This is a genomic window from Nocardia sp. NPDC003183 (assembly GCF_053590715.1).
In genome coordinates, this window is the sequence record NZ_JBSFTG010000001.1 from 509,183 (window position 1) to 565,228 (window position 56,046).

General features: G+C 68.6%; 55 protein-coding genes (2 of these 55 only partly in view). 29 read left to right on the top strand and 26 right to left on the bottom strand.

The annotated features are described in order from the left end of the window. Positions 1–1,256 carry the 5' portion of an ATP-dependent Clp protease ATP-binding subunit gene (locus ACWDXS_RS02370; protein ID WP_449961159.1) on the bottom strand. 1,342 nt of this gene lie to the left of the window's left edge, so only the first 1,256 of its 2,598 coding nucleotides appear in the window; it begins with the start codon at positions 1,254–1,256; its stop codon lies off the left edge, out of view. 317 nt (positions 1,257–1,573) lie between these two features. On the opposite strand from ACWDXS_RS02370, the gene ACWDXS_RS02375 reads away from it, so the two are divergent. After that, a complete protein-coding gene (locus ACWDXS_RS02375; protein WP_378989931.1) occupies positions 1,574–3,637 on the top strand; it encodes an AMP-binding protein in 2,064 nt (687 codons plus the stop codon). Here ACWDXS_RS02375 and ACWDXS_RS02380 read toward each other — a convergent pair. From ACWDXS_RS02380 to pruA, 4 genes are all read right to left on the bottom strand, one after another. Next, positions 3,620–4,243, bottom strand: coding sequence for a TetR/AcrR family transcriptional regulator (locus tag ACWDXS_RS02380; protein ID WP_387447353.1), 624 nt, complete (start codon positions 4,241–4,243; stop codon positions 3,620–3,622). The two genes, ACWDXS_RS02375 and ACWDXS_RS02380, sit on opposite strands and share 18 nt — an antisense overlap. Before the next feature lie 30 nt (positions 4,244–4,273). Beyond that, positions 4,274–5,701: an amino acid permease gene (locus tag ACWDXS_RS02385; protein ID WP_378989934.1), complete on the bottom strand. Its 1,428-nt coding sequence runs from the start codon at positions 5,699–5,701 to the stop codon at positions 4,274–4,276. Between the two features lie 126 nt (positions 5,702–5,827). Beyond that, the gene (locus ACWDXS_RS02390; RefSeq protein WP_449961163.1) at positions 5,828–6,793 is read right to left on the bottom strand and encodes a proline dehydrogenase family protein; all 966 of its coding nucleotides are present in this window, start codon (positions 6,791–6,793) and stop codon (positions 5,828–5,830) included. Continuing rightward, a complete protein-coding gene (pruA, locus tag ACWDXS_RS02395) occupies positions 6,793–8,439 on the bottom strand; it encodes an L-glutamate gamma-semialdehyde dehydrogenase (protein ID WP_449961166.1) in 1,647 nt (548 codons plus the stop codon). Before pruA ends, ACWDXS_RS02390 begins: the two co-directional genes overlap by 1 nt. Positions 8,440–8,571: 132 nt before the next feature. Here pruA and ACWDXS_RS02400 point away from each other — a divergent pair, with 132 nt between their 5' ends. Further along, positions 8,572–10,212, top strand: a complete 1,641-nt coding sequence (locus ACWDXS_RS02400; protein ID WP_449961168.1) for a PucR family transcriptional regulator — start codon at positions 8,572–8,574, stop codon at positions 10,210–10,212. 111 nt (positions 10,213–10,323) lie between these two features. Continuing rightward, positions 10,324–12,318: an alkyl/aryl-sulfatase gene (locus tag ACWDXS_RS02405; protein ID WP_449963380.1), complete on the top strand. Its 1,995-nt coding sequence runs from the start codon at positions 10,324–10,326 to the stop codon at positions 12,316–12,318. A gap of 5 nt (positions 12,319–12,323) precedes the next feature. On the opposite strand, the gene ACWDXS_RS02410 is transcribed toward ACWDXS_RS02405, so the two are convergent. Continuing rightward, positions 12,324–13,127, bottom strand: a complete 804-nt coding sequence (locus ACWDXS_RS02410) for a VOC family protein (RefSeq protein ID WP_378989940.1) — start codon at positions 13,125–13,127, stop codon at positions 12,324–12,326. A gap of 247 nt (positions 13,128–13,374) precedes the next feature. Between ACWDXS_RS02410 and ACWDXS_RS02415 the strand changes: the two genes are divergently transcribed. Both ACWDXS_RS02415 and ACWDXS_RS02420 read left to right on the top strand, forming a co-directional pair. After that, positions 13,375–15,414 (top strand): CocE/NonD family hydrolase, encoded by a 2,040-nt coding sequence (locus ACWDXS_RS02415; RefSeq protein WP_387447357.1) that lies wholly within the window; start codon positions 13,375–13,377, stop codon positions 15,412–15,414. Between the two features lie 105 nt (positions 15,415–15,519). Continuing rightward, positions 15,520–16,002: a gluconokinase gene (locus ACWDXS_RS02420; protein ID WP_378990022.1), complete on the top strand. Its 483-nt coding sequence runs from the start codon at positions 15,520–15,522 to the stop codon at positions 16,000–16,002. On the opposite strand, the gene ACWDXS_RS02425 is transcribed toward ACWDXS_RS02420, so the two are convergent. Beyond that, complete coding sequence (locus ACWDXS_RS02425) at positions 15,993–16,739, bottom strand: M50 family metallopeptidase (RefSeq protein ID WP_378631064.1); 747 nt, start codon at positions 16,737–16,739, stop codon at positions 15,993–15,995. The two genes, ACWDXS_RS02420 and ACWDXS_RS02425, sit on opposite strands and share 10 nt — an antisense overlap. Positions 16,740–16,867: 128 nt before the next feature. Here ACWDXS_RS02425 and ACWDXS_RS02430 point away from each other — a divergent pair, with 128 nt between their 5' ends. Continuing rightward, positions 16,868–17,866: an SMP-30/gluconolactonase/LRE family protein gene (locus ACWDXS_RS02430; RefSeq protein WP_449961172.1), complete on the top strand. Its 999-nt coding sequence runs from the start codon at positions 16,868–16,870 to the stop codon at positions 17,864–17,866. 2 nt (positions 17,867–17,868) lie between these two features. On the opposite strand, the gene ACWDXS_RS02435 is transcribed toward ACWDXS_RS02430, so the two are convergent. Further along, on the bottom strand, positions 17,869–18,447 hold the full coding sequence (locus ACWDXS_RS02435; protein ID WP_378989943.1) for a pyridoxamine 5'-phosphate oxidase family protein: 579 nt from the start codon (positions 18,445–18,447) through the stop codon (positions 17,869–17,871). 134 nt (positions 18,448–18,581) lie between these two features. On the opposite strand from ACWDXS_RS02435, the gene ACWDXS_RS02440 reads away from it, so the two are divergent. Then, positions 18,582–19,409 (top strand): NADPH-dependent oxidoreductase, encoded by an 828-nt coding sequence (locus ACWDXS_RS02440; RefSeq protein WP_378989944.1) that lies wholly within the window; start codon positions 18,582–18,584, stop codon positions 19,407–19,409. Positions 19,410–19,418: 9 nt separating this feature from the next. Here ACWDXS_RS02440 and ACWDXS_RS02445 read toward each other — a convergent pair whose 3' ends face one another. Continuing rightward, the gene (locus ACWDXS_RS02445; RefSeq protein ID WP_378989945.1) at positions 19,419–20,411 is read right to left on the bottom strand and encodes an LLM class flavin-dependent oxidoreductase; all 993 of its coding nucleotides are present in this window, start codon (positions 20,409–20,411) and stop codon (positions 19,419–19,421) included. A 145-nt stretch (positions 20,412–20,556) separates the two neighbouring features. Here ACWDXS_RS02445 and ACWDXS_RS02450 point away from each other — a divergent pair, with 145 nt between their 5' ends. Together ACWDXS_RS02450 and ACWDXS_RS02455 are read left to right on the top strand one after the other, a co-directional pair. Then, entirely contained in the window at positions 20,557–21,972 is a 1,416-nt protein-coding gene (locus ACWDXS_RS02450; RefSeq protein ID WP_449961177.1) for an amino acid permease, read from the top strand. Between the two features lie 127 nt (positions 21,973–22,099). Beyond that, complete coding sequence (locus tag ACWDXS_RS02455; RefSeq protein ID WP_449961180.1) at positions 22,100–23,104, top strand: hypothetical protein; 1,005 nt, start codon at positions 22,100–22,102, stop codon at positions 23,102–23,104. 96 nt (positions 23,105–23,200) lie between these two features. Here ACWDXS_RS02455 and ACWDXS_RS02460 read toward each other — a convergent pair whose 3' ends face one another. Then, positions 23,201–24,007 carry a class I SAM-dependent methyltransferase gene (locus ACWDXS_RS02460; protein ID WP_449961182.1) on the bottom strand — a complete coding sequence of 269 codons (807 nt, stop codon included), beginning with the start codon at positions 24,005–24,007 and terminating at the stop codon, positions 23,201–23,203. Between the two features lie 99 nt (positions 24,008–24,106). Between ACWDXS_RS02460 and ACWDXS_RS02465 the strand changes: the two genes are divergently transcribed. Continuing rightward, positions 24,107–24,730 (top strand): hypothetical protein, encoded by a 624-nt coding sequence (locus ACWDXS_RS02465; RefSeq protein WP_449961185.1) that lies wholly within the window; start codon positions 24,107–24,109, stop codon positions 24,728–24,730. Positions 24,731–24,838: 108 nt separating this feature from the next. Here the strand turns inward: ACWDXS_RS02465 and ACWDXS_RS02470 are convergent, their stop codons facing one another. After that, complete coding sequence (locus ACWDXS_RS02470; RefSeq protein WP_449961188.1) at positions 24,839–26,266, bottom strand: MDR family MFS transporter; 1,428 nt, start codon at positions 26,264–26,266, stop codon at positions 24,839–24,841. 110 nt (positions 26,267–26,376) lie between these two features. Next, positions 26,377–27,123, bottom strand: coding sequence for an IclR family transcriptional regulator (locus ACWDXS_RS02475; RefSeq protein ID WP_379314271.1), 747 nt, complete (start codon positions 27,121–27,123; stop codon positions 26,377–26,379). 212 nt (positions 27,124–27,335) lie between these two features. Between ACWDXS_RS02475 and ACWDXS_RS02480 the strand changes: the two genes are divergently transcribed. From ACWDXS_RS02480 to ACWDXS_RS02515, 8 genes are read left to right on the top strand one after another with little or no spacing between them, the layout of a single operon-like run. Beyond that, positions 27,336–28,373 (top strand): NrtA/SsuA/CpmA family ABC transporter substrate-binding protein, encoded by a 1,038-nt coding sequence (locus tag ACWDXS_RS02480; RefSeq protein ID WP_378989952.1) that lies wholly within the window; start codon positions 27,336–27,338, stop codon positions 28,371–28,373. 1 nt (position 28,374) lies between these two features. Continuing rightward, positions 28,375–29,190, top strand: a complete 816-nt coding sequence (locus tag ACWDXS_RS02485; RefSeq protein WP_379314273.1) for an ABC transporter permease — start codon at positions 28,375–28,377, stop codon at positions 29,188–29,190. Then, positions 29,187–29,951, top strand: coding sequence for an ABC transporter ATP-binding protein (locus ACWDXS_RS02490; RefSeq protein ID WP_449961193.1), 765 nt, complete (start codon positions 29,187–29,189; stop codon positions 29,949–29,951). Before ACWDXS_RS02485 ends, ACWDXS_RS02490 begins: the two co-directional genes overlap by 4 nt. Beyond that, positions 29,948–30,973: an ABC transporter substrate-binding protein gene (locus ACWDXS_RS02495; protein WP_387447366.1), complete on the top strand. Its 1,026-nt coding sequence runs from the start codon at positions 29,948–29,950 to the stop codon at positions 30,971–30,973. Before ACWDXS_RS02490 ends, ACWDXS_RS02495 begins: the two co-directional genes overlap by 4 nt. After that, positions 30,970–32,070, top strand: coding sequence for an LLM class flavin-dependent oxidoreductase (locus ACWDXS_RS02500; RefSeq protein WP_449961196.1), 1,101 nt, complete (start codon positions 30,970–30,972; stop codon positions 32,068–32,070). The genes ACWDXS_RS02495 and ACWDXS_RS02500 overlap by 4 nt, the downstream gene beginning before the upstream one ends. Continuing rightward, positions 32,067–33,236, top strand: a complete 1,170-nt coding sequence (locus tag ACWDXS_RS02505) for an LLM class flavin-dependent oxidoreductase (RefSeq protein ID WP_378989957.1) — start codon at positions 32,067–32,069, stop codon at positions 33,234–33,236. Before ACWDXS_RS02500 ends, ACWDXS_RS02505 begins: the two co-directional genes overlap by 4 nt. A gap of 13 nt (positions 33,237–33,249) precedes the next feature. Beyond that, a complete protein-coding gene (locus ACWDXS_RS02510; protein WP_378989958.1) occupies positions 33,250–33,969 on the top strand; it encodes a class II aldolase/adducin family protein in 720 nt (239 codons plus the stop codon). Then, positions 33,966–34,913 carry an ABC transporter substrate-binding protein gene (locus ACWDXS_RS02515; protein WP_449961200.1) on the top strand — a complete coding sequence of 316 codons (948 nt, stop codon included), beginning with the start codon at positions 33,966–33,968 and terminating at the stop codon, positions 34,911–34,913. The genes ACWDXS_RS02510 and ACWDXS_RS02515 overlap by 4 nt, the downstream gene beginning before the upstream one ends. A gap of 45 nt (positions 34,914–34,958) precedes the next feature. Here ACWDXS_RS02515 and ACWDXS_RS02520 read toward each other — a convergent pair whose 3' ends face one another. Further along, a complete protein-coding gene (locus ACWDXS_RS02520; protein WP_378989961.1) occupies positions 34,959–35,507 on the bottom strand; it encodes a hypothetical protein in 549 nt (182 codons plus the stop codon). A 108-nt stretch (positions 35,508–35,615) separates the two neighbouring features. On the opposite strand from ACWDXS_RS02520, the gene ACWDXS_RS02525 reads away from it, so the two are divergent. Both ACWDXS_RS02525 and ACWDXS_RS02530 read left to right on the top strand, forming a co-directional pair. Then, a complete protein-coding gene (locus tag ACWDXS_RS02525; protein WP_378989962.1) occupies positions 35,616–36,764 on the top strand; it encodes a sensor histidine kinase in 1,149 nt (382 codons plus the stop codon). After that, complete coding sequence (locus ACWDXS_RS02530) at positions 36,761–37,405, top strand: response regulator (protein ID WP_378989963.1); 645 nt, start codon at positions 36,761–36,763, stop codon at positions 37,403–37,405. Before ACWDXS_RS02525 ends, ACWDXS_RS02530 begins: the two co-directional genes overlap by 4 nt. Positions 37,406–37,477: 72 nt before the next feature. On the opposite strand, the gene ACWDXS_RS02535 is transcribed toward ACWDXS_RS02530, so the two are convergent. Next, complete coding sequence (locus tag ACWDXS_RS02535) at positions 37,478–37,624, bottom strand: hypothetical protein (protein ID WP_378989965.1); 147 nt, start codon at positions 37,622–37,624, stop codon at positions 37,478–37,480. Between the two features lie 280 nt (positions 37,625–37,904). Between ACWDXS_RS02535 and ACWDXS_RS02540 the strand changes: the two genes are divergently transcribed. From ACWDXS_RS02540 to ACWDXS_RS02550, 3 genes are read left to right on the top strand one after another with little or no spacing between them, the layout of a single operon-like run. After that, positions 37,905–38,195, top strand: a complete 291-nt coding sequence (locus ACWDXS_RS02540) for a hypothetical protein (protein WP_211300305.1) — start codon at positions 37,905–37,907, stop codon at positions 38,193–38,195. Between the two features lie 26 nt (positions 38,196–38,221). Further along, on the top strand, positions 38,222–38,806 hold the full coding sequence (locus ACWDXS_RS02545) for an NAD-dependent epimerase/dehydratase family protein (RefSeq protein ID WP_449961205.1): 585 nt from the start codon (positions 38,222–38,224) through the stop codon (positions 38,804–38,806). Between the two features lie 32 nt (positions 38,807–38,838). Then, the gene (locus ACWDXS_RS02550) at positions 38,839–40,035 is read left to right on the top strand and encodes a GNAT family N-acetyltransferase (RefSeq protein ID WP_449961208.1); all 1,197 of its coding nucleotides are present in this window, start codon (positions 38,839–38,841) and stop codon (positions 40,033–40,035) included. 19 nt (positions 40,036–40,054) lie between these two features. Here the strand turns inward: ACWDXS_RS02550 and ACWDXS_RS02555 are convergent, their stop codons facing one another. The 8 genes from ACWDXS_RS02555 to ACWDXS_RS02590 all read right to left on the bottom strand — a co-directional run bounded on the left by ACWDXS_RS02555 (position 40,055) and on the right by ACWDXS_RS02590 (position 49,269). After that, the gene (locus tag ACWDXS_RS02555) at positions 40,055–41,305 is read right to left on the bottom strand and encodes a serine hydrolase domain-containing protein (protein ID WP_449961211.1); all 1,251 of its coding nucleotides are present in this window, start codon (positions 41,303–41,305) and stop codon (positions 40,055–40,057) included. Positions 41,306–41,550: 245 nt separating this feature from the next. Further along, on the bottom strand, positions 41,551–44,289 hold the full coding sequence (locus tag ACWDXS_RS02560; protein ID WP_449961214.1) for a fumarate reductase/succinate dehydrogenase flavoprotein subunit: 2,739 nt from the start codon (positions 44,287–44,289) through the stop codon (positions 41,551–41,553). Continuing rightward, positions 44,286–45,029 (bottom strand): ABC transporter ATP-binding protein, encoded by a 744-nt coding sequence (locus tag ACWDXS_RS02565; protein WP_378989970.1) that lies wholly within the window; start codon positions 45,027–45,029, stop codon positions 44,286–44,288. The genes ACWDXS_RS02560 and ACWDXS_RS02565 overlap by 4 nt, the downstream gene beginning before the upstream one ends. Then, positions 45,026–45,958 (bottom strand): ABC transporter permease, encoded by a 933-nt coding sequence (locus ACWDXS_RS02570; protein WP_378989971.1) that lies wholly within the window; start codon positions 45,956–45,958, stop codon positions 45,026–45,028. Before ACWDXS_RS02570 ends, ACWDXS_RS02565 begins: the two co-directional genes overlap by 4 nt. Then, on the bottom strand, positions 45,955–47,385 hold the full coding sequence (locus ACWDXS_RS02575; protein ID WP_378989972.1) for an ABC transporter substrate-binding protein: 1,431 nt from the start codon (positions 47,383–47,385) through the stop codon (positions 45,955–45,957). Before ACWDXS_RS02575 ends, ACWDXS_RS02570 begins: the two co-directional genes overlap by 4 nt. Positions 47,386–47,402: 17 nt before the next feature. Further along, positions 47,403–47,630, bottom strand: coding sequence for a 4Fe-4S dicluster domain-containing protein (locus tag ACWDXS_RS02580; RefSeq protein WP_056816936.1), 228 nt, complete (start codon positions 47,628–47,630; stop codon positions 47,403–47,405). Continuing rightward, the gene (locus ACWDXS_RS02585; RefSeq protein WP_379294396.1) at positions 47,630–48,406 is read right to left on the bottom strand and encodes a GntR family transcriptional regulator; all 777 of its coding nucleotides are present in this window, start codon (positions 48,404–48,406) and stop codon (positions 47,630–47,632) included. The genes ACWDXS_RS02580 and ACWDXS_RS02585 overlap by 1 nt, the downstream gene beginning before the upstream one ends. Before the next feature lie 188 nt (positions 48,407–48,594). Further along, a complete protein-coding gene (locus tag ACWDXS_RS02590) occupies positions 48,595–49,269 on the bottom strand; it encodes a PaaI family thioesterase (protein WP_379312463.1) in 675 nt (224 codons plus the stop codon). Between the two features lie 157 nt (positions 49,270–49,426). Between ACWDXS_RS02590 and ACWDXS_RS02595 the strand changes: the two genes are divergently transcribed. Continuing rightward, positions 49,427–50,083 (top strand): HAD family hydrolase, encoded by a 657-nt coding sequence (locus ACWDXS_RS02595; RefSeq protein WP_378989976.1) that lies wholly within the window; start codon positions 49,427–49,429, stop codon positions 50,081–50,083. 1 nt (position 50,084) lies between these two features. Here the strand turns inward: ACWDXS_RS02595 and ACWDXS_RS02600 are convergent, their stop codons facing one another. Together ACWDXS_RS02600 and ACWDXS_RS02605 are read right to left on the bottom strand one after the other, a co-directional pair. Further along, the gene (locus ACWDXS_RS02600; RefSeq protein ID WP_378989977.1) at positions 50,085–50,609 is read right to left on the bottom strand and encodes a DinB family protein; all 525 of its coding nucleotides are present in this window, start codon (positions 50,607–50,609) and stop codon (positions 50,085–50,087) included. 44 nt (positions 50,610–50,653) lie between these two features. Then, a complete protein-coding gene (locus ACWDXS_RS02605) occupies positions 50,654–51,280 on the bottom strand; it encodes a maleylpyruvate isomerase family mycothiol-dependent enzyme (protein WP_449961221.1) in 627 nt (208 codons plus the stop codon). A gap of 112 nt (positions 51,281–51,392) precedes the next feature. On the opposite strand from ACWDXS_RS02605, the gene ACWDXS_RS02610 reads away from it, so the two are divergent. From ACWDXS_RS02610 to ACWDXS_RS02625, 4 genes are read left to right on the top strand one after another with little or no spacing between them, the layout of a single operon-like run. Further along, positions 51,393–51,887 (top strand): hypothetical protein, encoded by a 495-nt coding sequence (locus ACWDXS_RS02610; protein WP_378989981.1) that lies wholly within the window; start codon positions 51,393–51,395, stop codon positions 51,885–51,887. Further along, on the top strand, positions 51,874–52,404 hold the full coding sequence (locus tag ACWDXS_RS02615) for a MepB family protein (RefSeq protein WP_449961224.1): 531 nt from the start codon (positions 51,874–51,876) through the stop codon (positions 52,402–52,404). The genes ACWDXS_RS02610 and ACWDXS_RS02615 overlap by 14 nt, the downstream gene beginning before the upstream one ends. Positions 52,405–52,423: 19 nt before the next feature. Further along, the gene (locus tag ACWDXS_RS02620) at positions 52,424–52,633 is read left to right on the top strand and encodes a hypothetical protein (protein WP_266289138.1); all 210 of its coding nucleotides are present in this window, start codon (positions 52,424–52,426) and stop codon (positions 52,631–52,633) included. 56 nt (positions 52,634–52,689) lie between these two features. Further along, positions 52,690–53,625 carry an ADP-ribosylglycohydrolase family protein gene (locus ACWDXS_RS02625; protein WP_449961227.1) on the top strand — a complete coding sequence of 312 codons (936 nt, stop codon included), beginning with the start codon at positions 52,690–52,692 and terminating at the stop codon, positions 53,623–53,625. On the opposite strand, the gene ACWDXS_RS02630 is transcribed toward ACWDXS_RS02625, so the two are convergent. Further along, positions 53,592–54,374, bottom strand: a complete 783-nt coding sequence (locus ACWDXS_RS02630; protein ID WP_387447379.1) for an ABC transporter ATP-binding protein — start codon at positions 54,372–54,374, stop codon at positions 53,592–53,594. The genes ACWDXS_RS02625 and ACWDXS_RS02630 overlap by 34 nt on opposite strands. Beyond that, positions 54,371–55,042, bottom strand: a complete 672-nt coding sequence (locus ACWDXS_RS02635) for a FadR/GntR family transcriptional regulator (RefSeq protein WP_449961231.1) — start codon at positions 55,040–55,042, stop codon at positions 54,371–54,373. The genes ACWDXS_RS02630 and ACWDXS_RS02635 overlap by 4 nt, the downstream gene beginning before the upstream one ends. A 181-nt stretch (positions 55,043–55,223) precedes the next feature. Here ACWDXS_RS02635 and ACWDXS_RS02640 point away from each other — a divergent pair, with 181 nt between their 5' ends. Continuing rightward, positions 55,224–56,046 carry the beginning of a 2-isopropylmalate synthase gene (locus ACWDXS_RS02640; protein WP_449961234.1) on the top strand. The gene runs 923 nt beyond the window's last position, so the window shows 823 of its 1,746 coding nt (coding positions 1–823); it begins with the start codon at positions 55,224–55,226; its stop codon lies off the right edge, out of view.

Genomic DNA, 56,046 nt, shown 5'->3' on the forward strand with positions numbered 1-56,046 from the left:
AACCGGTCGGTGATGTAGCGATCCGACAGCTGCGCGGCCGCGACCAGCGACTCGTCGGAGTAGCGCACCTGATGGTGCTCCTCGTACACATCGGCCAGGCCGCGCAGGATCTCGATGGTGTCCTCCACCGAGGGCTCCGAGACCATCACCGGCTGGAACCGGCGTTCCAGCGCGGCGTCCTTCTCGATGTATTTGCGGTACTCATCGATGGTGGTCGCGCCGACGACGTGCAGATCGCCGCGGGCCAGCGCGGGCTTGAGCAGGTTGCCCGCGTCCATCGAGCCCTCACCACCGCCGCCTGCGCCGACGATGGTGTGCAGCTCGTCGATGAAGATGATCAGCTCGTTCTTGTGCGCGCGGACCTCGTCGAGGATCTTGGTCAGCCGCTCCTCGAATTCGCCGCGGTACTTGCTCCCGGCCACGAGCGAGCCGACATCGAGTGCGATGACGCGGCGGTCGGCGAGGGTGACCGGCACGTCCCCGTTGACGATGCGCTGGGCCAGCCCCTCGACGATCGCGGTCTTACCGACCCCGGGATCACCGATCAGCACCGGGTTGTTCTTGCGCCGCCGCGACAGGATTTCGATGGTCTGCTCGATTTCCTCCGCGCGGCCGACAACCGGGTCGATCAGGCCCTCGCGGGCCTCGGCGGTGAGATCACGGCCGTACTCGTCCAGCGTGGGCGTGTCCGATTCCGGCTGCTGCCGCTTCGACGGCGCGGTCGCCATCGGGGTTCCCGGCGCGGGGACGCCGCCGCTCTGGGTGGCCGCGATCCCGGCGACCAGCGCCTGCGCGGCGACGCTGTCGGGGAGTGCGGCGATGCCGAGCAAGATGTGCTCCGGGCCGATGTAGCTGCTGCCGGCCTGGGCCGCCTGGCGCTGGGCGGCGCGCAGCGCGACCTTGGTGGCAGGGCTGAGCGTGATGTCGGCGAGGTCGTCTTCGCTGGGCCTGCCGGTGTCGAGGTAGTCCTCCATCTGCTCGGCGACCTGGTCGGGATCCAGGCTGAGCTCGGCGACGATGCTGCGCCCGGGTTCTGCTTCGGTGGCCGCGTACAGCAGGTGTTCGGGAGTGATTTCGGGGTTGCCCCATTCCTGGGCCGCCTCGCGAGCGGTACCGACCAGCAACTTCGCGTTGTCGGTCATCAACTTGCCCAGATCGATGCGTTGTACCGGTGGCTTCGAGGACATTCCGGAACCGAAGAATCGCTGGAAGATGTCGTCGAAAGGGTCCCGAGAACTCGGCCAATTTGCTGTCATGCCCACACCTCTTCGCTCGTCGCGCCGTGTGTCACGGCGACTCATGCAGATCGGGTCGGTACTGCCAGCAATACTTCGGCATCCTCGAAGGGTGTGCAAGGGATTGGACAGTTTCACATCGGCGATGTCGGCAGGTGTGGCGCACAAACCAAAATCCGGCCGAAACGCTCCCGAACCACCGGTTTTGTCTGATTCTTGATGACAGGGCGCCGCAGCCGGGTAGCGTGGCGACCCGCGAGGTGGTATCGGCCGCAGCGCCCATTTTTGCCCGCCGACCAGCTGGGTCGAACAGGCCGACGGGAAGTAGAGCACGGAGTTTGGTCAACGACGTCATCGATGTCAGCGCGGATTTCACGATCGCGCGTCAAGCGTTGTGGGATGTACTGCTCGATCCCCAGAGCTACCCACGCATGTTCACCGGGATCGGCAGTTGCGAACCGGTGGAACGTCCCGACGGCGCGGTCCACTGGCAGGTGCGGGTCGGGTCGGCGAGCGGCGGTATCCGCACGCACGAGTTCATTCTCGTGATCGGCCGCTGGTACGAGAGTTTCGAACTGCGCAGCCCGGTCCTCGGCAGTTTCGCCGCGATCCGCTTGCGTGGCGATCAGCAGCGCACGCGCCTCGATATCACCCTGTTCGCGACCGCGCGGATCCATCCCTTGCTCGAGCAGGGCGGCAACTCGCTGGTCACCGACTGGGTGAAGGCGGGGCTGCGCCGTACCGCCGACTCGATCGCGGGCACCCGTTCCTCGGTGGTGGTCAACGCCGAACGCTCGATGGTGCGCCGCAATGCCGGCGTGGCGCGCAGCATCGCGGCCACCGGCCTGATGCGGCCCGAGCCGATGTCGATCGTGAGACAGCTTCGCTCCCTGTCGAAATGGGGCTTCAACCTGGCCGGTGGGTACGCGGCGGGCGCGGCGTACGAACCCGATCGGCTCGCGCTGATCGATGCGGGCGGTCATCGCACTTTCGCCGAGGTCGACGCCAGATCCACCGCGCTGGCCGCCGCGATGCACTCGATCGGTCTGCGCAAGGGCGACGCCATCGGCCTGCTGGCGCGCAATCACGCGGGCATGGTCGAAACCATGGTCGCCGCGGGCAAACTCGGCGTCGACGTGGCGCTGCTCAACGCGGGATTGTCGGGGCGGCGGATCGAGGAGATCGTGCAGCGGCACCGGCTGAGCGCCGTCTTCGTCGACGGTGCGCTGGAAACGCTGATCCGCTACCTGCACAGCGAGGTACCGCGCTACACCACCGACGACTGTCCGCCCGACCCCGACCGCACCACGATCGACGACCTGATCACCCAGGCGCACACCGACTTCCCGGTGCCTGCCCATCCCGGCAGGCTGATCGTGCTCACCTCCGGCACCAGCGGTTCGCCCAAGGGCGCGCGCCGCCCGCACGCCAAGGGGTTCGGCACCATCGCCGCGCTGCTCTCGCGGATCCCGCTGCGGGTGGAGGAGGTCATGCTCATTCCCGCGCCGCTGTTCCACACCTGGGGTCTGGCCGGGTTGCAGCTGAGCACCGCGTTGCGCGCCACCGTGGTGTTGTCGGACGGTTTCGATGCGATAAATTGCCTGCGCGCGGTCGCCGAACACCGGATCACCACGTTGATCGTGGTTCCGACGATGGTGGAACGCCTGCTCGAGGTTCCCGACGAGGTCCGTGCGGGCTTGGACCTGTCGAGCCTGCGATTCGTGGTCAGCTGTGGTGCGCCGCTGGCCGGCGCCACCGTGTTGCGATTCCTGGACAGCTACGGCGACGTGCTCTACAACGTGTACGGCTCGACCGAGGTCTCGTGGGCCAGCGTCGCCACCCCCGACGACCTGCGGGTTTCGCCCACGACAGCGGGTCGTCCGCCGCTGGGTACCCGGGTCGCGGTGCTCGGTCCCGACCTGCGGCCGGTACCGGTCGGCTCCACCGGACACATCTTCGTCGCCAACCACATGCTCTTCGACGGTTACGTGAACTCCGCGCCGCCGGAGGAGGCAGACGGCATGCTCGACACCGGCGACCTCGGCTATCTCGACGCCGCGGGACGGCTGTTCGTGGCGGGCCGCGACGACGAGATGATCATCTCCGGTGGCGAGAACGTCTTCCCGCGACCGGTCGAGGAGGCACTCGCCCACCTGCCGCAGATCAGCGAAGTCGCCGTGGTCGGCGTCCCCGACCGGGAGTTCGGTCAGCGGCTGGCCGCGTTCGTGGTGAAACGCGAAGGGGCGGGACTGGATTCGGACATGGTGCGGACCTACATCCGTAACCGGCTGAGTCGATTCTCGGTCCCGCGTGACGTCACGTTCCTGAGCGCGCTGCCACGCGGGGAGACCGGCAAGATCCTCAAGCGGGTGCTCGTACCCGGGTCAGCGCTGAGCGAGTAGCAAGCCCACCGCACGCTCGATCGTCGCTGATGCCTGCTCGCCCGACAGTCCGCGCCGGTCCTGCAGGTGGTGGCGCGTCGGCCAGGCCAGGGCGCCGTCGACCAGATCGAGCAGTTCGTCGTCGAGTTCGCCGTCGGAGCGCGACAGTTCGGGTGCGAACAGCGCGGCCAGTACGGCGCGGATGCGTTCGTCGGTGCGCCGCATCCGTGCGTCGATCGCGTCGATCGATCGAGATTCCTGCAGACCGGGCAGCCGGGGCACGCGCTGCAGGTCGAAGATCGCGGCGCTCTGCGCGACCGCGACTGTGATCCGCTCGGCCAGGGCAGGCGAGGGGTCCGCGACGACCAGGCACCCCTCGACCATCTCGGACTGGCGCTCCGTCGCGGCCACCAGCAACGCTTCGCGGTCGGGAAAGTGCACGAAGACACTGCGTTCGGAGGTGCCCGCTCTGGCGGCGATCTCGCGCGCGGTCGGTGCGAAATCGCCCGCGGTCACCGCGGCGAGCAGTCCGTCGATGATCGCTTCGCGCGTTTTCGCGGGATCGCGCCGCCGCCGCGGCGCGCGCGCCTGCCCCGCGCCCGCCGCGGCGTCCTGCTCCGATCTCATCGACCCATCACAGCACAGTTCGCTGTCGGCCTACTTGCTCGGCTCCGGCGCGGTCCGGTTCATCACCGAGTGCTTGCGCGAATAGGCGAAGTACACGATCAGCCCGACGACCAGCCAGCCGAGGAAGCGCACCCAGGTCTCCCACGGCAGCGACCAGATCAGGTAGGCCGAGAAGCCGATCCCGACCAGCGGGATCACCGGCATCAGCGGCAGCCGGAACGAACGCGGAGCGTCGGGCCTGGTGCGCCGCAACACGATCACCGAGACGCACACCACGATGAAGGCCATCAGAATGCCGATATTGGTGAGCTCGGCGACGGTGTTGATCGGCAACACGCCGGCCAGGATCGCCGCGCCGAAGCCGACGATCCAGGTGACCCTGGTCGGGACCTTGCGGGTGGGGTGGGTCTTGGCGAACCAGATCGGCAACAGCCCGTCGCGGCTCATCGCGAACCACACCCGGGTGACGCCGAGCATGAAGGTGAGCACCACGGTGATGATGCCGACGATCGCGCCGACCGCGATGATGTTGGCGACGCCCGGCATCCCGACCGATTCGAACGCGGTGGAGAAACCGCTGGTCGGGCTGATCTCGGTGTACTTCTGCATACCGGTGAGCACGAGCGTGGCCAGCACGTAGAGCACCATCGCGATCGCCAGGGAGTAGATGATCGCCTTGGGCAGGTGCTTGCGCCCGTCGATGGATTCCTCGGCGGCGGTGCTCATCGCGTCATAGCCGAACACGGCGAAGAACACCGTCGCCGCACCCGTCCACACCGCGCCGGTGCCGAACGGGAAGTACGGCTCGTAGTTGGCGCTGTCGATATGGAACACCCCGAGCACCACGATGAGCACGACCAGGGCGACCTTGATGCCGACCGCGACTGTCTCGAACCGGCCCACACTGCCGATGCCGCGCGAGAGCACCCACGCGGTGCCGAGACAGAACAGCACCGCGAACAGGTCGATCACCCGGCCGTCCCCGGTATCGGGCGCGCCGAGCATCCACTCCGGCAGGGTCAGCCCGATCTGATCGAGCAGGAACCCGAAATAGCCCGACACACCGATCGCGACCACCGCCGCCACCGCTATGTACTCGAGCAGCAGATCCCAGCCGATGAACCAGCCGGCGAGCTCACCGAGGGAAACGTAGCCGTAGGTGTAGGCCGAGCCCGCTTTCGGGACCATGCCCGCGAATTCGGCGTAGCACAGCGCTGCCGCGGCGCTGGCGACACCGGCGATCAGGAACGAGATCAGAACTGCCGGACCGGTGACCGAGTGCGCGACCGAGCCCGCCAGCGTGAAGATGCCCGCGCCGATGATGCCGCCGACGCCGATCGCGGTGAGCTGCCAGAGCCCGAGTGATTTGGCCAGGCGCTCGTCACTGGGGATCTCGTCGTCGACCTCGATCAATGGTTTGCGGCGCAACATCTGGGTGCGCAGCTCTGCGAAAGACATTCGCGTTTCCTTCCATCGGCGCACACCGCCGCGTCACGGTGGGCTCATCCGAGTACACCGCCACGCGCAACCACGGGCGTCGAGAGTGAATAATGTTCAGCGGCGATGATCGTTCGACCGAGCCGGTCATCTTCCGCGCGTGCCGACCAACGCGCGCAGGAAGAACCCGAGGTTGGCGGGCCTTTCGGCCAGCCTGCGCATGAAGTACCCGTACCACTGGTCACCGTAGGGGACGTACACGCGAACATGGTTGCCCGCGGCGGCGAGTCGCTGCTGTTCCTCGGCGCGAATGCCGTACAGCATCTGGTATTCGTACTCCTCGGTCTTGCGCTGTGCCGACTGCACACCCACCCCGGCCGCGGTGATCACGGCCGGGTCGTGCGAGGCGATCATCGGATAGCCCGCGCCCGCGGTGAGCACGCCGAGGCACCGCATGTACGACGCGTCGACCTCGGCCTTGTCGCGGAAGGCGACCGATTCGGGTTCGTCATAGGCGCCCTTGCACAGCCTGATTCGCGAGCCCGGGCCCGCCATCGCGCGGCAGTCGTCCTCGGTGCGGCGCAGATACGCCTGCAGCACCGTGCCCAGCCACGGGTAGTCGGCGCGGAGTTCGCGCACGATCGACAGCGTCGAATCGGTGGTGGTGTGGTCTTCGGCATCGACGGTGACCCAGATTCCCGCGGCCTCGGCGGCGGCGCAGATCTGGCGGGCGTGCTCGCGGGCGATGGCGTGACCGCCGCTCGGCACGGCCTGCCCGAGCGCGGACAGCTTCACCGAAACCTCCAGTGGCCGAACAGCTCCCGTGGCCACCTCGGACTGGGGGAGTGCGCCGAGCGCGGCGATCAAGGTCCGGTACTGCGCGACGGTCGCCTCGGCGCCCGCCAGGTCGGTGGTGTCCTCGCCCAGGTAGTCGATGCTGACGAAACATCCTGAGCACAACAGTGATTCGGTGGCCCGCACCGCCTCCTCGGTGCTGGTGCCCGCGACGAAGCGGGCCACCACCGCCCGGCTGATCGGCAGTCGGGTGATGGTGCGCTCCAGTCGGGGTGAACGTGCGGCGGCGAGCATGGTCGAACGCAGCAGAGCAGACATCAGCCCACCTCCGGTGCCTGGTGGGGGTAGCGATGCTCGGTGGGCGCAACGAAGGTTTCCTTGATCGTGCGCGCGGAGGTCCAGCGCAGCAGGTTCTGCGGGGAACCGGCCTTGTCGTTGGTGCCGGACGCGCGTCCACCGCCGAAGGGCTGCTGGCCCACGACCGCCCCGGACGGTTTGTCGTTGATGTAGAAGTTGCCCGCGGCGAAGGTGAGCCGGTCGGTCGCGGCGGTGATCGCGGTGCGGTCCTGTGCGATGACCGAGCCGGTGAGCCCGTAGCGGCTGCCGCTGTCGACGAGGTCCATCGCGTCGGCGAAGGCCGTCGGGGTGCTGTCGTCGTAGACGTGCACCGCCAGGATCGGGCCGAAGTACTCGGTGCCGAAGACCTCGTCGGTGGGATCGTCACCGACCACGATGGTCGGGTCGACGAACCAGCCGATACTGTCATCGCTGTGTCCGCCCGCCACCACGGTCAGGCCCGGTGTGGCCTTGGCGCGCTCGAGCGCGGCGGTGTTGCGGTCGAAGGCGTGTCGATCGATCAGTGCCCCACCGAAATTGGTGAAATCGGTGACATCGCCGTAGCGCAGGTTCGATGTCCGTTCGATCAGGTCTTCCGACATCGTCGCCCATACCGAACGCGGGATGAAGGCTCGCGAAGCGGCCGAGCACTTCTGGCCCTGATAGTCGAACGCGCCGCGCAGCAGCGCGGTGGTGAGTACCGCCGGATCGGCCGACGGGTGCGCGAGCACGAAATCCTTGCCGCCGGTCTCCCCGACCAGCCGCGGATAGGTGCGGTAGCCGTCCAAACGCTGCGCCACCTCGCGCCACAGGTGCTGGAAGGTGGCCGTCGACCCGGTGAAGTGCACGCCTGCCAGTCGTGAGTCGGCCAGCACGACATCGGAGATCACCGGACCCGCCCCGTTGACCAGGTTGATCACTCCGGGCGGCAGTCCGGCCGCCTCGAGCAGTCGCATCGTCAGATAGGCCGCCACGGACTGGCTCCTGGCCGGCTTCCACACCACGGTGTTGCCCATCAGGGCGGGCGCGGTGGGGAGATTGCCCGCGATCGCGCTGAAGTTGAACGGTGTCACCGCGTAGACGAACCCCTCGAGCGAGCGGTACTGCATCCGATTCCACACCCCGGGTGCGGAGATCGGCTGCCCGGCCAGGATCTCGCGGGCGAACGAGACATTGAACCGCCAGAAGTCGATCAGCTCGCACGGCGCGTCGATCTCGGCCTGGTAGGCGGACTTGGACTGCCCGAGCATCGTCGCGGCCGCGATCTTCTCCCGCCACGGCCCGGAGAGCAGGTCGGCGGCACGCAGGAAGATCGCGGCTCGATCGTCGAACGGCATCGCCTGCCAGGCGGGCGCCGCGGCACAGGCGGCCTCGACCGCGGCGGCGGTTTCGGCGGTGCTCGCGTCGCGCAGGGTGCCCAGGACGGCGGCGTGACGATGCGGTTGGACCACGTCGTAGGAAGGACCGTCGCCGGGCAGATGGCGACCGCCGATCACGTGGCTGATCTCGGTGGGGGAGGCGGACAACTCGGCGAGCGCGGTCTGGAGGCGGCGGCGTTCCGGGCTGCCCGGAGCGAAGGTGCCGACAGGTTCGTTGACCGGTGGTGGGGTGGTCGCGATGGCGTCCATGAGTGCGGCTCCTGCGTCGTGGGGGAGAGCGGGATGTGACGTAGTCAACACCGATCGGCAGCAGTCATAATCATCTGATCGGATGAATATCCGAGCCCGTCTTTGTCCGATCGACCAAACCGGAGGTACCCGATGACCGACGGGTCCACCACGCTGCGCGGGCTGCTCGCCGCGCTCGACCATGCCGTCGCGACCCTCGTCGACGCGCCTGCGGGCGAGGAGGTCGCGGTGCGAACGGTCGCGTTGGCCGAGCCTGCTGACCTGCCCGAACACCTCGACGCCGAGGGCGCCCTGCCCGAGGTGTACTTGCTGGTCGGCGTCGACGCCGACGCGACCGAGCGGTGGTTGCGCGAAGTCGGCGACCGTGACCCCGCGCAGCGGCCGCGCGTGCTGATGACCAAGAGCGCCAACGACTCACCCGCGGTGCGCGCCGCCGCCCACACCGCGGGCGTCGCGCTGGTGCACGTGCACCGGCAGGCGCGCTGGGACCAGGTGTTCTCCCTGATCCGGCGGATGCTTGCCCGTTCGCCCGGTCAGCGCGCCGCATCCGACGAGCACGACCTGCTCGCCCCCGACACCGACCTGTTCGGGCTGGCTCAGGTGCTGGCCAGGGAAACCGGCGGCATGGTCTCGATCGAAGACCCCCAATCGCACGTCCTGGCCTACTCGGCCTCGGACGCCTCGGCCGATCAGCTGCGCATCCAGTCCATCCTCGGACGGGAGGGCCCGAGCGACTACCTGCGGATCCTGCGGAAATGGGGCGTGTTCGACCGGGTGCGGCGCGGTGACGAGGTCGTCGATGTGCCCGAACATCCCGAGCTCGACATCCGCCGCAGACTTGTTGTCGGCATCCGGCGAGGCGCCGACGGCGCGCAAGCCAGAATGCTCGGGACCATCTGGTTGCAGCAGGGTGCGGGGCCGCTGCGACCCGACGCGGCGCAGGTGTTGCGCGGCGCGTCGGCGGTGGCGGCCCGGATCATCGCGCGACGACTGGACGCGCCGTCGACCGAGGCGCTGCTCGTGCGCCGGTTGTTCGGCGCGCACGGTGACGGCGTCGACGTGCCCTCGGTGGCCGCCGCATTGAACCTGCCGGCGACCGGTCCCGCCGCGGTGATCGGCTTCGCGCCGATCGGCCCGGCCGCGGGACTGGCCGCGTCGAGCGGTTTGATCCGGTTGCACGCCAGCGCTTTCCGCGACGATTCGGTGACCGAGTCGATCGGCGAGCGCGTCTATGTGCTGTTGCCCGCCTACCATTCCGAGCGCGGCGTCGGTTCGTGGGTGCGCAAGCTGGTGACCCAGCTCGAGCAGACGCGCGAACTGATCGTGCGGGCCGCGATCGCCGCACCGGTCGCCGGGCTCACCGCGGTCGCGAGTGCGCGCGCCGAGGTCGACCGGGTGCTGGACAGCCCGGTCGCCGACCCCACGGGTGGCCGGGTCGCCACGCTGGCCGATGCCAGGACCGCGGTACTGCTGGCCGAGATCATGGAGCTGATCCGCGAGCGCCCGCGCCTGCACGATCCGCGCCTGGCCGACCTCGATGCCTACGATCGAACTCACGCCGCTGACCTGCGGGTATCGGTTCAGGCCTATCTGCGGGCGCACGGTGAGGTCCGTGCCGCGGCGGCCACGTTGCGCGTGCATCCGAACACGCTGCGCTACCGGCTGCGGCGGGTGGAGGCCATCCTCGGCATCGATATGACCGACCCCGAGGACCGGTTGCTGCTCGATATTCAGCTGGCCGCGCTGCCCGGTACGGCGATTGCTCAGAAATAACACAGATATTGCAGTTAGTCTGCAATAGTCGTTCGGGTCGGACGGTCGTGGAACGAAGGAGTAACGGTGAGCAGTGCACACAGGGGCCGGGGCGAGCTGTCGCGGCGCGGGATGCTGGGTGTCGGAGTCGGCGCGGCTGCCGCGGTAGCGGTCGGCGCGACCGTCACCGGATGTGGTGACCGACCCGCCGGAGTCACCCCGTCGAGCACCCAGACCGACCCGACCGAGGCCATCCTGGATGCCAACCGCGCGCTGGCCGACACCTTGCCCTTCGGCGATACCGCCGACTTCGCCGACGCCGACCGCGGCTGGATCGCTTCCCTCGAGCCGGGCACGGTGACCGATCCGTCGGGGAAAGTGGTGTGGGACACCGACTCCTACGACTTCCTCGCGGGTTCTTGTCCGCACTCGGTGAACCCGAGCCTGTGGCGGCAGTCCCAGCTCACCGTCAAACAGGGCCTCTACGAGATCGCGCCGGGCTTCTACCAGATCCGTGGCCTCGACCTGTCGAACATGACGTTGATCGAAGGCGAGACCGGCGTGGTCGTCATCGATCCGCTGGTCTCGGCGGAGACGGCGGCGGCCGGGCTCGCGCTCTATCGCAAGCATCGCGGTGACCGGCCGGTCACCGGCCTGATCTACTCCCACTCCCATGTCGATCACTTCGGCGGCAGCTACGGCGTCATCACCCCGCAGGACGTCGCCGCCGGTCGCTGTCCGGTGATCGCGCCCTCGGGATTCATGGAGCACGCCGTCGCCGAGAACATCTACACCGGTACGGCGATGGCCCGCCGCGCCGCCTACATGTACGGCGCCGCCCTGCCGCGCGGTCCGAAAGGTCAGGTGGGAGCCGGTCTCGGACAGACCAACTCGGTCGGCACGATCGGCCTGATCCCACCCACCGTCCATGTCACCCGCGCCGACCAGGAAGAGACGGTCGACGGCGTGCGGATGGTCTTCCAGCTGACGCCGGGCACCGAGGCGCCGTCGGAGATGAACTTCTACTTCCCCGATCGCCGCATCCTGTGCATGGCCGAGAACGCCACCCACACCATGCACAACATCGTCACCCTGCGCGGCGCGCTGGTGCGCGACCCGCATGTCTGGTCGAAATACCTCACCGATTCGATCAACCGCTACGGTCGCCGGTCCGATCTGGTGTTCTCCTCGCACCACTGGCCCGTCTGGGGTACCGATCGGATCGTGGAGTTCCTGTCGCTGCAGCGCGACATGTACGGCTACCTCAACGATCAGACGCTGCGACTGCTGAACCAGGGCTACGTCGGCGCCGAGATCGCCGAAATGCTGCGGATGCCGCCCGCGCTGACAACGTCGTGGTCCACGCACGGCTACTACGGCTCGGTGAGCCACAACGTCAAGGCCGTGTACCAGCGGTACATGGGCTGGTTCGACGGCAACCCGGCGCACCTGTGGGAACACCCGCCGGTGGAGAACGCGCGCCGCCACGTCGACGCGATGGGCGGCGCCGACGCGGCCCTGCGCACGGCGCAGAAGGCCTACGACGCCGCCGACTACCGCTGGGTCGTCCAAGTCGTGAACTACGTGATCTTCGCCGACCCCACCAACAAGACGGCAAAGGACTTGCAGGCCAGTGCCTTCGAACAGCTCGCTTACGGCGCGGAGAACGCCACCTGGCGCAACTTCTATCTCAGTGGCGCCCACGAACTGCGCAACGGTTCCTTCGGCACGCCGACCACGGCCAACTCCGCGGCGATGGCCGCCGCGCTGAGCGTGGAGCAGGTGTTCGACGCGGTGTCGCTGCGGATCGACGGACCAAAGGCCTGGGATGTCCGGATGAGCACCGACTGGCGGATCAGCAACGAGGACAACCGCGTTCACCGCGTCGAACTGCGCAACGGCGTACTCGTGCACTACGACCGATTCCCCGGTGACGCGCTGCCCGCACCCGACGCGACGATCACTCTCACCCGTCAGACCCTGATCGCCACCCTGGTCGGTGGCGCCGACCTGCGCAAGGGCGTCGCGAGCGGTGACATCGCCCTCGACGGCGATGCCACCGCACTGGCGAAGCTGCCCGGTCTGATCGACAAGCCGGACCCGAACTTCGCCATCGTCACGCCGTGACGAGGTCAGGACCCGGTGGGTACCTCGCCGACCGCCTTGGCCGGATCGATCACGCCGAACACCTCGCCCTGGGGCGCCTGCAGAATGCCCATCCGGCCGAACGGGCTGTCGTCGGGGCCCATGATCACCGAGGCTCCCAGTGCGGTGGCCTCGGCCAGCGAGCCGTCGGCGTCGTCGACCTGGATCCAGGTGAGCCAGTAGGGCGGGGTACTCAGCGCTGAGGCGTCCATCATGCCGCCGATCTCGTGGCTGTCACCGGGCAGCGCGAAGGTGGAGTAGGTGAAGGTTTCCCCGTCGCCGATCTCGTTGTACTGCCAGCCGAATACCTTGTCGTAGAACTCGTGTGCCTGGTCGTAGGCGGGAGTGTGCAGTTCGTTCCAGCAATAGGCGCCGTGCTGGTTGAACACGCCGGCACCGTGGTGTGCCTTGGCTTCCCACACACCGAAGACCCCGCCTGCCGGGTCGGCGGCGATGAACATCCGCCCGACGTCGAGAACATCGAACGGCGGCATGAACACCTGTCCGCCCGACTTGCTCACCCGCTCGGCGATTTCGTCGGCGCGTTCAGCCGCGAAGTAGGTGGTCCACACCGACGGCATCTCGCTCATGCCCTCGGGTTTCGGGCCGATGCCCGCCGCCGGTCGGCCGTCGAGTGTGGCCATGAGATAGCCGCCGGCTTCGGCGGGACCGTCCTGGACCTCCCAACCGAACAGCGTGCGGTAGAAATCGCGGGCGGCGGTGGTGTCGTCCACCTGACAGTCGATCCAGCAGGGAGTCCCCTGCGGCCAAGCTTCGTCGCGTGTCGGCATTGTCGAACGTCCTCCTCGGCGATGGATGAAGGCCGGTCCCAACCGCACCGGCATGGGTCGAGTCAACCACCGGCCACCGACATGAACGCGGAGCCACAACCGCGCTGAACTGGAACAACGTGTGTTCACAGCGACAGTCCGAGCGGGCCGACGATCACCCGGCGAACTCGTTACCCCTGTTACAGTTTCCGCGCCGATCGTGCGGTGGCTTGGTCAACGTCGGAAACGAACCGGTCGGGAGCGACTCATGGTGGTTAGAGGTTCGGAACGCGGGTTGGTCCGGATTCTGGTGACGATCCTCGCGGTGGTCGTCGTGCTCGGCTGCGGCGGTGGTCTCGCCGGTGGACAGCCGCCGGACGCGCCGTCCGCGCGGTGGACCGCCCAGCACGACGGCCCGGGGGCCTACCCCGAGGTGCGGGTGGAGCGCGGCGTCCAGATCGCGATGAGCGACGGCGTGGTGCTCAAAGCCGACGTCTATCGCCCGGCCGACGCCGCGGGCGTGATCGAGCAGAAGCCGCTTCCGGTGATCGTCAGCCTGACGCCGTACTCGAAACTCATGACCGGGCTGATCGAATCGGCCGCCGCGATCCCGGGCCTGCAGTCCACCGCCGTCGATATCGTGCGCAGGCTGAACCTGTCCACCACCCCGATCAGCGGTTTCGGCGACCTCATGCAGGCACTGGACGGCGGCATGATCCAGACCATGCTCGGCGTCGACCGCAAACTGGTCAGCGCCGGCTATACCGTGATCGTCGCCGATGTGCGGGGAACCGGTCTGTCGCAGGGCAAATGGGACACCCTCGGTGCGCGCGAACAACTCGACACCCGCGAGGTGATCGACTGGGCGGCCACGCAGCCGTGGTCGAACGGGCGCATCGGGATGAGTGGTGGCTCCTACTCGGGGATCAACCAGTTGCGCGCCGCCGAGAACGCCCCGCCCGCGTTGCAGGCGATCTTCCCGGTCGAACCCGGCAGCGACCTCATGCGCGACGTGGTCGCCCCCGGCGGCGGCGTCGGCACCACGTTCCTGCCGATGTGGCTGAACTCGGTCAACCAGCTCAAGCTCGTGCCCGACGTGGCCTCGATGGTCGACGGCAGTTTCGACTGGACCTGGTTCAAGGATCGCCTCGCCGACCCGACCACCAATTTCGACCTGCTCGCCCAGTCGCTGCTCACCCCGTCGCTGTCGAACATGCCGCCCGCGCTCGACGGTGCGCTCGACGACACCTCGGCGTTCCGCGAGGCGATCATGGGCCACCCGGAGAACGTCACGGTGCCCACCTTCGTCTACGGCGGCTGGCACGACATCTTCGCCAACAGCGCGACCAAGCTCTACGAACAGATCCCGTTGCCCGCCGGGCGCAAGCAGCTCGTCGTCGGCGACACCTATCACGCCAATCCCGGTGCGGGGACCGGTGTTCCCGGCGCGCCCCCGCGCCTGGACGTTCTGCAGCGGGCCTGGTTCGACAAATGGCTCAAAGACATCGACAGCGGCATCGAGGGATTCGGGCCGGTCACGGTGAAACAGCAAGGTGGCAGCTGGGTGACGCTGCGCGAGTTCCCGCAGCCCGGCGTCACGCATCGCCGTGTCTACCTCTCGGCCGCCCCCAGCGGCAGCACCGAGGACAGTCTGCACGACGGATCGCTCAGCGCCACCGGGCCTACCGCTACCGAAACACTCACCGTCGCACCGGGTTTGAATCAGGTCTGCTCGCGCGACGCGGCTCAGGGCTCGGCGGGTATGGCGGCCGCGTTCGACACCTGCGCGAAGGACTCCCGCATCGCCGAACGCAACGGCCTCACCTTCACCAGCGCCCCGCTGACCGAACAGACGGTGATCTCGGGCCCGATCAATGTGCGGCTCAACACGATCCACGATGCCACCGACGGATTCTGGAACGTTACCGTCAACGATGTGGCACCCGACGGGACCTCGACGGTGCTCACCACCGGCCAGCTCACCTCGTCGATGCGGGCCGTCGACGAACGGCGCAGCGCGCGCTCGATCAACGGAGACTTCACCGCGCCCTTCAACCCCCTCACCGTCGATCGGCTGCTGCCGGTGGTCCCCGGCGCACCCACCGACATCGATGTGGCCGTCATCCCGACCCAGGCGGTGCTGGCGCCGGGACACCGGCTGCGCATCGACGTCTTCGCGGGCAACGCGCCCAAGGCATTGCCGTTCCGGCCGATGCTGAACGCCAGCGGTCTCGAGCCCCAGCACGTTCGTCTCGACCCCGCGGCGCCGAGCTTCGTCAACCTGCCCACCGACCGTCCGATTCCCTGATCGACGCTGGGGGAGTCGTCGCCCCCACTACCCTCGGTCGGGCAGGATGCGTGGGCGTGCTGTGGAGACGAGGAGGTCGCTGTGGTCGAACCTGTCATCGTGGTGATGGGCGTGTCGGGGTGCGGGAAGACGACCGTCGGCGCGCTGACCGCCGACCGGCTCGAAGTCCCGTACGCCGAAGGTGACGACTTCCATCCGCCGGCCAACATCGAGAAGATGGCCGCGGGCATCCCGCTCACCGACGAGGACCGGCTGCCCTGGCTCGACACCGTCGCGGACTGGCTCGCCGAGCACCAGGCGGCCGGCGGGGTCGCGACCTGCTCGGCGTTGCGGCGGGCCTACCGCGACCGCCTGCGCGAGAAGGCGCCGCAGACCTACTTCGTTCACCTGGCCGCCACCCGCGAGGAACTGCTCCGCCGGATGACCGGCCGACTCGGTCACTTCATGCCGACGATCCTGCTGGACTCCCAGCTCGACACCCTCGAACCGCTGCAACCCGACGAAGCGGGTGTCACCCTCAACGCGCTGCAGCCGCCGAGTGCGCTCGTCACCGAGGCCGTCGACTACTGGATCGCCGATCACCGCTGAAGCAGCGGGTGCAGCTCCTCGACCGGGGCCAGCATCAGCATCGCGCCCACGACCAGCGCCGCCAGGCAGACAGCGCTGAAGAACAGCACCCACAGCACCGCGGGCAGATGGGTCAACCGGGCCAGCTGGTCCGCATCGGAGTCCGTCCGCCCCGGTTGCCTGCGACGGCTGCGTTGCAGTTCGAAGACGGGCCGCACCCCGGCGGCGAGCAGGAACCACGCCGCGAGATACGCGAACGCGGCCTGCAGCAGATCGCTGCCGAACCACGACACCCCGAACACCAGTGCGCCGAGCACGAACACGGTGAGCAGCCCGTACACATTGCGCACCTTGATCAGCACCGCGGCCAGCATCACCAGCGTCGCCCACAGCATCACCGTGACCCGGCCCGTTCCCAGCAGTGCCGCGTAGCCGAGCCCGAGCAGCGCCGGCGCCGGATACCCGGCGGCCGCGGTGAGAATCATGCCGGGACCACTCGGTTTGCCACTCGACACGGTCAGCCCCGACGTGTCGGTGTGCAGGGTGATCGCGTGCAGCCTGCGCCCGGTGAGCAGCGCGACCAACGCGTGCCCGCCCTCGTGCGCCACGGTCACCGCGGCGCGCGTCAGCCGCCACAGCGGTCGGTAGCCGACCAGAATCAACGCCACCGCGGCGGTGGCGAGCACCAACCACCAGGCGGGCGCGGGCTGGGGTGCGAGGAGACGATCGAGCAGCGAGCTGGCAGATCCGGTGTTCACCGCCGCACTTTAACCGTCCTCGGGCTCCTGCGTCGCCGACCGGGGAACCGGACTGCCGCTGAACTGCCTGCGGTGCCGTCCATTCCGCCACCGGGCCCGTGGCGACGCGCGGCGTGGTAGCAATGGGCATGCAGATGCGCCCTCACCGCTGGACTCCGCCACGCCCCACCGCTCGTGCTCGGCAGACCCAGAGCGATCCGCCGATGCCGCCGACCCGGCTGTTGCCGCTGCCGGGCAACGGCCCGGAGGATGTGGTGGTGCTGCCCGACGGCCGGATCGTCACCGGGACCGACGACGGCGCGATCTGGCGCGTCGATCCCGCCAGTGGTGAGGTCGAGCGGATCGCCGACGCCGGTGGCAGGCCGCTGGGCATGCACGTCGAGGCCGACGGCGCACTACTGATCTGCGTCGCAGGTCGGGGCATCCTCCGGCTGGCCGAGGCGGGCGCGGAACTCGAGGTCGTCGTCGCCGAGCTCGACGGTGTTTCGATCGCGTTCCCCAGCAACGTGATTCGCGACGACGATGGCACGATCTATTTCTCGATCTCGTCGCGGCGGTGGCCGTTCGAGGAGTGGATGACCGACATTCTGGAACATTCCGGCAGCGGAGCGCTGGTCCGCCGCGATCCGGACGGACACTTGGAGGTGCTCGTCGAGGGTCTCCAGTTCGCCAACGGCGTGGTACTGGCCCCCGACCGATCCTGTCTGCTGGTCGCCGAGACCGGCGCCTACCGGATCACGCGCTACTGGCTGACCGGTCCGCGCGCGGGCACCACGGACCACGTCGCCGAGAACCTGCCCGGTTCACCCGACAACATGCTGGTCGGCAGCGACGGACTGGTCTGGGTCGGCATCGTCTCCCCACGTAACCCATTGCTGGACAGGCTCTTCCCGCTTCCGGGGATCCTGAGGCGCTTGGTCGACGCGCTGCCGGATCGCCTGACGCCCGCGCCCGTTCGTTCGGTCTGGGTGCTCGCGTTCGATTTCGACGGCACCCTCGTGCACGATCTGCAGCGCGAGGGCGCCGACTACGCGCTGGTCACCGCGGTGGCCGAACACAACGGCACCCTCTACCTCGGCAGCCTGTCCGAGCCGGCGATCGCGGTCACCTCGGTCCCGGCGACCTGACCTCAGCGCCGCACGGTGGACGGCACCGGATGGTCCGGCTCGAGCGCGGGCAGCCCGTCGATGCTGGTGGCGTTGTCGCCGGCGATGCGGCGGGCGAAATCGGCATCGGTGCGGCGGGTATGGGCCTCGTCGAGGATCGAGCGTTCCTCGACGAGGTCGAGTTTCGGCACCGACCAGCCACACGAGTCGGCGATCCGGTCGACCGAGATCACCACCGCCGAACGGATTCCGGTGTGGCCGGTGCCGAAATGTTCACGCAGCGTGTCGAATTCGTCGGAGTCGGGGCGAACCACCCGGCCCGCGCCGAAGAGTCGCAGGATGCGGGTGGTGCGGGTGAACGAACAGAACATCACGGTGATCCGGCCGTTGTCGCGCAGATGGGCGATCGTTTCCGAGCCGCTGCCGAACAGATCGAGATAGGCGACGGTGTGGTCGTCGAGTACGGCGAAGGTGTCGCGATAGCCCTTGGGGGAGACATTCACGTGGCCGCCGGCCGACGGCGCGGTGCCGATGAAGAACATCGGCTGTTCGGTGATGAATGCCCGCAACTTGTCGTCGATCCGATCGAACACCTTGCCCATGACGCACTCTCTTTGTCCCACCAGTCGGTGGGCTCCCCGCGTCCACTGTATCGACCGGCCGGACCGAGGCAGCCGTTCGGTTCACGGTGAGGGTTACCGCAGACGGCCGCGGCGCGTTGGCCGACGATATCCCTATGACGCAGACCGCACCGAGCCCCACCCACCCCGTACAGCAGCGTTACGCGGACCCGGCCACCGAGATTCCGGCCCAGTGGAATCCGGTGCTCGAAGTGCTGCACGCGCACAAGTCGGTGCGCCGCTATCTCCCGGATCCCGTATCGCCGGACACGATTCGGCTGCTGGTCTCGGCCGCGCAGTCGGCGGCGACCTCGTCGAACCTGCAGGTGTGGAGCGTCATCGAGGTCCGTGATCCGGCGCGCCGGGCCAGGTTGGCCGCGATCGCGGGCGGTCAAGCGCATATCGAGCAGGCGCCCGTGCTGTTGGTCTGGACTGCCGACTTCGCCCGGTTGCGTCAGCTCGCCGACGATCACGGCGCACCGCTGGAGGGTGCCGACTATCTCGAATCCAGCTACGTCGGCTTCGTCGACGCCGCGCTCGCCGCACAGAACGCGGTGGTCGCCGCCGAATCTCTCGGCTTGGGCACCGTCTACATCGGCGCGCTGCGCAACGACCCGGAAGCGGTGGCCGCCGAGCTGAATCTGCCCGACCACGTCTTCGCGGTCTTCGGCCTGGTTGTCGGCCACCCGGACCCGGCGGAGGGCACCAGGGTCAAGCCGCGCCTACCGCAGACGGCGGTGCTGCATCACGAGACCTACGACCTTCCGGTCCAGCGCGAGCCGGTCGCCGAGTACGAACAGCGGATCGGCGAGATCTACACCGATCAGGGCCTGCCGTTCTCGTGGACCGAGCGCACCCTCGCCCGGCTGGCCTCGGCGGCCTCCCTCAACGGCCGCCACCGGTTGCGGGAGTCCTTGGCCGCCAGGGGATTCCGACTGCGCTGAGCGAAGCGCTCAGCCGTCGATCGCCTTCTTGGTCAGGTCGAGCGAGCGGATGCGGGCGTCGAGGTCGTAGACGAGGGTGTTGAGCATGAGCTCGTCGGGAGAGGTGGCGTCGAGCAGTTGTGCGGCTTGGGCGCGGACCGTCTCCGGCGAGCCCTGCAGCTGCGCGGCCCGGCGCTGCGCCGCGAAGTGGCGTTCGGCGTCGGTGCCGGGGAAGCCCGCGGCCTGCTCCGGGGTGGCCAGTGCCTGGGGGCGGCCCGAGCGCAGGTTGGCGAAGGCGAGATCACGGGGTGCGGCGAGGCGGTCTGCCTCGGCATCGGTGTCGGCGCAGATCGCGGAGGCGGCCACGATCGTGTACGGCTCGCTCAGGGTCTGCGACGGCCGGAAGTTGTCGCGGTAGAGCGTCAGCGCGGCGACGGTGTTGTCGGGGGCGATGTGATGGGCGAACGCGAACGGCAGACCCAGCACCGCGGCGACCTGCGCGCTGTAGCCGCTCGAACCGAGCAGCCACACCTGCGGTTCCGCATCGAGGCCGGGGCTTGCCACGATCCCGCTCGGATCGGCGCCACGGAAGAAGCCGATCAGCGCGGTGAGTTCCTGAGGAAACGCGTCACCACCGAGTCCTTCGGCACTGCGGCGCAGTGCGCGCGCGGTGACCGGATCGGTGCCGGGGGCGCGGCCGATCCCGAGATCGATCCGTCCGGGATGCAGCGACTCGAGTGTGCCGAACTGTTCGGCGACCACCAGCGGCGGATGGTTCGGCAACATCACCCCGCCCGAGCCGACCCTGATCCGCGAGGTGGACGCGGCCAGATGCGCCAGCACCACCGCCGGCGCCGCACTGGCGATGCCGGGCATGTTGTGGTGCTCGGCCACCCAGAATCGGCGAAAGCCCTGCTCTTCGGCGTGCTGTGCGAAGCGGGTCGTCGCGTGCAACGCGTCACCGGCCGTCGCATCCGATTGCACCGGTGCCAGATCCAGAACCGACAGCGTGACGGCGCTCATGAGCCTCCTCGAGTTGTGTACTACCCCTATGGAGGCCAACCCGCGCCGGACTGCCGGTATTTCCGCGCACCGGTGGTGGTGACACCGGCCACGGTTGCGGGGCGGTAGCGTGCACGACTGATCGACGCGACGGAAGGACTGCTCCATGTCAGCCGATGGCTCCGGCCTATCCACCGACGCCCCCGTGGCGTCCGCCTCTACGGCCGAATCGGAGGGATACGAGCGCGGCCTGAACCCGCGCACCATCCAGATGATCGCCATCGGCGGTGCGATCGGCACCGGGCTGTTCTACGGCTCCGGCGCGGCGATCGAGCAGGCGGGTCCGTCGCTGATCCTGGCCTATCTCGCCGCCGGGCTGGCGATCTTCGTCATCATGCGCGCGCTCGGTGAGCTGCTGACCTACCGCCCGGTGTCGGGCAGTTTCGCCGAATACGCGCACGAGTTCCTCGGCCGGTTCGCCGGGTTCGCGACCGGCTGGTCGTACTGGGCGGTGTGGGTGTCGACCTGCATGGCCGAGATCACGGTGGCCGGCCACTACGTCCAGTACTGGTTCGATATCCCGCAGTGGGTGACCGCGCTGGTCGTGCTCGCGGTGCTGTTCACCGCGAACTTGATCTCGGTGCGAGTCTTCGGTGAGGGCGAGTTCTGGTTCTCGGCCATCAAGGTGACCGCGATCCTGGCGATGATCTTGATCGGCATCGGTGTGCTGGTGTTCGGCTTCGGCCACGCCGCCGATCCCACGGTGACCAACCTGTGGGCCGACGGCGGCATGTTCCCGCACGGTTTCGGTCAGACCCTGCTCGTGTTGCAGATCGTCGTGTTCGCCTACGTCGGTGTCGAACTGGTCGGCGTGACAGCGGGAGAAGCTCGCGACCCCGAGACCACGCTGCGCAAGGCGATCAACACCCTGCCGTTCCGGATCGGTCTGTTCTACGTCGGTGCGCTCGTGGTGATCATGTCGGTGGCGAGCTGGCGCAGTTTCCACGCCGGGCGCAGCCCGTTTGTCGAGGTCTTCGAGCAGATCGGCATCCCCGCGGCCGCGGGCATCATCAACTTCGTGCTGCTCACCGCGGCACTCTCATCGTGCAATTCGGGCATCTACTCCACCGGCCGGATGCTGCGCAGCCTCGCGTTGCGTGACGAAGCGCCCGCGAAGTTCGCGATCTTGAGCAAGCAGTCGGTGCCGTTCACCGGCATCTGCGCCTCGGCGGGCGCGATGGTCATCGGGGTGGTCGTCAACGCGATCTCGCCGGACAAGGCCTTCGCCTACATCACCTCGGTGAGTACCGTCGGGATCATCGTCGTGTGGAGCGTGATCCTGGTGTGCCACATCAAGTATCGTGCCAAGGTTCGGGCGGGCGAGCTGCCCGGCAGCGACTACCGGCTGCCCGGCGCTCCCGTCACCACGTGGGCCGCGCTGGGTTTCCTCGGGTTGGTCGTGGTGCTGTTGCTGTGGACCGATGGCGGGCGCACCGCACTGGTCGTCGGTGCGGTCTGGGCGGCACTGGTCTGCGCGGGCTACTACGCCTTCGGCCGCCGCGACGCAGTACACACCGGATAGCTCCGTTTGCTGGAAAGCCGCTGGCAGAGAGCCATTTTCTGTCGTACCCCCTCGGTATCGTCGAAGTGTCACACAACCAGCCCGGACGCGAGTGTGGCCGGGCGGTGCGAGAACGGGGGCACACGAGATGAGTGACGAGAACCGCGGCGATCTGCGGCCGCCACGCCAGCACGGAACCACCTGGCGGGAATCGGAATACCGGATACTGGCCGACGATCTGCGCGCGGGCGCCGATCTGGCCCGCACGGCGATCACGGTCGGGCGTACCGAATCGGCGGTGCGCGCCGCGCTGCGCAACTTCGTACCGCCGGAGGAACGGGTACCGACCGCCGAACGGGAGCGCTGGATCCGCACACGCCTTGTCGCCGAACCGGAATGGGACTGGTGGGCGGTGGTGATCGACCATCACCGCCGCTCCCGCAGCGGCCTGTGGTTCACCCGCCACGAGCACTGTGCCCGCATCGGCTGGCGCAGGCGTACCCCCATGCCCGCGCTGGCCCAGGAACTGGCCACCTCGGAACTGTCGGTCGCCGAGCTGCTGCGTGCGCTGGGGCTGGTCGAGAGCATCGAGGAAGCCGCCGACCGACTCGGCGCCACCCCGGGCCTCGCCCTGGCCAAACGGGTCACCGCCCGCCGCGACGAAGCCGTGGGCGCCCGCTGGATCCTGGTCGTCGACGGCGCCGCGGGCACCACCCGGCCCCGCAACGCTCCGGTCCGGCGCCAGCTGTCCCTGCACGAGACCCGCGCCGACGCCGAAGCCGAACGCGACCGAATCCTGTCCTGGCACACCCGAATCGGCCCCGAAGATCCCGACTCACCCGTCTGGTGGACCATCGCCGAACGCGGCCTCGGCGCAACGGTCGGCCACACCCGTTGCGGCACGCACGATCCCACCGCGACCGGTGGCCGAATCCGCGCCGAAGCCCTGACGGTCGGCGACATCATCCGCGTCCCGGTCCCCGACGGCGGCTTCCTCCAGGACCGCATCACCGCGCTCACCCAACCCGCCGCGGGCGCGTCGATCGTCGTGGACTTGGCACCGGTCGCCAACTCCCGCGTTCGTCGCGTCGTCGAATTCGCCTCCGATGAAATCGTCGACGTGGTGCGCAGATCGGAGGAACGCTCGGCATAGCGGGCGCGACAGCCGAGTCCGGTCATGGCGGCGGCGAACCTCGGCACGGTGAAACCCGCGGTCCGGCGCGGGTTCATTCGTGTCCGTGATCGGCGCTCACCGGGGTGAATTCGGGCCCAGGACCGTGCGGATCACCTCGGTGCGCAGCGGTAGATCGAACTCGCCGTCGGCGGTCTCCGGTGTCGCACGCAGGTAGTCGAGGATCCGGCCGAGCACTTCGGCTCGTTCTTGCGCGGAGATGACCACGGTGTGTGAATTGGTGCCGATGGACGCGGTCAGTGATTCGGCGGTCCGCCGCTGGCTGTGCGCGAACTCGACGTACTCGAACGGCGCGAACAGTGGGTGCGCGGGCAGCGCGTCATCGGACGACGACGGTGGAAACGACGCGGACGAGCGCGAGACCTCCTGCAGTCCCGCGACCCACTCGACCTTGTTGTCGTCGTTGTTCCAGAACGCGGCGAACACCCCCTCCGCGCGCAGCACCCGCGCGATCTCGGGAAACGCCCGCGCTTGATCGAACCAGTGGAACGCCTGCCCGGCGAGCACCGCGTCCACCGATCCATCGGCCAGCGGAATCGCTTCCGCCGTACCGGAAAGCGCCGTCACTGCGGGAAAGTGACGAACGAGTTCGGCCCGCATCGCCTCATCGGGTTCCACCGCGATCACCTCGACCCCCGCGGCGAGCAAACCGCCGGTGAGCTTGCCTGTCCCCGCTCCCAAATCCAGCACAACAACCCCCGCCTTTTTCGCGACCGCCTCCAGCGCCCACCGAATCCCCGCCTCCGGATAGTCCGGCCGATGCTCGGCGTAGACGGCTGCCTGCGCGCCGAACGAGCCCGCCCGCCGTTTCCGGCGCTGGACCTCGTCCGCGGTCTGATCCTCAGAATTCCCGATTCCCACCATGGTAGGAAGCTACAGATCGCCGTCGCGCTGCGGAATGATCGAGCGGGTGGTGAATCTTATTGGGGTGCAGAGAGAATAGCGACCATGGATTGGACCAATGTGGCGGTTGCCTCGATCACGGTTGTCGGCACGCTCGGGGGCGGCGTCGTGACCCAGGTCTTCGCGATTCGCAGCAAGCGAATCGATGCGAAGGTACAGCGCGACAATCGAGCGGAGGAACTGCGGGAGCTCACCCGGAAAGAGGCCACCGACGAGAAGCGGGCGGTCTACGCGGATCTCAACACCACGGCGCATTCCTGCCGAACGGCGATCCGGCACTATCTCGACGAGAAAAGCGGCGGGCGTACCCCTGATCTCGCCAAGTTCGAGACTGCGCGGGAGGCGTTGCGCGACAGCTATTCCCGTGCGCAGATGGTGGTGTCGGATCGAGCACTCGATTTTGCGTCGGAGGTCAATCGCTGCCTCGACATCGCCCATCGCACAGCGCTCCAGTTGGACGAGAACGACGCCGTGGAGGTCGCGGCACTCTATCGCTTCCTGGACGAGTCAGTGGGCTTCGGTGTCCGCCTGCTGCGTCGAGCGATCCGCGAGGACCTCGGGATCGAACCCGGGGCCGATGCCGATCTCGGCGGCCGTCTCGTCTCTCTCAGGGAAATGCGCCACGAGTTCGTCGGGAGGCAACGGCCCGACGTGCCCGCCCAACAGCTCGACCACCTCGGTTGAGGTTCGCCGACCGACGCTGGTCGCGATACCCAGACCACCTCGATGCCTGCGGATGACGCGCGGCCGCGGCCCATCGAGGGCGAGGTCGTGGCCGACATCGCGCGGTGATCACGGCGCGCTGACCGTCGCGGAGACGTGGCCGCGGCCCGGCATGGTCGCGGCGGCGACGAGCATGACGACAGCCATGGCCAGCATCGCGAGGAAGACCAGGTGGATGCCGTGGGCGAGTTCGCCGGGTGCGGGATGGTCGGGGTTGTGGATGCCGGCGTTGACGACGGCGCCGAACACCGCGACGCCCAGTGCGCTGCCGAGAGAACGGGCGAACATGTTGGCGGAGGTGACCACGCCGCGTTCGTGCCATTCGGCGCTGGCCTGAGCGGCGATGAGGGTAGGGGAGGCGACCAGGCCCATCCCGCAGCCGATGAGGAAGCAGGAGGCCGCGATCTGCCACGGGCTCGACTGCGGGTCGACGAGCAGCGTGGTCGCGCAGCCGAGCGCGGCGATCGTGCTGCCGACGACGCCGCTGATGCGGAATCCCCAGCGCAGGTACAGCCTGCCGGACAGGGTCGCGGCGAGCGGCCAGCCGAGCGTGAGCCCACCCACGGTGAGCCCGGCCACCAGGGCGGTGGTCCCGAGCACGCCCTGGGCGAAAGTCGGCACGTACGAGGTCAATCCGAGGATGACGGCGCCGACCAGCAAGGAGACCGTGCAGCTCGCGATCACCACGCGCCGGGTGAAGATCCACAGCGGCAGAATCGGGTTGGCCGTCCGCAGCTCGACCACCACGAACAGCGCCAGCACCGTCACGCTGCCCACGAACAAGGTGAGCGAGACCGGTGAGGTCCACTCCCAGGCCTGACCACCTTCGAGCAGGGCGAGGATCAGGGCGCCCGCACCGACGGTGAGCAGGATCGCACCGAGGTAGTCGATGCGCTGGGTGCGGCGCACCGCCGATTCGGTGAAGTGGCGCACCAACATCCAGGCCGCGACCGCGCACAGCGGAAGGTTGATCAGGAAGATCCACCGCCAGCTCAGATGGTCGGCGAACAAGCCGCCCAGCAGCGGGCCGAGCACGGCCGAATTCGCCCACACCCCGGCCAGATACCCCTGGACCTTGGCGCGTTCGGCCAGTGTGTACAGATCACCGGCGATCACCATCGTCATCGGCTGGATCGCGCCCGCTCCGATGCCCTGGATCGCCCGGAAGGCGATGAGCGCCACCATGCTCGTGGCCAGCCCGCACAGCAGCGACCCCACCGCGAACGCCGCGATCCCGAACAGGATCACCGGCTTGCGCCCGACCATGTCGGCGAGCTTGCCGTAGATCGGTACCGTGACGGCCTGCGCGAGAAGGTAGATGGAGAACAGCCACGGGAACATCGCGAACCCGCCGAGAGTGTCGGTGATGGTGAGCACCGCTGTGGCGATGATGGTCGAGTCGAGGGCCACCAGCCCGGTGGAGAGCATGAGCGAGGCCAGGATCGGACCTCGTTCGGAACGCAGACCGACAGCCGGGCTCACGGTATCGGTAGCCACCGAGGTCCTTTCGTTGCATCGACTAACCACTCGGTTCAAGGTATCCGGGGCGCAACCGTTTCCGCGCGGCATTTTCCGAGGGTGTGACGCGATCGGTGTGGGGCGGGTCTTCAGTCGGCGGCGAACCTCGCGGCGATGTCGGCCGCGGTGACCTTGGCCAGTTCCACGAAGAACGGCACCCGCTCGTCGATCATCAGCGTCGCGGGTCCGCGCATGCCCAGAGCGAAGCGGCAGCGACCCTGGCTGTCGAGGATCGGCAGGCCGATGGTCCGGAATCCTGGGTCGAGTTCACGATCGTTGAACGCATAGCCGCGTTCGCGCGTGGTGATCAGTTCCGCACGCAGTTCCTCGGGGCTCGACACCGAACGCTCGGTGCCCTCTTCGTAAGGCAGCGCCCGCAATTCGTCATCGCTGGCATCCGACCATGCCAGCAGCGCTTTGCCGAGTGCGCTGGCGTGCAGCGGAAGTCGCACACCCTGGAGCTTGTGCCCGTCGCTCTCGCGCCAACGGCTGGTGCCCAGCAGGACCGCGTGGATGCCGTGGCGGGTGGCCACCGACCCGGTCGCTCCGGTGGTGGCGGCCAGTTGCTCGAGGTAGGGCTCGGCGAGGTAGATCCGATGTTGGCGATAGGCGATCTGACCGTATTCGGCCAGTGCTCCGCCCATGCGGTAGCGACTGGACTCGGCGTCCTTCTCCAGGAACCCGGCCTGCACGAGCGCACCGAGCAGACGGTGGGTGGTGCTGATCGCCAGGCCCTGGGCGCGGGCGACTTCCGAGACCCCACGCTCCTCGCCGCCGCGGAAGCAGTCGAGTACCGAGAGGGCCCTGGTCACGGTCTGCACGCTGGAGGTCTCCACAGAGCCGACGGTAACACAGGTGTTCGAGCGCTCGACCGCCCAAATTTCCGCTATGTGGAAAACAAGAGTCCGGAAACCTCGGTTATGTGCCATAGAACGACAAGTCCACCGCTGTCAAGCTTTCCGATCCGTGGAAAGGCATACCTCGTTCGAGACCACACCCGCTCCTACGCTGCGAAGGCATCAACCCCCAGCCCCGAACAGGAGCCCCGATGTCCCGCAGGCTGCCGGCCTTCTCGCGGATCGCCCTCGCGATCGTCCCCGTCGTAGCCCTCGTCGCGGCGTGTGGCTCCGGCTCCACGCCGGAACAGGGGGCGCAAGCCTCGTTCGTGCTCAAGGTCACCGATCCGGGCAACAGCGGCCCGCTCGCCGTCGGCAAGCGCGACGGCACCTTCGACGCCGCACTCGCCCCGCTGGGCGCCAAGATCGAATGGGTCAGCACCACGCCGGGTTTCAGCTCCATGCTGAAGCTGTTCAACACCAGCGAACTCGATGTCTCCGGCGCCGCGTTCAGCCCCGTCGTCGGCGCGCTGTCCAAGGATGTCGGCGTGAAGATCGTCGCCGTGGCCGACCCGGCGGGTCAGGATCAGAGCGGCATCGTGGTGACCCCGGACTCGGGCGTGACCACCGTGGCAGGCCTGGTGGGCAAGCGGATCGCGGTGAATCCCGCGGGCAAGGGCGAGTACATCACGCTCAAAGCGCTCGCCCAGGCGGGCATTCCGGCCGACAAGGTGACCCGGGTGCCCCTGCAGCAGAAGGACGCCGCTTCGGCCTTCGCGACCGGCAAGGTCGACGCGTGGGCATCGTTCCTGGTGCCCTACCAGGAGGCCAAGGCCGCGGGCGCCAAGGAGATCGCCACCGAGAAGTCCGTCGGCTCCAAGGACAACACCGTGGTGGTGTTCCGCACCGAAGTTCTCGACAAGCGCCCCGATATCGCCGCGAAGTACCTGGAAGTACTGCAGGGACTCACCGCGAAGCAGAAGGCGGCGCCCGCCGACTTCGAAAACGTCTTCGAGAAGTCCGGCCCGCGGGCGCTGACCGGTGACCGGCTCGCCGACGCGGTCCGGGTCGGCGGTGAGGTCACCGTGCCCCGACTGCCCGCCGAATCCGATGCCATCGACCTGGCCGACGTGGTGAACACCTTCGCCGACAACGGCGTCATCTCCCGCCGGATCACCGCCGCCGACATCTTCTACGACCTGAAATCCAAGCTCACCCCGGACCAGCTCGCCGCGCTGAAGGGCAAGTGAGATGAGCACCCTCGCCTTGGCCCCGCCCCGGGCGCGCGTCGCCCGGCAGCGGCCGCGATGGTTGTCACTCGGCCTGCGCGCTGTTCTACCCGCCGCGATCGTGCTGGTCTGGTGGGTGGGTTCGGCGAGCGGCGCGATCTCGCCGCGGGTGATAGCGGGCCCCGGCGCGGTCTGGTCGGCCTTCGTCGAACTGTTCGACAGCGGCCAGCTGGTGGACTTCGCGCTCGCCTCGTTCGGGCGCGCGGCCGCCGGGGTCGCGATCGGCGTCGGGGTCGGGCTGGTGCTCGGCCTGCTGTCGGGGTTGTCCAGCCTCGGGGAGGAACTGGTCGACTCGACCATGCAGATCGTGCGGGCGGTGCCGTTTCTGGCGCTGGTTCCGCTGTTCATCGCCTGGTTCGGGATCGACGAGCTGTACAAGATCCTGCTCATCGCGGTGGCGACGACAGCGCCGATGTATGCCTACACCTATCTCGGTGTGCGCAATGTCGACCGCAAGATGGTCGAGGCGGCACGCAGTTTCGGGCTCACCGGCACCCGGCTGGTGGTCGAGGTGATCGTGCCCGCCGCGCTGCCCGGGATTCTGATGGCGCTGCGGGTGTGCCTGTCGATCAGCATCACCGCGCTCATCGCCGCCGAGCAGGTCGGCACCCAGCAGGGCGTCGGCTACCTGGTGACTCTCGCTCAGGAATACAACCGCACCGACTACATGGTGCTGTGCGTCGTGCTCTACGCGCTGCTCGGTCTGGTGTTCGACGCACTCGTGCGGCTCGCGGAGCGCTACGCGATGCCCTGGCGGAAGCAGGTGGCGATCCGATGACGACGACAACAGCAGCGCCGGTCCCCGTCGAGACCGAAGCTCCGGCCCCGGTAGCGGTATCGATCACCGGTCTGCGTAAGGCGTTCGGCGAGAAGACAGTTCTCGACGGAGTCGACCTGACCATCCGCCGCGGCGAGTTCGTGGTGCTGCTCGGCCCGAGCGGCACCGGCAAGACCACTCTGCTGCGTCTGCTCACCGGGCTCGAAACCCCCGATGCCGGTGAGGTATTGGTGCCTGCCCGACGCACGACGGTCTATCAGGAACCCCGGCTGATCCCGTCGAAGCGGGTACTGGCCAACGTCATCGTCGGCCTGCGGCGCGGCAAGCCGCAACGCGAAGCCGGTCTGCGCGCACTGCACGAAGTCCACCTCGACGGCAAAGCCGGTCAGTGGCCCGCCACCCTGTCCGGTGGTGAAGCCCAGCGCGCCGCACTCGCCAGGGCGCTGGTGCGCGAACCGGAACTGCTGCTGCTCGACGAACCGTTCGCGGCACTGGACGCCCTCACCCGGCTCCAGATGCAGGACCTGGTCGGCGATCTCGTCGCGCGGCACCGGCCCGCCGTCCTCATGGTCACCCACGACGTCGACGAGGCGATCCGCCTCGCCGATCGGGTGATCATCCTCGACCACGGCCGTTTCGCCGTCGACGAGGTCATCGATCTACCCCACCCGCGTGATCACGCGGCACCCGAAACCCTCGGGTACCGCACGCAATTCCTCGCCCAGCTCGGCGTCGGACCACACACCAGGAGCCTGTCATGACCGAAACCCTGTGGTACACCCGCTGCCCCGTGCCGACCGCGAGCGGTCTCGCGCACAGCCTCGGCTGGCTCGGCGAGACCGCCGCCAGCGCCGGCCTCGAGTTCGGCGTTCTCCAGGACGCGGGCCCCGAGCTCGCCGGCCACCACTTCTCCCACGACCTGTCGGGCCTGATCCGGGAGGGCGGCAATGTGCCCGCCCTGGCCGCTCGCGCGCAGGGTTCGCCCACCCGCCTGATCGGGCTCACCTGGATCGACGAGTCCCAGGCGATCCTGGTCGGCCCCGAATCGCCGGTCGCCGACGCGGCGGGCCTGGCCGGTCTGCGCGTCGGTGTGCCCGCGTGGGCGCAGGATCAGGCGCGCAGCTTCCCGCGTGCGATGGCACTGCACGGCTTCGCCAACGCGCTGCGCCCCGCCGGGCTGACCCTGGCCGATGTCCGGGTCGTCGAGCTCGATGTCGAACGGGATCCGCAGGTGCGCACCGCGATCCAGAGTGCACGGCGCTCGACGACGTGGGGTGTGGAGGAACTCCTCGACGGCAAGGTCGACGCCATCTACGTCAAGGGCGCCCGCGCCCAGGAAGTAGCCAAGGAGAACGGGCTGCGCGTCGCGGTCGATCTCGACGCCTCGGCCACCAAGCACCTGCGGGTCAACAACGGCACTCCGCGCCCCATCACCGTGCACGCGGACCTGCTGGAATCCCGGCCCGAGGTCGTTGTCGGCTTCCTCGCGCAGAGCCTGCGCGCCGCCGATTGGGCCGCCGGTGATCTCGACGGGGTCCGCGCGGTGTTGCAGCGCGAAACGCTGTCCGGTCCCGACGGCGTCGCCGCGGCCTACGGTGACGAGTTCCATCGCGGCCTGCATCCCTCGCTCACCGCCGAACGCGTCGAACTACTCGGCGTGCAGAAGCAATTCCTCTACACCCACGGCTTCCTGGCCGCCGATTTCGATCTCGAATCCTGGGTCGCCCCTGAGCCGTTGGCTCGCGCGCGGGAACTCGTCGCCGCCGAGCGGGTGCCCGCATGACCGAGTTCGTGTGGCGGCTGCCCAGCCGCGGCGACGGTCGGCGCGCCGATCCGGGTCTGCGCGGTCGCGGAGGCTTCGGCCTGCCGACACCTCCGCTCGAGACCACCGACGTGCGTCCGGGTCGCTTCGGTCCGTTCGACGATCTCGCCCAGATCGTCGACGCCGCCGAACTGAACGGGTTCGATGGTGTGCTCGCGCCTTACGACCCGCTCGGCGAGGAGTCCTGGATCGTGGCGGCCGCCGCCCTGCGCGCCACCCGCTATACCCGGGTGACGGTCGAATTCCAGCCCGCTTTCGGCACACCGGTGTACGCGGCCAAGGTGTCGGCGACCCTGCAGCGGCACTCGGCGGGCCGATTGAACTGGCGGCTGGCTGTCGACACCGACGCCGCCGAGGCCCGCTCGCGCGGCGATCGCGTCACCGGCGACGAACGCTACGACCGCGCCGCGGAATTCCTCACCGTCGCGCGTGGGGTCTGGAACGAGAACGAGATCAGCGCAGCGGGATTCGCGGGCACCGGCTTCGACTACGCGGGCCGGTACTACGACGTCATCGACGGGGGATTCCGCGGCATCCTGTCCGGTCTGCCGTTCCCGACCGTCCACCTGAGCGGCACGTCACCCGCCGCGCTGGCCTTGTCGGCCGCGCACGGCGATGTCCATCTCTTCGCCGAGCGGGCCGACGGAATCGCCTCCGCCGTCACCGAACTGGGGGAGCGGGCCGCCGCGGCGCGACGCCGGGTACGGGTCGGTCTGGAGCTGCCGATCATCGCCAGGGAGACCGAGGACGAAGCCTGGGCCAGGGTCCACCGCCAGTGGGACGAGCTCGACCGCCCCGATACCGCCGCCGACCACGCGCTGGGTGATGGACGCTGGGCGGGCTTCGACGCCTTCGGCTACGACCGGAGCATCGGCCTGGTCGGCAGTTACGAGCAGGTGGCACACCAACTCTCGGCCTACGAGAGCGCCGGAGTGCGGACCTTCGTGCTGTCCGGCCACCCGAACATCGAGGAAATCCACCGCGCGGGCGAACACCTGCTGTTCCTCGCCGACCCGGCAGGCCGCACCCTCCCCACCGCGCAGGAGCTCACCGCATGACCATCGACGTCTACTGGCGCATCGGCATGGAAGGCGACCACGCTTCCCTGCGCACCCCGCGCCGCTACAACCGGGGCAACGCGGGCGGCTACGGGCCCGGAAATATCGCACCGGCCATCCGCGACGGCGCACTCGATCAGTACAGCTATCTCGACCATGTCGCCGCGGTCGCCAAGGCCTCGGAATCGGCGGGCTTCCTCGGCGGGCTGCTGCCCTCGTTCCCGGTGACCGACGACCCGTGGGCCGTGGCCGCCGCACTCGCCGCCGAGACCACCACCTACCGCTTCATGGTGGCGTTCCAGCCCGGCTTCCTCCATCCCGTGCAGGCGGCCAGGATGTCGGCGAGTCTGCAACGCGCCACCGGCGGGCGACTCGTCTACAACATCATCAGCGGTGGCGGCGGACCGGCCCAATTGTGGTGGGGCGACAAGGTTTCCCATGACGACCGCTACGCGCGAACGAGCGAATTCCTCGACGTGCTGCGCGGGGTCTGGGACGGCGAATCCTTCGACCACGACGGCCGTTTCTTCGGCACCGAGGGCGCCGCACTGCCACCGGGTCTGGCCGGACAGCCTTTCCCCGAGGTGTACTTCTCCGGCTCCTCGGGTGCCGCCGTCGCCGCGGCGGGGCGCCACGCCGACTACTACCTGTCCTGGCTCGAGCCCTACGCCGACCTGCGCGCCAAGTTCGACGGTGTCCGCCGCAACGCCGAAACCACCGGCCGCACGCCCAAGTTCGCGGTCCGCATCGACATCGTCGCCCGCCACACCGAGGAAGCGGCCTGGGCCGAGATCGAGAAGGGCTGGGCCTTCGTCGACCGCGACGCCGCCAACCGCGCCGCTCAGGGCGACTCCGTCGGGGCGGCCCGGATCAAGGGCTGGGTGCCCGAAACCATCACCGGATACCGCGATCTGGAAGTCCAGCCCAACGTCTGGTGCGGATTCAGCCTGATCCGCGGCGGCCCGGCCTTCGGCCTGGTCGGCAGCTACGAGCAGGTCGCCCAGCGGCTCGACGAACTGATCGACCTCGGCGTCGACGCCTTCATCCTCGCGGGCAACCCGCACCTGGAAGAGGCCTACCGGGTCGGCGAGGAAGTACTGCCACTGCTGGGCCGTTCCCGGCTCACCACCCCGTCCACCGACACCGTCCTCGCGACGGCCCGATAACGCAGGAGCAACCTTGACCACCACCGAAACCCGTCTGCCGGAGGCCGTCACCGCCTTCGTCGATGCGGTCACCCGCGACGCCGACACCGCGTTCCGGGTATTCCGGGAGACCGGCACCGTCACCGGCAACGGCACCGTCAACTTCGTCGAGCGCGTACCCGGCGAGGAGATCGCCGTCGCTCTCAACGAGCCCGGCCCGTGGGCCGACGACCGGACCGTCGCGCCCGTCGTCGCCACCTTCGACGGAGAAGTGCTGTCCGGCAAGGGATCCGCCGGATTCGTCACCGGTTACGCGAAGGTGTTCCGCGCGCACCCCGAGATCACCTCCGTCGTCCACATCCACACCCCATGGCTCGGCGGCTGGGCACAGACCCACCGCACCCTGCCGATTCGCTACGCCGCCTCGCAGCGACTCACCTTGTCGCGCGAGATCCCGCCGCACATCGACCGCACGGTCGGTGCGGGCGACTTCATTCTCGGCCGCCTCGAGGTCGACCCGCACCTGGTCGCGATCTTCGAGGCCAACGGTGGCGCGAACGTGATCGGTCGCGCCGGTCTGCTGGAACTGGCGAAGTTCGTCGTGCTGCTCGAGGAGGGCGCGCAGTATCAGGCGATCGCCGAAACCCTCGGCGGCTCGGTCGAATTCGATCCGTCGAATCTCGCGGTGCAGTGGCAGCGCAGCGGTCTGGCCGACGAGGCCCGCCGTCTCGGCCTGATCGGAGACGCGCGATGAGTGGTATCAGGGTCGGCTACTTCCCGCACAACAATTCGCTGTTCGTCCTGCGTCATCGCGGGATCCTGGAACGGTCGCTGCCCGAGGTCGAATGGGTCGATCTGCGTGCGCTGCCGCAGCCCGCGCGAGTCGATCCCACCACCGCGCTGCCGAGCGAACACTCGGACTGGTTGTTCACCGAGGGCGGCTACGACATCATCGGCACCGGGTTCACCCCGCCGATCACCGCGCTCGCCAACCAGCGTGACATCGTCTATCTCGGTATCTCGGGCCCGCGTGTGGAGAACGGCAGGCTGGTCGCGACCGCGGCGAGCGGCATCACCTCCGCCGCGGATCTGAAAGGCAAGCGGGTCGGGATCGCGCACGGCTCGTGGCAGACCACCCTGTTGCTGTTCGCCCTCGACCAGGCCGGTCTCAGCTGGGCCGACGTCGAACCGGTCGATGTCGACGTGCGCGGGGGCGGCGCCGCGCTGCTGGCCGGTGACCTCGACGCCTGGGTCGGTACCTACCCCGGTCTTCAAGACGTGGAGGCGGCCACCGAGCTCACCACGCTGGTCGACACCGCCTCGGTCTTCAGCCACCCGTCGCTGTGGTTCACCCGTCGCGACCTGGCCGAAAGCAACCGCGCCGCAGTGGAAGCGGTGCTGGCCGCACTCCAGGAGTCCGACGCCTGGATCGCCGCGAACCCCCGCGAGGCGGCCCAGTACTTCGTCGACGACGCACAGGCACGTGGCATCCCCGCCGACCTGGATGCCTGGGAAGCAGCCCTGCGCGGCCGTCCCTTCGGCGTGCATCCGGTGAGCGAGGATTTCCTCGACGAACAGCAACGCGCCGCCGACCTCCTCGCGGCCAACGGGCTGCTCCCGCGCACGGTCGAGGTGCGGTCGGCCGTGCTGCCGTGGATCGGTGAGGTGATCAGCGACCGGTCCGCTGCCACCGTCTGAGCCCGGAACGCTCGGGTGATCGAACCGATCACCCGAGCATCGCGTTCAGTCGCGCCGCGACCCCGTGACCCACACCGGCCCGGTGAGCAGCCAGATCACGGTGATCACACCGAGGCTGCCGAACACCCCCATCAACTGTTCGCGCTGGGCGGCATCGGCGACGGTGTAGCTCAACGCCAGGGTGAGCGCGCCGGCGATAGCCGCCGCACCGAGCCAGCGGGAGAAATCGGCCCATTCCTTGCGGGTGCGTTCCGGCCCGTACTTCGGGATCTTCACCGGGACCGGTCCACCGGCGAAGCGGTGGGCGAATCGCTCGTCGGCCCACCGGATCATCCGGCCACCGAACATCACCGTGCAGCCCAGATAGATCCCGGCGACACGATGGGCGAAGGTCACCTCGCCACCACGGTGGAGGTCGATCGCCACCGCGACCACCAGCACCACATCCAGGACCGGCACCAGAGCCAGCGCCACGGTGCTCGCACGCGGCACCCGGATCACATAGCGCAGCAGCAATCCGCCGACCACCAGCACCCAGAAACCGACTTCGCACGCGGCGATCGTCAGCAGTACGGGGTTGCTCAGTTCGTTCATTCCCCCACTGTGCCGGGCACGTCGGTCCACCGTCGTCCCGCTTGTGGTCCGCCGCCGGTCCGTCTTTCGGGGGACCCGGCCCGTGCGGACGATGTGCTGAAATGGGGCATGCCCACGTCCCGCACGCTCCTGAGCCGGCTCGCGGACGTTTTCGACAGCTCGACCGCGGCCGCCGTCGGGGTGTTCCTGGTGGGCTTGCTGTTGTGGGCAGCGGGTGGCTGGGCGGTCGTGGTCGACCACGACCTGTATCCACCACCGGCGAAAATGGCGCTGCTGTGCGCGGCGTTCGCGATCCAGCTGACCGCGCAGCGCAGGCCCGCGCTCGCCTTCGGCCTGATGGTCGCGCTGCTGGCCGGCGACTTCGTGTTGGGTCCGTCGCTGCCGCTGTGGATCGCGCTGACCGACGTGATCTTCCTGGCGGTCAGCACCGGATCGGATCGGCTGGGCGCGGTGGTCGGCTGGTTCTCGGTGACGGTGACCCTGGGCGGGTCGCTGCTCGCGCTCACCGTGTTCGGCGTCAGAGCGGCCTTCTACACCGGCTTGATCGGCGTCGCGCTCACGTGGTCGCCGCTCGGTTACGCCCGCGCGGTGCGGGCCTCGCGCCGCACGGTCGATGCCGAACGGGCCGCGGCCCGCGCCGAACTCGCCGCCCGCGACGCCGAACGGTCCGCGGCGATCGGCGAGGAGCGCCGGCGCTTGGCCCGTGACCTGCACGACGCGGTGGCAGGCCACGTTTCCGCCGTCGCGATCCTCGCCGAAGTCGCCCTCAAGGACCCCGCCAACACCGCGGTGCTGGCGACGATCCGCTCGAGCAGTCTGGCCGCGGTCGAGGAGATGCGCACGACCATCGAACTGCTCACCGCGCCCGACGACACCGCCGTGACCACGCGACTGGCCTCCCTCGACGGCTTGATCGACGCGGCCGAGGCGGCCGGCGGCTCGGTGACATTGCGCCGGCCCGCCGACCTCGAACTGTCCACCGCGGTCGAGGCCGTCCTCACCCGGATCCTGAGCGAGACTCTCGCCAACGCGACCAAACACGCCCCCGGCGCACCCCTGGATATCGAATTGCACCGCGATGCGACACGATTGGTGGTGACCGCGATGAATCCGATCCCACCCGGCATTCCGGTAGGGCAGGGAAACGGACTGCGCAACATGATGTTTCGCGCGGAATCAGTCGAGGGCACCATCACCGCGGGCGCACAGGACGGCACCTGGCGGGTGTGCGCGCGAATTCCCCTGGGAGACAAGTGACAGTCACAGTGCTGGTGGCCGACGACCACGCCACCATCCGCGCGGGTCTGCGGATGCTGCTCGAAGTGTCCGGTGAGGTGCGGGTGATCGGTGAAGCGGCCGACGGCGCCGCCGCGGTCCGCCAAGCCAAGGCCCTGAGCCCCGATGTGGTGCTGATGGACGTGCGGATGCCGCGCGTCGACGGGCTGGAGGCGACCGCCGCCGTCGTCGCGCAGACCAGCGCGAAAGTGCTGGTCCTCACCACCTTCGCCCTCGATGAATACGTCCTCGGCGCGCTCTCGGCCGGCGCGAGCGGATTCCTGCTCAAGTCCGTCGGTGGCGACGACCTGGTCAGTGCCGTACTGGCGGTGGCCGAAGGAGACGCGGTCCTCGACCCGAAGGTGACGCGCGCGGTGATCGCGGCGCTGCCTCGCGCGGCCGATGTCGCGCCACCGCCCGATCTGTCCGCGCTCACCGACCGTGAGCGACAGGTACTCGCCGGTCTGGGCGCCGGTCTGTCCAATATCCAGATCGGTACCCGCCTGCGCATCGGCGAGGCCACGGTGAAAACGCACGTTTCCCGGGTGCTGAGCAAGCTCGGTGTGCAGTCGCGCGTGCAGGCGGCGGTGATCGCATCGCAGTCCGGTCTCGATCTGCCCTGATCGCGATCGGGTCTCAAACCGACGATGTCCCGGTACCGCGTCGGGTACCGGGACATCGGGTCGGAACAGGGCTCAGCGTGCAGGTTGCGGGTCGGACTGTTCCGGACGGATCCGGCGTGATTCAAACCAATAGGTCAGGGAAACGGTGGCGTAAGAAGCCAGGACCACTGCTGCGGTTACCAGAAGAAACGCGACGAACAAGGGAATCAGGAAAGCCATGGTGCCCTCCTCGCGGTACGGTAGTCGTGCGATGAAGGTGGTGGTCAGCGCCTCGTCGCGCCGAATCTGAACGAGCCCCGCACGTTCGATAGTAGGGGCACGGCGCGACGCGGGCACGGATCCGCGGCTGTGACTGCGGTCATGGTTTACGCGGAGTGTCGCCCACGTCACCGAACCGCCCATGAGGTTGAATGTTCAACATATCTGGGTTCTACCGCGTCACGAGTTCTCGACATCGGCTTCACCACGAACAACCGACGAAGGAGCACCGATCGTGAGCATGATCCTGGCCGCAGTGCATGACACCTATAACGTCGTTGTCGCCCAGGTGGGCAATCCCACGCCGGAAGCGCCGCCGATGGCCGACAAGGTGATGCAGTTGGGCCGGTATTTCACCTGGATGATCCTGTTGTCCGGCGTCACCGCCATCACCTACGGCGGCGGCCGCTTCGCCTGGGAGAAGTGGAACGGCGGCGGCCTGCAATCGCCGAAGATGATCGCCAGCGCCATGGCGGGCGGCGCGGTCGCCACCAGCGCGGGCACGATCATGAACGCGGTCATCGGGGCCTGATCATCGGCCCCGCTACTGTCGGGGTTGTGCGAATCTTTCTCGCGGGCGCCACGGGCGTCATCGGATCACGGTTGCTGCCACTGCTGGTCGGCGCCGGTCACGACGTGGCCGGCCTGACCCGTTCCCCGAGTAAAGCGGCGGCGGTCCGCGCCACCGGAGCCACCGCGGTGGTCCACGACGTCTACGACGCCGACGGCCTCACCACCGCGGTGCTCGACTTCACCCCTGACCTGGTCATGCACCAGCTCACCGACCTCCCCGACGAGGTGGCGCGCCTGGCCGGCTCCGGCGAGGCGAACTCCCGCATCCGTACCGAGGGCACCGCGAATCTGCTCGCGGCCGCCGCGGCGGCCGGAGCGAAACGCTTTCTCGCCCAGAGCATCGCCTGGACGCTGCCGGCGGGCCGTGGTGACGCCATCGCGACCCACGAATCCGCCGTCCTCGCCGCGGGCGGCGTCGTTCTGCGTTACGGCCAGTTCTACGGTCCCGGAACGTACTACGAGTCCACCCCACCGGCGCACCCGCGCATCCACGTCGACACCGCCGCCGCGCGCACGCTCGAGCTGCTCGAAGCGCCGACCGGCATCGTGGTCGTGGTCGATCCGGAGTAGAGGCGCCGCCCCGAATAGGGAACAGTGAGGGGATGGCTGTTGACGTAGACGCCCTGCACGACGACGACGATCTGCACGCCGCGGGCGCGCTGTTCCGGGCGGCGATGGTGGGATTGCCGCCGCTGCCACCAGATCGTGACCATCTGTCCGAACCGGGCCGCACGCTGGGCGCTCGCATCGATGGTCGGCTGGTCGGCACCGCGGAATCCTACACCAGCTGGCTCTTCGTTCCCGGTGGCGCGCGCGTCTCACACGCCGCGGTCACCCATGTCGGCGTGCTACCCACGCACACCCGGCGCGGAGTGCTCACCGCCCTGCTGCGCCGACAGCTCGACGACATCGCCGAGCGGGGCGAAGTGGTGGCGACCCTGCGCGCGTCCGAGGGCTCGATCTACGAGCGTTTCGGGTACGGCGTGGCGAGTTCGTTCGCGCGCCTGGACCTGCACCGAGGTCGAGCCCGCCTGCGTGACACGGTCCCGCCGTCCGGTCCGGTGCGGTTCGTCGAACCGGCCGACGCGTGGAAGCTGTTCCCGCAGATCTACGCGACCGCCGCGATCGCCTGGACCGGCGCGATCGATCGGCCCGGCTACTGGTGGAAGGGCAAGGAACGTGCCGCGGCCGAACCGCTGTACACCGTGACGCACGGGCCGGCCGGCGCCGAGGACGGGTTCGCGCGCTATCACCCGGTCGACACCGCGAACTGGTTCACCAGCCGCGAACGCACGATCGTCGTCGACGATCTCGTCGCGACCACCCCGCAGGCCTACCTCGGTGTGATCCGGCACCTGCTCTCGATCGATCTCGTCGACAAGGTGAGTTTCGCGTTCGCGCCGGTGGACGCGCCGCTGCGGCATCTGTTCACCGATGAACGCGCGGTCGGCGTCGCGGGGGTGCACGACGAAACCTGGCTGCGCCTGGTCGATGTCCCCACCGCACTCGCCCGCCGGACCTATCGCGACGCGCCGCCGGTGATCGTCGAGGTCGAGGACGCGATCCGCACCGCCAACACCGGCCGGTACCGGATCGGCGCCGAGCAGGTGGCGAGAGTGGATGACCCCGCCGATGTCACCGTCGACGTCGCCGGCCTCGGCGCGATCTACCTCGGCGGGTCGACGTGGCGACAGCTCGCCCTCGCCGGTCGTGTCGTCGAGCACCGTGCGGGTGCTGTCGACGCCGCCGACGACCTTTTCGCCACTCCCACACTGCCTTTCAGCGGCACCTTCTTCTGATCGAGGGCGCGTGCCCGGATCAGGGTCGGAAGAGCCGAGCGGCGGGCGGCAGTGGACGCAGGGTGTCGGAGATCTGGGCGACCAGCTGCCACGGGCGATCGAGGTCGGTGATCGCTTTGCCATTGGTCAGAACAGCGCCCGACAGGCCACGATCGGGGTCGGCCCAGCCGTACTGGGTGGTGAGACCGCTGCGGCCGAAGTGCGACCCGGTATCGCGGCCGAACTTGGACCGGCGGGCGCCGAGTTCGAATCCGGCGCGGCTGACGCGACCGGCCACTCCGAGCATGCGATCGGCGGGGGCGATCGCGTCGCGCAGGGTGCCGGTCCCGATGATCCTCGTTCCGTCCAATTCGCCACCACGCGCAAGGATTTCGTAGAAGCGGGAGAGTTCGTAGGCGGTGGTGACCAGGTTGCCGGAGGGGAGTTCGGCGGCCAGGAATGCGTCGTTGGTGGCCTTCGAGGCCTTGTCCAGATGCCCACCCAGGGCCTTGTTCGCCAGGAATCGGGCGAGGCGGGGTTGGGGCGGGCCGGTCTTGACGCTCGGTACGACCTTGCCGACATCGGCGGGATCGACACCGAAGTTGTTCCAGCGGAAGCCGAGTGGGGTCAGCACCTGCTCGGCGAGGTGCTCGCGCATCCGCTTGCCGGTGGCGCGCTGGACGAGCAGGCGCTGGATCAATCCGCTGGTCAGTGCGTGGTAGACGCGAAAACGTCCGGGTGCCCAGCTCGGCACCAGGTCGGTGAGAGCAGCGAGGGCCAGATCCTCGTCGAGCACCGCCGCGGTTCCGCTGTGTGGTGCGGTGATGAACGGAATACCCGCCGAATGCGACAGCACATCGCCGACGGTGATCACGCCCTTGCGGTGGGCCGCGAACTCGGGAACATAGTCGGCCACCCGGTCTTGCAGACCGAACGCGCCCTGTTCGATGAGCATGAACATCAGCGTGGCGGCGACGCCCTTCGCGGTCGAGAATCCGCAGAACAGGGTCTCCGGCGTTGCCAGGATCTTCTCGGCATCCGGTCCGTCGCTCGGTGCGTTGCCCCAACCGTGACCGATCGTCCGGTTCAGCACGATCCCGCCGTTGCGGCGCAGACACACCTGGATGGCGGGCGTCGTGCCCATCGCGTACCACCTGCGCACCGACGCCCAGATCGCCTCGACGTCGGCCCGCGAGGACCCGACGTCGGCCGGATCGTCCTCGTGGCCGATCGTCGTCACCGCGTCCAGGTTGTCGGTGACCCTCACCAGGGTGGCAGGAAGTGCGCTCATCGGGCCAGCCTACCGACGGTGACCTGTGATAATCCTGAGCGCGCTGTCGGGTGAACGGTGGCACAGCGACGTCGCCGGGTCCGCGGAACCCGGCGTGCGACGACCGGGATCATCGGTCTCGGCCGCCCGGTCACCGAGGTACTCCTCGGCGGTCGACCGCTGCGCGCCGGACCCGCCGTCACCCGCCCGCAGCAGCGACGATCGTGGCGCATTCGCGCTGCGGCACCGCCCCGGCGAGTTGCTGATCATGCCCTGGCCTCGGTCAGTTCCGCGTCGGCGCGAACAGCGTCGACCGGGGTGCGACCCGCGGCGGTCACCGCGCGGCGGGCGTAGGCGCGGACGTCGGCGTCGGGATCGGTGATCGCCGACTCGAGCGCGTCGAGGGCGGTGGCACTCCCCGACCAGGTGGACAGGGCCAGTACCGCCGCCTTGCGCACATCGAGGTGACGGTCGGTGAGCGCCTCACTCAACGGCACCACGCCGGTCTCCGGGGTCGAACCCGCCAGCCCGCGCGCCGCACCGACACGCACCTGCCAGGCGGAATGCCGCAGTGCCGCAGTGAGTTCGGCGACATCTACCTCCGTGGTACCCAGTGCGGCGTAGGCGGTGAGGGCGGCAGCGCGGACCAGTGGATCGGGATCGCCCGCCAGCACGCGGATCACCTCCACGCCGCCGCTCCCGATCGAGGCGAGTCCGTGTGCGACCGCGATGCGGACCTCACGGTTGACATCGCCCGCGATCGTGGACACCGCATCGGCGTCGTCGAGCGAGACCAGTGCGCGCACCGCCTCGATCCTGACGCGATGATCGGTATCGCCCAGTGCGGCACGGTATTCCGAGGCAGACCCGGCCCGCAACGCCCGCAGCAGATCGACGACGGTCGCGCGGACGAGGGGATCGGGGGAGCCGAGATACTCACTCAGCGCACCGGCTCCCGCCAGCACCTCTACCAGTTCCCGCAGACTCTCGGTGGCCGCCCGGCGCACCGAAGCGGCCTCGTCGCCCAGCGCCCGGATCAGCTCATCGCCGAATCCGTCCGGGGTGTTCTCGGTGAGCACCGACAGCGCGGCCACCCGCACCACCGGATCGGGGTCGGTGAGGTAGCTCGAAAGATCCTCGACCACCGGGGAATCCAGCGCGAGCAGAGTGACCAGTCGAGGCGAGGACGGCGACACCGGCGCCGCCTCACTCCGGACCGGGGCTTCGCGCTGCGGCGCTCGCGTTCCCACCAGCTCGGGCTGGGCGATCACCTCGACGATCGGCTCGGCCGACGGCACATCATCGAGACCGGGCACCGGCACCAGATACGGCGCCACCGATCGCTTGACGAATTCCATCTCGCCGTCGACGGTCTTGCGCAGGTTCAAATGGAAGTTCCACGACTCGTCGTCGCGATCGGGCAGATCCGCGCGGTCGTGATAGAGGCCCCAGCGCGACTCTGTCCGCGTGAGGGAACTGCGCGAGGCCATCTCGGCGCAATCGCGAATGAACTGCACTTCGACGGCACGCATGAGTTCGTGGGGTGTCTGCGCGCCGATCCCGTCGACTTCGGCGCGCATCCGCTCGAAGGTCTCGACGGCGATCGACAGCTTGGCGGCCGTTTTCGGCGGCGCCACATAGTCGTTCACGAACCGGCGCAACTTGTACTCGACCTGCGGCTGCGGCGGGCCTTCGGGCTGACGCAACGGCCGGTAGATCAGTTCGTGTGCTTCGGCGAGCTGATCCTCGGGCAGTTCGGCAGGGGTATCGAGTTCGGCCAGGGTGGAGGCCGCGTGCGCGCCGGCCAGATCGCCGTAGACGAACGCCCCGATCATGTAGTTGTGTGGCACGCAGGCCAGATCGCCCGCCGCGTACAGGCCCGGCACGGTGGTTCGCGCGTTCTCGTCCACCCACACGCCCGACGCGGAATGTCCACCGCACAAACCGATCTCGGAGATGTGCATCTCGATATCGTGGGTGCGGTAGTCGTGGCCCCGGTTGGCGTGGAAAGTCCCGCGAGTCGGCCGCTCGGTGGTGTGCAGAATCGATTCGAGCGTCGACAGCGTCTCGTCGGGCAGGTGCGAGACCTTGAGATAGATGGGCCCGCGCGCGGATTCGATCTCCTGCTTCACTTCGGCCATCATCTGCCCCGACCAGTAGTCGGAGTCGACGAAGCGTTCCCCCTCGGCGTTGACCTGGTACCCGCCGAACGGGTTGGCCACATACGCGCAGGCGGGACCGTTGTAGTCCTTGATCAGCGGGTTGATCTGGAAGCACTCGATACCCGAGAGTTCAGCGCCGGCGTGGTAGGCCATCGAGTAGCCGTCACCGGCGTTGGTGGGGTTCTCGTAGGTGCCGTAGAGGTAGCCCGACGCGGGCAGGCCGAGCCGACCGCAGGGGCCCGTCGCCAGAATGACCGCTTTCGCGGCCACCTCGACGAATTCGCCGGTGCGCGTGTTCAACGCGGCCGCGCCCACCGCGCGCCCGCCGGCGGTGAGCACCCGCACCGGCATCAGCCGATTCTCGATGCGGATCTTCTCGCGCATCGTGCGTTGGCGCAGTACGCGATAGAGCGCCTTCTTGACGTCCTTGCCCTCGGGCATCGGCAGCACATACGACCCCGACCGATGCACTCGGCGCACCGCGTACTCGCCGTACTCGTCCTTCTCGAACTTCACCCCGTACCGCTCGAGGCGCTGCACCATCGCGAAACCCCGTGTCGCCGTTTGATACACGGTGCGCTGGTCGACGATGCCGTCGTTGGCGCGGGTGATCTCGGCGACGTAGTCCTCCGGCTCGGCCTTGCCGGGGATGACGGCGTTGTTCACACCGTCCATGCCCATGGCCAGTGCGCCCGAATGGCGTACATGCGCCTTCTCGAGCAGCAGCACGTTCGCGCCGGACTCGGCGGCGGTGAGCGCGGCCATGGTGCCCGCGGTGCCGCCGCCGATGACGAGCACATCGCAGTCGAGGCGAACGCGGTCCGACAGTTCGGGAATGTTCACAGAGTCTCCAGGATTCGGGCCCGCAGGGCGCTCCGGTCCACCGGTTCGCGCGGGTCGGGTACCTCGACGACCGCGCGCAGCGAACCCGCGCCGAGTACGGCGATCCGGTCGCCGAGCAGCAGGGCTTCGTCGAGGTCGTGGGTGACGAAAACGATCGTGGTCGGGTGTGCGCGCCAGGTCTCGACCAGCAGACGCTGCATCTCCGCACGGGTCTGGCTGTCGAGCGCGCCGAACGGCTCGTCCATGAGCACCGCGCGCGGCGAGCCCGCCAGGCTGCGGGCGAGCTGAACCCGTTGGCGCATCCCGCCGGACAGATCGCGCGGCAGATAGTCGGCGTAGCCGCTGAGCCCGACCTCGTCGAGCCAGCGCAGCGACCGTGCCGCACGGTCGCTGCGGGACACGCCCCGAAGGCGCAGCGCCAGATCGATATTGGCGCGCGCGGTGCGCCACGGCAGCAGCGCGTCGTCCTGGAACACCAGCGCGCGATCGGCCGACGGACCGGTGACAGCGTCCGCATCGGCGCGGATGACCCCGGCAGCGGGCTTGCGCAGCCCGGCGATCGCGCGCAACAGGGTCGACTTGCCGCAGCCGGATTTGCCGACCAGGACGAGGATCTCCCCGGCCGCGACCGTCAGATCGAGGTCGTGCACCACGGTTTTGCGGCCGTAGCTGATCCGCACGGACTCGAGGTCCAATCGCATGCCGACCGAGACGGCGGGCGCGGCGGTGGTCGTGGTCATGAGGCAACCTCTCGCGGCAGCCAGCGGGTCACCCGGCGGCCTGCCAGTTCGACGATTCCGGAGGTGAGGAAACCGAGCACACCGATGGTGATCATCCCGACGAACACGGCCGGGTAGTCGACGATGGTGTAGGACTGCCAGGTGCGGTAGCCGATGCCGAGCCGCCCGGAGATCATCTCCGCCGAGATCAGGCAGATCCAGGCCACCCCCATTCCCACCGACAACCCGCTGAACACCCCGGGCAGGATGCCGGGCACGACGACCCTGGTCAGCACCTCGCGCCGCGACGCGCCGAGCGTGCGGATCGCGTCCTCCCAGATGGTCGGCAGCGCCCGCGTGGCATGCCTGGTGCTCACCAGCACGGGGAACAGCGACGCGGTGAACGTGATGAACACGATGCCGGACTCGTCGCTGGGGAACAGCAGGATCGCCACCGGCACCAGCGCGATCGCCGGAATCGGCCGGATCAGCTCGGCCAGCGATCCGAACACATCCGCGAGCAGTCGCGACCGGCCGAGCCCGATGCCGGCCAGCACACCGACGACCGCGGCCAGACCGAATCCGGTGACGATCCGGATCAGCGACTGCGCCACATCGAGGTAGTACTGCCCGGTCCCGAGATGTTCGCCGAACTCGGCCACGATCTCGGTCACCGTCGGCAAGGTGTCGAACCGGAGGCCCGCGCGGACATCGCCCGCGGTGAGCAACTGCCACAGGCCGATCGCCGCCGCCACCGAGGCGACCCGGATCGTCCGCGACACCCAGACCGATCTGACGGGCGCGATGTCGTCGTGCAGAGCGGCGGCATCGGCGGGCTCGCCGCCCGCGACGCCAGGTCTGCTGCCCGCGGCATTCGCCGCACCGGCAGTGGCAGTGCGCAATTCGGTCGCGTCGGCAGTCCGTCCGACCTGCCCGGAGACCGTGCTCATCCGCGGACTTCCGTCACGGCCTGCGCATAGGAGACCGGTGCGGCGGCGGGATGGGTGGCGCGGTAGCGGTCGGCCGCTGCCTGTGTGGTGAACGGCAGGTACTGCGCGCTCTCGCGCAACCAGATGGCCTTGTCCGCGAACCAGCGAGTACCCAGTTCGGCATCGGGAACATAGACCGCGCGAATCGTCTTGCCCTGTGCCTTCGCTGCCTGCACCGCCCGCAACAAGCACACAGGGTTCGCGGCGGGTTGGGGCTTGTCCGCGCCGTCGACCCAGATCTCGCCGGCCAGTGCCGGATCACTCACCGGCGCAGCGCAGATCGGATCGGTGCCGGTCACCTTGCTCGGGTTGACCCCCGACGCGAGTTCGGTGTCGTAGGTCGTACGACCGGTCTCGGCGAAGGCTTTGCGCAACGGTCCGTCCTGCACGAAGGCGTCGATGTCGAGATCGGCGAAATCGCCGATCGACTTCAGGTAGTTCACGTCATCCTTGAACGCCGCGATCAGGTTCGCCTTGAGCGTGGTGTCGAAACTGGTACCGCCAGGGCCGTTGTAGAGGTACACGACCTCCTGTGGCAGGCCGGAACCCTTCGCGACGAGATCCGCTGCCTCGAACGGCTTCTCGTTCAGGAACGCGGTCGCATCCAACTGCGCGGCGAGGAACGCCTGCAATACCTCCGGATGATCGGCCGCGTACGCACGGCGAGCGACCACGCCGTGGAAAGTCGGCACGTTCAGCTCCGCACCGTCATAGAGCAGCTTGGCCTTGTTCTGCTGCACGAGCAGACCCGGCCACGCCACGAACTGCGAAAGCGCGCCCACCTGATGCGATTCCAGCGCGGTCGCCCCGACCTGTGGCTGCTGGTTGAGTACTTCCACACCCTTGGCCGGGTCGATCCCGGCCCGGCTCAGCGCCTGCACCAGGGTGCCGTGGCCCGCCGAACCCACACTGGCCGAGATCTTCTGCCCGGCCAGATCGGTCAGCGAACGAGCGGGTGAGTCGTTGGGCACCACCACCATGTTCAGCGCGCCCTTGGGGTTGTAGCCGGTGATCGACACCAGCTCGGTTCGTGCGCGTTCGTTGGCCTGCGTACGAGATCCGTTGATCAGCAACGGGTAGTCGCCCATCGAGCCGATATCGATCTTCTCCGCCACCATCTGGGCGGTGATCGGTGCTCCGGTGTCGTAGTCCTGCCACTCCACCTGGTATTTCGCGCCACCACCATCGGTGATCTTCTGTAGCCGCTGCTCCAGGTAACCCTGTGCTTTGAGCAGCGTGCCCGCGGTGACGGTGTTGATGGTCTTGGACTGGTAGCCGATGACGACCTTGACGGTGCCCGCCGGTGCGGCGTCGGAACTTTCGAGCGAGCAGCCTGCCGCGGTGAGCGCGAGAGCCAAAGCGACAGGGGCGAATCGAGTGATCTTCATGCGTGGGATTCCCGGTTTCAGCGGAGCAGATAGGGCATGTTGACGGTGACGGCGCCGGTGGGGCAGCGGGCCGCGCACGGCCCGCAGTACCAGCACTCGTCGACGTGCATGTAGGCCTTGCCCGAATCATCGTGGATGGCAAGGGAATCGAGCGGACACATGTCCACGCAGAGGGTGCAGCCGGTGATGCACAGTGATTCGTCGATCGTCACCGGGACGTCGGCGCGCTGGGGGACCAGTGCCATTACAGGACCTTCCATTCGGGGGTGCTGCGGGTGAGGCTGCCGCGCATCGTGATGCGGTCACCGCGCATGCGGATGTATTCGAGGTCGACGGGTCGGCCGTCGTCGAGGTGGGTGAGGCGTTCGAGCATCAGCAGCGGCGCACCGGCCGGGGTGTCCAGAGTGGTCGCGGTGTGCGGGTCGGCCGCGACAGCTTCCAGTGCGAGGTCGGCGGCGCCCAGCGACCGGCCGGTGACCTGTTCGAGGAGCACGAACACGTCGGTGGTCTCCAGATCGTGGGCGAGCACTTCAGCGCCCACATCGGGCGCGAGATAGGTGAGGTCGAGGCTCAGCGGCAGATCGGCGAGAAACCGCAGGCGTTCGATATAGACGACCTTGTCGCCCGGCGCCAGCTCGAGCCGGCGCGCGACGGCCGGGGGAGCGGTGATGGTGGTGGCGGCCCTGACCTCGTTGCGGACGGTGCCGTGCCCTTTGAGCGTCTCCTGTAGTCCGAGCAGGGCATCGAGGCCGTGGTCGAACTTGCGGGCGGCGACCCGGGTGCCGAGCTTCGGGGCGCGATCGATGAGTCCCTCGTCGCGTAGCAGCGCCAGCGCTTCGCGCACGGTATTGCGGGAGGTGCCGTGCTCGGCGGCGAGCTCCTGCTCGCCGGGCACCGTACCCGCCACCGCGCCCGCCAGGATCTGGTGGCGCAGGATATCGGCGACCCGGCGCGCCCGATCGGCGCGCTGACCGCGGATCGGGGTAGGCTCCGTAGCCCCTGTTTTCTCGCTGACCTGCATGAACAGCGACGATAGCGGCGATTACGCGGCGCTCCGCGCGCCGCGATCGCGGGGGGAATTCAGCGGATGTTTCTACGCCGGGTGGCGGCTCACACGACCTGCGGGTATCCGCGGAGAAACCGCTATTGCGCCACCTCGGACCGTACGGCCGACATTGCGATCACGTCGATCGCAATGTCGGCGCGCAGTCACGGCTGGCCGGGATTGAGCACGATGAACAGACCCTTCGCCTCGGCGCACAACCGCTCGCCGTCGTGCAGCGTCGCCCGCAGGTACACCTTGCGGCCCTCGACGCGTTCGGTCCACGCGCGCACCGTCAGCTCGCGATTGAGGGGCGTGATCGAGCGGTAGTCCAAGGTGAGCGAGGCCGTGCGGGTCACCGACCTGGTGGACAGCGCGGCGGTCATGCCGATGATGTCGTCGAAGGCGAGTGCGATGTGGCCACCGTGGGCGGCGTTGTTGCCGCCCAGGTGGAAGGTGCGGAAGGTGACCTTCGCGGTGACACCGTCGCGGTCTCCGCTGACCACCGTGTACGGCGGCAGCGTGATGTTGCCCCGCGCAGGCAGGTCGGTCCGGGTCCAGCTGGGCGAGGACCACTCGTCCACCACGGCCTCGTCGAGGCGGGCGTTGAGCTGTTCGAGAGTGGCGATGGCCTCTTTGGCGAGCTCGTCGGAGGGGTTGACCAGCCGCGCCCGGTCCATCAGCGCGCGGACCTGATCGATCAGCTCGCCGTAGTGCGGTCCACCCACCGTGTTGTCGGTGCCGCGGTTCTTGCGTGCCTGGATCAGCTCGGCAACCGGCCGGAATCCGCCTTCGTGATGCTTCTCGTCCGGGAGCGAGTTGCCGACCTGTGTATCGTCCATATGCAACACGTTATCGCTGCCGAGCTGGATGTTCGCGCCGGGGATCGGTGTCGGGTCAACTAGGCTGGATCCCGATCACCGAGCAGGTCCTACGTACCGGAGCGTCGGCGCACCAACTGGTGGTGCCCCTCCGGGTGAGCGGCGAAAGGCTGAACGCATGGGTATCGCGGCGGTTGTGTTCGATATGGACGGCGTGCTGATCGATTCCGAGCCGATCTGGGAACAGGTCAGGCACGAGTACGTGGTCCTCAAAGGTGGCCGGTGGCAACCGGATTCGCAGAAGAAGATGATGGGGATGAACACCGTCGAGTGGTCGTCGTACCTGGCCGACGAGCTGGGCGTGGCCGAACCGGCCGACGAGGTGGCTGCCGCCGTCATCGACCTGATGGCCGACAAGTACGCCCACCACGTCCCGCTGCTGCCCGGCGCGGTCGACGCGGTGCGGCGGTGCGCGGGTTCCTGGAAACTCGGCCTGGCCAGCTCGTCACCGGCCACCTTGATCGATCTGGTGCTCGCGAAGTCCGGATTGCTCGACTATTTCACCGTGGTGCTGTCCACCGAGGAAGTCGGACGCGGCAAACCCGCACCCGACGTCTACCTCACCGTCGCGCAGCGACTCGGCGTGGAGCCGAACGACTGTACCGCCGTGGAGGATTCGACCAATGGTCTGCGCTCCGCCCACAACGCCGGGATGCGCCTGATCGCGGCGCCGCGCCCGGAGTTCCCGCCGCTGCCCGACGCCCTCGCCCTGGCCGACACCGTCATCGACGATCTCGACCAGCTCACCCCCGGCGTCGTGACCGGCGCCGCCTGACTCAGAAGCTGCCGGTGACGCCGTCGATCCGCTCGCGCAGCAGGTCGGCGTGGCCGTTGTGGCGGGCGTATTCCTCGATCATGTGCAGATACACCCAGCGCAACGTGTACTCGTCGCTGCGCCACGGCACGTGGAACACGTGATCGAGGGAGAGTTCGGCGACGGCGGCGTCACAGGCGGCGACCTCGGCGTGAAAGGCCGCGAACACCGCCTCGGCGGGTAGCGAGGCGAGGTCGTCGAAATCAGCGTCGGGCTCGGCCTCGCAGCTGTAGACCGGTTCGACCTCCTCGCCCGCGGCGGAGGTCCGGAACCAGCCTCGCTCCACCTCGGTGAGATGCCGGACGAGGCCGAGCAGCGAGAGCGAGGACGGCTCCACCGAGCGCGCGGCGAGCTGTTCACCGTCGAGTCCACCACATTTGCCGAGCAGGGTCTGGCGATGAAAGTCCAACCAGGACTGCAACATCGGCCGCTCGTCCGCGCCGACCAGAGTTCTGGTCGGCTCTAGCTCGGGAGCTGTCCACGTCATCGGTGCGAGGCTACCCGCCGTCGTGCTGTGGCGCAGCTCGATGGTCAGTGGCCGGTGAATCGGGCCGCCGACTCGCCATCGAGACGGCCCGGGGGAAGTTTTCGCCCGCAGAGCACGAGCAGCAGATCCTGCGCACGTCCGGACAGCACCTCGCCTTCGCCGTAGCTGAAGTCGAGATCGTCTGCGCGCAAGGCGATTCCCGCGAGGTCGACACCGAAATACTCGGCCGTGCGTGGGTTCAGCGCTGCCAGCACCATGCGCATGCGGTCGAGGGGAACCGGATCGGCGTGGCCGAGCGCGACGGTGATGTCGAGGCCGTGGATCACATCGTGGCTCAGCGCGCCCGCGAAGCCGCCGCCCGGTGGCTTCCACGGGTGCCCGGTGTTGTCGCCGATGGCGGCGACCAACTCGGCGGTGCTCAACCGGGCGGCGTCCTCGCGGGCCGCGCGGTCGGCCAGGCGATCGAAGTTGCCGCGCGCGGCGATCATGCCGAGGACGAAACGCGGTAGCGAGGTCCGGTACGGCATGCTCAGGTGTGCGGCGACCTCGCGCACCCGCCAGCCGGCGCACAGTGTCGGCGCGTCCCAGGCGGCCTCGTCCAAGCCCGCCAAGAACTCCGCCGTCTCCGCACGCTGCCGTGCGGTCTCGGCCCTGACTTCGTTTTCGTGCACTGGTGGAGCCTCTCTGTCGACAGAAAACCTGCTGTCGATGTAGACGCTGTACGCGTCACCGATTCATCGGTCCGGCTGTTCGCGATGTTCGCCGATCCGGCACACTGGCCCGATGGGTGCCCAGCGCGACGACCAGCCCGAAGTCGTAGTCCACGTCGGTGACGGCTCGGCGCAGCCACACCCCGTCGACCCCGCCCGACCCGGCGCCGCCGCCACCGATCCGGCCCCCGAGCACCCCTTCCTCCTCCTCACACGCACTCCGGCCGACTCCATCCAGGCGCGCTACCTCGACGACGGCACCTACGAACTCGAGCACACCACCGGCGCCGAACACCGTCAGCTGTTCACCACCGATGCGCTGCTGGTCCGCGATATCGTCTGGTCCTGGATCCAACGCGACACCTGGTGGTCCGACACCGTCGCCTGGACCACCGTCGACCCCGCCATCGCCGAACTCCACGCCCTGCACTCCGAACTGTCCGGGATGCTCGACGGCATGTCTGTGCTCGACACCGTCACCGACGAACTGGACCAAGCCCTCTCCCGGGCCGACGAACTCCTCGACAACTTCGATCCCGACTTCGAAGGCTCGGATGACGCACCATGAACTTCTCGCGGCCCGAACCCTCATCGCCCAGCTGGGACTGGACATGTCGGCCACGGTTCCCGAGACGCAGAACGCGGAATACGGAGCATCCGTGGCCGAGGTCGGTCGTGGCTCGGTGAGATTTCGGGTGGGCAAGCGGACTCCGGCGAAGCCGGGTCTGTTCGTATCCGTGTGGCAGCGCGCCGAGGACGGCTCGACCGAGCCGTTCGCCGTGGAGGACGGTGTCGACCTCCTGGTGATCACCGTTCGCGAGGAATCGCGGGTCGGACAGTTCGTCTTCCCGCGGAACGCCCTCGTCGAACACGGCATCGTTTCCGTAGCCGGTCGTGGCGGCAAACGCGGGTTCCGCCTGTACCCGCCGTGGTCCGCGACCCGGAACAGGCAAGCGCAGCAGTCACAGCAGTGGCAGTCCGCCTACTTTCTCGATCTCGACAACGCCGACCGGCGGCGCGCTCGCAACCTCTACGAACCGATCCTTCCCCCCTTTGTCCCATCACACAAAGGCGATGCCCGCTGACGTGAATTACAGTGGCGCCGTGGGGTTCACCGACTACGGGCCGGGCGATGTCGTGTATTTCCCGGCAGGTCCGTTCAGCGGCATCTGCGGGGTTGTCCGGGAGGTCGACGCGCGGCGCGCGGAGCTGAGAATCGAGTTCGGGGAGGGAACCGTCCACCGTGAGGGGAATGTCCTGCGCGAGCGCCGACACAAGCTGACCGTCGGATTCGACGAGGTCGAGCTGGTCTGACCGACCGGAGATCGTGTTGCGTCGTTTGCCCAGGGTGAGCAATGATTACGCCCAGCATGCCGAATTCCGATCCCGCTTTCGACAGCCTTCAAGGCTTATCTGTTGGTGATGCGCTGGGTGCGCAGTTCTTCGTTCCCGGTCGTTCTGTTCCTGATCTTCTCGCGGGTCGACCGCCGTCGGCGCCATGGCCATGGACCGACGACACCGAAATGGCGTGTTCGGTGTATGCGGAAATCCGTGAGCGTGGCCACGTGGACCGTGATGTCCTCGCGGGCGCGTTCGCGCAGCGGTGCGAACCGTATCGTGGCTACGGGCCGGGCACAGTTGTTGTGCTGCACGAGATTCGAGACGGGCGTCCATGGGGCGAGGCGGCCGGTGCTGTCTTCGGTGGGAGTGGATCGTGGGGAAACGGGGCCGCGATGCGAGTCGCGCCGCTCGGCGCGCATTTCGCCGGAAATCCCGATCTGGCCGCGGTGCAGGCGGCGCTGTCCGCCGAGATCACCCATCGGCACCCGGAAGCGATCGTGGGAGCGATGGCAGTGGCGGTTGCCGCCGCGCACGCTGCGCGAACACGGGGAAAGGGCTGCGCGCCAGATGAATTGCTGCGGGCCGTCGAACCGTATCTGGTCGACGGGCGCACCGCGCACGGAATCCGTCGAGCTCGAGAGCTGCTCGGCCGAACCGTAGCCGAAGCGGCCTACGAACTCGGCAACGGCGCCCGGGTCAGCGCTCAGGACACGGTGCCCTTCACCTTGTGGGCCGCCGCCACCTACCTCGTGGACTATCCGCGCGCCGTCACCGCTTGTGTGGAAGCCGGTGGCGACGTCGACACCACCGCCGCGATCGTCGGCGGGATCGTGGCTGCCCACACCGGTGCCGGGGACCGTGGCACGACCCGCGGGATCCCGCAGGAGTGGCTCGCGGCGCGCGAAGCGTTGCCCGAGTGGGCATCCGGTGGTCAGCGGGCGCGGGCGCTCCAGCGGCCGTCGTAGCGGACTTCGATCGGGTGGGCGAAGGCGGTGGAGACGTGGTCGGTGGTGATGACGTCGGTGGCGAGGCCCGCGGCGACGGTGTGGCCGTTCGCGATGAGGAGGGCGTGGGTGGTGGTGCTGGGGAGTTCCTCGAGGTGATGGGTGACCAGGATCGAGGCGACCTCGGGGTGGGTGCGATCGAGGGTGTCGATGGTGGTGAGGAGTTGCTCGCGCGCGGCCAGATCGAGGCCGGTGGACGGTTCGTCCAGGAGCAGGACATCGGGGTCGCTGATCAGGGCGCGGGCGATGAGGGTGCGGCCGCGTTCGCCCTGGGACAGGGTGGGCCAGCTGTCGTCGGCCTTGCCGGACAGGCCGAGGGTGTCGATGATCGCGTCGGCACGGGCGAGGTCCCCGGAGGTCGGCGACCAGCGCATCGGGGTATCGATGGTGCCGGTGATACCGGTGAGGACGACCTCGCGCACGGTGAGGGCATAGCGCAGCGGATGGCGCGGGTTGACGTGGCCGATCGAGCGTCGCAGCCGGGCCAGCTCCACCCGGCCGAACTGTTCGCCGAGCACCCGCACCGCGCCGGTGGTGGGGAAGGTGACCGCGCCACAGAAGCCGAGCAGCGTGCTCTTGCCCGCGCCGTTGGGGCCCAGCAGGGCCCAGTGCTCACCGGCCCGGACGGTCAGTGAGATGCCGTTGATGATCTTCTTGCCGTCGCGCCGGAAGGTCACGTCGTCGAGCTCGATCACGGGGGCGCCGGTCATGTGAAGGCATCCTTCAGGGCGGACAGGTGGGTGCGGCTGAATTCCGCTGCGGCAGTAGGAGTTCGGTCGGCGATCGCCTGGGCGAGTTGTTCGTGCGCGCAGTGGTCGGCCTCCTCGGAGCGGACCGGGCGCAACTCGAGCATGTCGATCATGGCCAGGCGCAGCCGCGGCAGGAAGCTGTCGAACAGCTGGGTGAGCACATCGTTGTGCGCGGCCACGATCACCGCGCGATGGAAGGCCATATCGGCATCGACGTGCGCGGCGACGGTCTGGCCCTCGGCACGACGACCGGCCAGCGCCCGCCGGATGGCCCGCAGATCGGCAGGCGTGCGCCGTTGTGCCGCGAGGGCGGCGGCCTCGGCCTCGATCGCGATGCGCGCCTCGATCACCGCGGCGATGGTGGCGCCGCGCAGCACGACGTCCCAGTCCTCGGACACGTCGAGCGCGGTGACGAAGACCCCGGAGCCCTGCCTGCTGTCGAGCACGCCTTTGCCCGCGAGCTCTCTGATCGCCTCGCGCAGCGTCGAGCGGCCGACCCCCAGCTGGGCGGCGAGCAGCGTCTCACCCGGTAGTCGATGACCCAGTGGCCATTCGCCCGCGCGGATCCGCGCGAGCAGTAGTTCAGCCGCTTGTGCGGCCAGCGGCTGACGTCGTACCTGCGATACCACCGGCAAACCTCTCTACTTGTCTGAGGAGTTGTGGTAGAAGTGTACCCATCATGACCTACACCGCGCTTCTTCTCGGCCGCCACGGCGGGGCCTGACCGACCGGCCGCCCCGCCGTGGGGCTCCGTCATGGCCGGTCGCCGTCGTCTCGTGGCCCGAAGTGGGCCGGGAAGCAGAGCAAGTCATGACCGAATTCCCCACCCTGACCACCCCCTCGGGCGCCGTCGCCGACGGCGCGCCCGCGTGGAATCGCCAGCGTCACTCGGCAATGCCCTCGTCTCGATATCGCGATGTCCATCGGCGCGTGGATGTTGCTGTCGGACACCGCGACTGGCCGAACGCGCGGCTGACCACCGCGCCCCTGTGGGTCCCCGTCGACCTGCGTGACGGCAATCAGGCGCTGGCCGAACCGATGGACCCGGCGCGCAAACGCCGGTTCTTCGAGCTCCTGATCGCCATGGGCTACAAGGAGATCGAGGTCGGCTACCCGTCCGCCTCACAGGCCGACTTCGATTTCGTGCGCCTGCTGGCCGATACCTCGATCGCCCCGCCGGACGTCACCGTGGTCGTGTTCACCCCGGCGCGGCGAGACCTGATCGAACGAACCGTCGAGTCGGTGCGCGGTATCGCCAACGAGGTGGTGATCCACCTGTACACCGCCACCGCGCCGGTCTGGCGGGAGGTGGTCCTCGGCAAGGATCGTGCGCAACTGCGCGAGTTGATCGTCGCCGGTGCCCGCGACGTGCTGGAGCTGGCGGGCGAGCTGCCCCACGTGCGCTTCCAGTTCTCGCCGGAGGTGTTCAACCTGACCGAACCGGATTTCGCCCTCGAGATCTGCGACGCGGTCACCGACCTGTGGCAGGCGAGCGCGCAGCGTCCGGTGACGCTGAATCTGCCTGCGACAGTGGAGGTCGCGACCCCGAACATCTACGCCGACCAGATCGAATACATGCACCGCAACCTGGCTCGCCGTGACGGCGTGATCCTGTCGGTGCACCCGCACAACG

Coding starts and splice junctions, on each gene's coding strand:
- ACWDXS_RS02380 (WP_387447353.1), bottom strand. CDS start 4,243: ATGAGATCGGAGCAGGACGCCGCGGCGGGCGCGGGGCAGGCGCGCGCG.
- ACWDXS_RS02385 (WP_378989934.1), bottom strand. CDS start 5,701: ATGTCTTTCGCAGAGCTGCGCACCCAGATGTTGCGCCGCAAACCATTG.
- ACWDXS_RS02390 (WP_449961163.1), bottom strand. CDS start 6,793: ATGTCTGCTCTGCTGCGTTCGACCATGCTCGCCGCCGCACGTTCACCC.
- pruA (WP_449961166.1), bottom strand. CDS start 8,439: ATGGACGCCATCGCGACCACCCCACCACCGGTCAACGAACCTGTCGGC.
- ACWDXS_RS02400 (WP_449961168.1), top strand. CDS start 8,572: ATGACCGACGGGTCCACCACGCTGCGCGGGCTGCTCGCCGCGCTCGAC.
- ACWDXS_RS02405 (WP_449963380.1), top strand. CDS start 10,324: ATGCTGGGTGTCGGAGTCGGCGCGGCTGCCGCGGTAGCGGTCGGCGCG.
- ACWDXS_RS02410 (WP_378989940.1), bottom strand. CDS start 13,127: ATGCCGACACGCGACGAAGCTTGGCCGCAGGGGACTCCCTGCTGGATC.
- ACWDXS_RS02415 (WP_387447357.1), top strand. CDS start 13,375: ATGGTGGTTAGAGGTTCGGAACGCGGGTTGGTCCGGATTCTGGTGACG.
- ACWDXS_RS02420 (WP_378990022.1), top strand. CDS start 15,520: ATGGGCGTGTCGGGGTGCGGGAAGACGACCGTCGGCGCGCTGACCGCC.
- ACWDXS_RS02430 (WP_449961172.1), top strand. CDS start 16,868: ATGCAGATGCGCCCTCACCGCTGGACTCCGCCACGCCCCACCGCTCGT.
- ACWDXS_RS02435 (WP_378989943.1), bottom strand. CDS start 18,447: ATGGGCAAGGTGTTCGATCGGATCGACGACAAGTTGCGGGCATTCATC.
- ACWDXS_RS02440 (WP_378989944.1), top strand. CDS start 18,582: ATGACGCAGACCGCACCGAGCCCCACCCACCCCGTACAGCAGCGTTAC.
- ACWDXS_RS02445 (WP_378989945.1), bottom strand. CDS start 20,411: ATGAGCGCCGTCACGCTGTCGGTTCTGGATCTGGCACCGGTGCAATCG.
- ACWDXS_RS02450 (WP_449961177.1), top strand. CDS start 20,557: ATGTCAGCCGATGGCTCCGGCCTATCCACCGACGCCCCCGTGGCGTCC.
- ACWDXS_RS02455 (WP_449961180.1), top strand. CDS start 22,100: ATGAGTGACGAGAACCGCGGCGATCTGCGGCCGCCACGCCAGCACGGA.
- ACWDXS_RS02460 (WP_449961182.1), bottom strand. CDS start 24,007: ATGGTGGGAATCGGGAATTCTGAGGATCAGACCGCGGACGAGGTCCAG.
- ACWDXS_RS02480 (WP_378989952.1), top strand. CDS start 27,336: ATGTCCCGCAGGCTGCCGGCCTTCTCGCGGATCGCCCTCGCGATCGTC.
- ACWDXS_RS02485 (WP_379314273.1), top strand. CDS start 28,375: ATGAGCACCCTCGCCTTGGCCCCGCCCCGGGCGCGCGTCGCCCGGCAG.
- ACWDXS_RS02490 (WP_449961193.1), top strand. CDS start 29,187: ATGACGACGACAACAGCAGCGCCGGTCCCCGTCGAGACCGAAGCTCCG.
- ACWDXS_RS02495 (WP_387447366.1), top strand. CDS start 29,948: ATGACCGAAACCCTGTGGTACACCCGCTGCCCCGTGCCGACCGCGAGC.
- ACWDXS_RS02500 (WP_449961196.1), top strand. CDS start 30,970: ATGACCGAGTTCGTGTGGCGGCTGCCCAGCCGCGGCGACGGTCGGCGC.
- ACWDXS_RS02505 (WP_378989957.1), top strand. CDS start 32,067: ATGACCATCGACGTCTACTGGCGCATCGGCATGGAAGGCGACCACGCT.
- ACWDXS_RS02515 (WP_449961200.1), top strand. CDS start 33,966: ATGAGTGGTATCAGGGTCGGCTACTTCCCGCACAACAATTCGCTGTTC.
- ACWDXS_RS02520 (WP_378989961.1), bottom strand. CDS start 35,507: ATGAACGAACTGAGCAACCCCGTACTGCTGACGATCGCCGCGTGCGAA.
- ACWDXS_RS02525 (WP_378989962.1), top strand. CDS start 35,616: ATGCCCACGTCCCGCACGCTCCTGAGCCGGCTCGCGGACGTTTTCGAC.
- ACWDXS_RS02535 (WP_378989965.1), bottom strand. CDS start 37,624: ATGGCTTTCCTGATTCCCTTGTTCGTCGCGTTTCTTCTGGTAACCGCA.
- ACWDXS_RS02540 (WP_211300305.1), top strand. CDS start 37,905: ATGATCCTGGCCGCAGTGCATGACACCTATAACGTCGTTGTCGCCCAG.
- ACWDXS_RS02550 (WP_449961208.1), top strand. CDS start 38,839: ATGGCTGTTGACGTAGACGCCCTGCACGACGACGACGATCTGCACGCC.
- ACWDXS_RS02555 (WP_449961211.1), bottom strand. CDS start 41,305: ATGAGCGCACTTCCTGCCACCCTGGTGAGGGTCACCGACAACCTGGAC.
- ACWDXS_RS02565 (WP_378989970.1), bottom strand. CDS start 45,029: ATGACCACGACCACCGCCGCGCCCGCCGTCTCGGTCGGCATGCGATTG.
- ACWDXS_RS02570 (WP_378989971.1), bottom strand. CDS start 45,958: ATGAGCACGGTCTCCGGGCAGGTCGGACGGACTGCCGACGCGACCGAA.
- ACWDXS_RS02575 (WP_378989972.1), bottom strand. CDS start 47,385: ATGAAGATCACTCGATTCGCCCCTGTCGCTTTGGCTCTCGCGCTCACC.
- ACWDXS_RS02580 (WP_056816936.1), bottom strand. CDS start 47,630: ATGGCACTGGTCCCCCAGCGCGCCGACGTCCCGGTGACGATCGACGAA.
- ACWDXS_RS02585 (WP_379294396.1), bottom strand. CDS start 48,406: ATGCAGGTCAGCGAGAAAACAGGGGCTACGGAGCCTACCCCGATCCGC.
- ACWDXS_RS02590 (WP_379312463.1), bottom strand. CDS start 49,269: ATGGACGATACACAGGTCGGCAACTCGCTCCCGGACGAGAAGCATCAC.
- ACWDXS_RS02595 (WP_378989976.1), top strand. CDS start 49,427: ATGGGTATCGCGGCGGTTGTGTTCGATATGGACGGCGTGCTGATCGAT.
- ACWDXS_RS02600 (WP_378989977.1), bottom strand. CDS start 50,609: ATGACGTGGACAGCTCCCGAGCTAGAGCCGACCAGAACTCTGGTCGGC.
- ACWDXS_RS02610 (WP_378989981.1), top strand. CDS start 51,393: ATGGGTGCCCAGCGCGACGACCAGCCCGAAGTCGTAGTCCACGTCGGT.
- ACWDXS_RS02615 (WP_449961224.1), top strand. CDS start 51,874: ATGACGCACCATGAACTTCTCGCGGCCCGAACCCTCATCGCCCAGCTG.
- ACWDXS_RS02625 (WP_449961227.1), top strand. CDS start 52,690: ATGCCGAATTCCGATCCCGCTTTCGACAGCCTTCAAGGCTTATCTGTT.
- ACWDXS_RS02630 (WP_387447379.1), bottom strand. CDS start 54,374: ATGACCGGCGCCCCCGTGATCGAGCTCGACGACGTGACCTTCCGGCGC.